Below are 56,297 nucleotides of genomic sequence, written 5' to 3'. Positions count from 1 at the left end.
AAGAAGTATATTACCGCCTATGAACCCATAAAGGACGCTTCAGGAGATATCATCGGTATCCTCTTTGTGGGAGTTGAAGAGGCCAATACTATCGGGCTTTTACAGGATCAGATCCGGGAGAAGAAGATCGGTGAACATGGGTACATGTATATCCTGGACAGCACCGGAAAACTCCTCCTTCACCCCTCTCTTGAAGGTCAGGATATGACCTCGTATGACTTTGTCAAGAAAATAATTGCAGAAAAGACAGGGTATCAGGAATATCCCTGGCAGGGCACACAAAAGATCGCTGCATATGATTATTTTGAGCCATTTGACTGGATCATTGTTGCCAGCAGCGACCTCTCCGATTTTACCGGTCCACTCGATACCATCCGAAACACTATCATTCTGGTCGTCATTCTTGGTATCATTGCCGGCACTCTGGTATCTGTTGCCTTTGGCCGGTCAATATCCCGCAGAATGGATGAACTGGTCCAGGTTGCCCATCGGGTCCAGCATGGGGATCTCTCGGTGAGCATTGCCGAATCACAGAGCAGGGATGAAATATCTGTATTAGGAAAGGCCTTTGCAGAGGTGGTATCAACCTTCCAGCTCTTCAGGGATGAGGTCAGGGCGCTGAGTTCTGCCGCATCGGCCGGAAACCTGAATGTCAGGGGGGATGTCAGTAAGTTCCAGGGAGATTATGCGGTTATTATTGACGGGGTGAACGAGACAGTTGATGCCATGGTCGTTCCACTGCAGGAAGCTATGCGTCTGTGTGGAAGATATGCTTCCGGGGACTTCCAGGCACGGATGAATCCGGATATACATCTGGAAGGGGAATTCATTGAATTCAGGGATGCCCTGAACACCATCGGCGTGGATCTCTCCCGTGCGCTGTCCGCCGTCCGGGATCATATGGATATCATGTCCGGGCAAGTCAATGAGATCACGGAGAAGGTGAATATCGTCACCCATGAGACCGGCATGGCTCACAAAAGCATCGAAGATGTATCTGATGGAGTCAGCCAGGTTGCACGGATTGCATCCGCCGTCAATGATCTTGCAGATAAGAGTGGCATGAACACCCAGCAGATTCTTGCTGCCATGCAGGACCTTGCCACCACCGTCTCATCAGTTGCAGCAAAGATGGAACAGGTGTCTGTACTTACGAACACCGCAGCAGAACTCTCTGAAAATGGGAAGAAAGCAGCCGGTGAGGCAGAGAGCGGGATGAAGGATATTATGCAGGCATCTTCTGCAATCAATGAGATGAACCAGGAGATCAGCCAGCAGATGGAGGAGATAGGCCGTATCGTGGATATCATCAGTTCCATTGCAGAAGAGACCAACCTCCTGGCCCTCAACGCTGCAATCGAGGCTGCACGGGCCGGAGAAGCCGGTCTTGGGTTTGCTGTTGTGGCATCTGAAGTTAAGGAACTGGCAAACGAATCCCAAAAGTCTGCAGAACATATTGCAGGCATCATATCCGGACTTCAGAAAAAATCAGGGGCCATGGATGCAGCGGTAAAGAAGTCCCTGACCGAGATTGAGAGCGGAAATGTTGCTGTCAATGAAACTCTCAATATCTTTAATGAGATCGTGACTTCCATCTCGGTAATCAACTCCAATATGAGCGAGGTCGCTGCTGCCAGTGAGGAGCAGGCCGCTTCTGTAGAAGAAGTCACGGCAACCGTCAATGAATTCAGTGACATGGTGACCCAGACCGCAAAAGAGTCTATCGGACTTGCCGCTGCCAGTGAAGAGTCATCTGCAGCTGTGGATCAGATTACCCACATGGTCTCCCAGGTAAACTCTTCCATGGAAGAGATCCATGCGGTTACTGATCAGGCCCATGAGACGGTGAAGCGTATCCATGAGGAGATGAACCAGTTTAAGGTCTGATCCCTCTCGTCTTTTTTCGTCTCCTAAACATCTATGAATTCTGGTGGCTAACGTGTACCACCATGTTTGCACAACGAATAGCGAATCTTCCCCCCTATCTATTCGCCCGTATAGACGAGATGAAAGCAAAGAAAAGGGCTGAAGGGGTTGACGTCATCGATCTTGGAGTCGGAGACCCGGATCTTGCAACTCCGCCCCATATCGTCGATGCTCTCATTGATGCCGCAAAAAACCCTGATAATCATCACTACCCTTCGTACCTGGGGATGGCGGCATATCGGCAGGCGGTTGCAGGCTGGTATAATAAACGGTTTGGTGTAGATGTTGATCCTGACTCACAGGTCATATCCCTCATAGGTTCAAAGGATGGGGTTGCCCATATCCCTGAAGCACTCGTCGGTCCGGGAGATTATGTCCTGGTTCCAAGCCCCGGATATCCGGTCTATAGTACCGGAGCACTCTTTGCCGAAGCAAAGACGTATGAGATGCCGCTCCTCAAAGAGAACGGGTTTCTCCCTGATCTTGACGCCATCCCAAATAATATTGCTAAAAAATCAAAACTGATGTGGATAAACTACCCGAACAACCCCACATCTGCCATTGCTCCCCCGTCATTCTACCAGGAGGTTGTCGAGTTTGCACGGGAACATGGTATCGTCGTCGTCAGTGACAATGCCTACTCTGAGATCTCTTTTGACGGATACAAGGCCCCCTCTTTCCTTGAGACTGACGGAGCAGAGGAGGTCGGAATTGAGATGCACTCCCTGTCAAAGACCTACAACATGACCGGATGGCGGATTGGTATGGCGGTTGGAAACAAGGAGGTTATCCGTGGCCTTGGTATTGTCAAGACCAACATCGATTCCGGGGTCTTTAATCCGGTTCAGTATGCAGCCATTGCAGCCTTGGAAGGTCCGCAGGACTGTGTTGCAGAGGCATGCAAAATCTACCAGGAACGCCGGGATGTTCTGGTGAGCGGACTTAAAAAACTCGGGTTTGATGTCACGACACCAAAGGCAACTTTTTATGTCTGGATGAGTGTTCCTGACAGTATCTCCTTTGCAGCACGGATGCTGGACGAGACCGGTATTGTCGTAACCCCTGGTGTCGGGTTTGGAAAATCCGGTGAAGGTTATGTCAGGTTTGCAATCACCCGCTCAGTTGACCGGATAAAAGAGGCAGTAGAACGGATGGGCGAGGTGAAATGGTGAATCTTCCCCCTCATCTTTCCATCAAAAATCAGCACCTGATGATCGATGGGTGTGACACGGTTGAACTGGCATTCAAGTACGGAACTCCCCTGTATGTCACCGATGAAACAAGGATTCGGGATAACTACCGGGGATATGTATCTGCCCTGTCAGATCATTACCCGCATATCCGGGTGCTCTATGCTGCAAAGGCAAATGGAAACCTCAATATTATAAAGATCCTAGCCCAGGAGGGTGCAGGAGCAGACGTCTTCTCATCCGGAGAACTGCACATGGCCCTTCTTGCCGGGATGAAACCGGAACACCTGCTCTTTAACGGTTCATCCAAGACCGAGGCAGATCACCGGCTGGCAGTCGAGAAGGGTGTCCGGGTATCCCTTGACTCACTGGATGAGCTGGCCCAGCTTGACCGGATCGCAGGTGAAGCAGGAAAGGTTGTTGAGGTATCCTTCAGGGTAAATCCGGCAATAGATGTCCCGACACACCCGAAGATAGCAACCGGCCTTGCAACATCGAAATTCGGCATTCCGGCAGCAGAGATTACCGATGCGTATGCAGCAGCCCTTGCCTGTAAGAACGTTGTCCCGGTCGGTATCCACTGTCATATCGGCTCACAGATCCTTGACGTTGAACCCTTTGCAAAGGAGGCACAGGTCATGATGGAGGTTGTCGAGGAACTCCACCGGATGGGTGTGAGGTTTAAATTCGTGGACCTTGGCGGTGGCCTTGGGGTTGCGTATGATCATTTCGGCCCTGATGCACCAACCTTTGCCAGCTATGCCAATGCCGTTATGCCGGTCTGCACGTCAGTCCTTAGACGGCTCGGTATTCAGCCTGAGATCTGGATTGAACCAGGCCGGTCCATGGTCTGTGACTCAACCGTTCTTCTAACAAAAGTGAACTCGGTTAAGAAGGCACACAAGACCTTTGTGAACGTGGATGCAGGGTTTAATCTTCTCATCCGTCCGGCCATGTATGACTCCTACCATGAGGTGCTCGTGGCAAACCGTGCTGATGAAGAGCCGGCAGGGACCTACACGGTCACCGGGCCTATCTGTGAGACCGGAGATATCCTTGCTCATGATCGGAAGCTTCCCGGTGTCGTTGCAGGTGACCTTATCGCCGTCCTTGACGCCGGAGCCTATGGGTACTCGATGGCATCCCAGTATAATGGGAGGGGCCGGTGTGCAGAGGTGCTGGTCAGGAAGGGACAGGCAGAACTGATGCGAAGGGCAGAGACCATTGATGATCTGATGGCAAACCTCGAGACCCCTTCATGGCTCAGATAATGCCGGAGTGAACCGGTGGTCAGGTATCACTATGCCCTGGTCGACGACCTGATCAGCAGGGAAGAGTTCGACCGTCTGATAGAGAAGAAGATAGCTGACTGTGGAAACCTCGCAGATGAGACCACGGCAGCCCTGCTGGTAGTAAAAGATCTTGGCCGGTCCCATGTCAAGATTCGAGGTCTGCGGGGGAAGTCCTCCCTCTTCTGTTTTTATGCAAAGATCATTGCCTTCTCTGGTGTCAGGGAGTTTGACCGCCCTGAGGGGGAGAAGGGTTTGGTTGCACGACTGACGGTGGCAGACGAGACCGGACAGGTTGAACTGGTCTTCTGGGATGAGCAGGCTGCAGCCCTTGAAGAGACCTTTGAGATAGGCGACGTGGTCGAGATCATCGGCCGGCATGGAAAATCCATCCGGGAGATTATGCCGCTGAATTTGCGGAAAACCTGTGTGGACATCGATTGTGTGATGGAGGTGAAAGAGCGGAAGGCCCCTGAGCGCACAGACCTGCACCTTCTCGTCATCAGTCTTGCCGAGCCCCGTCCCTTTACCCGCCGGGATGGTACCAGCGGCGAGATGGTGAGTGGTCTTGTCGGTGATACAAACGGGACTGCACGGTTTATCTGCTGGGAGCCTGCCCTGTTATCTGGAATATCTCCGGGGATGGCTGTATCGGTGACCGGTGCCCTGACGAAGGAGGGAGACTATGGAGGACGGGAGATTGTGTGTGATGAAGAGACCTTCATCGCCCAGGCAGATACATCCCCAGATATCCCGGTAACAGCGCTTGATCATATCGCTCCTGAAACGAGCTGTACTGTCCGGGGCACAATAACAAAGATCCTGCCGGCAAAACCCTTTACCAAGCGGGATGGAACAACGTCCTTTGTCCGTAACCTCCGGTTTTCTGATGGAACTGCCGATGTCCCTCTGGTTCTTTGGGATGTTGAGGCAAAACGAACGCTCCTCCCCGGTGAGACGATCATACTCTATAATGCCTATACAAAAGTTGGAAGATCCGGTGAAATTGAGGTCTCTCTAGGGAGAGGGGGCGCTCTCACCGTTATTCCCGATAAGGAAGAGCCGGTCAGGATTGAAGGATGGATACTGCATGTACCGGAGGGGATAGTCATTACAAACCGGGAGGGATCATGGCTGGTGGAGACCCGTCTCCCCCATGGGTCACATGTCATTATGACCGGTCGGGCGAGTGGAAAAAGGGTCTTCTGCGAAAGTGAAGAGGTGGTAAAAGAAGACCTTGAAGGGTTGAAGAATGCGGTTTCCTCCTTCATACGGTCGTTTTCATAAATGCCATTTTCACTTTCACCCCGTTTATTTTAGACTTAAATACCCCTCGCTGCCACCTGTATGATGAGGAAACTACTATGGCAGCAGAAACATACAAACTTGAGGACATTCCCGGTGTCGGACCAACCACTGCAGAAAAGCTCCGTGAAGCCGGGTATGAGTCAGTGGAAAAGATTGCACAGGCAACTGCAACCGAACTCTATGATACTGCAGAGATCGGGGAAGCAACCGCCCGCAAGATGATCAAGTGGTGTACATCCCAGATAAACCCTGGTGCAGAAGGTTCCACTGATGCTTCGTCCGCACAGAAGGAAGATTCGACACATATGCAACAGCGGAGACTGGATATTGAGGATATTCCGGGCGTCGGCCCGGCAATTGCAGAAAAGTTACGGGATGCTGGATTTCTTACCGTTGAAAGCATAGCAACATCCCTTCCTGCAACCCTTGCAGAGGCGGCTGAACTAGGAGAGGCAACTGCAAAGAAGATGATCAAGTGGTGCCGGGACCAGGCAGATATCGGGGGATTCAAGACCGGTACTGATGTCTTTGAGCAGCGTCTGAAGGTCAAGAAGCTGCGGACCCTTGTTCCGGAGGTAGACGAACTCCTTGGCGGAGGATTTGAGACCCAGGCTATCACCGAGATGTACGGTGAGTTTGGTTCTGGGAAATCCCAGATTGTTCACCAGATGGCAGTGAACGTCCAGCTCCCGGAGGAACTTGGCGGTTTGAACGGTTCGGTCATCTACGTGGATACGGAAAATACCTTCAGACCTGAACGTATTGAGCAGATGGTGAAGGGTCTTGAGATAGAGGGTGCAGATCCACAGGAATTCTTAAAGAATATCCACGTTGCCCGTGCCCAGACATCTGATCACCAGATGCTCCTCATCGAGACATCCCGTGAGCTAGCAGAGGAACTAAAAGCTGCAGGAAAGCCGGTCAAACTCGTGATCGTGGACTCACTCACCGGCCTTTTCAGATCAGAATATGCAGGTCGTGGCACCCTTGCAGAACGCCAGCAGAAACTGAATCGTCATATGCATGACATCTTCAAGCTCTGCGACGAGTACAATGCTATAGGCCTCGTGACCAACCAGGTCCAGTCCAATCCGGCAGTTTTCTTTGGTGACCCGACAAAACCTATCGGAGGAAATATCGTCGGCCATACCGCCACCTTCCGGGTATACCTGCGAAAAAGCAAGGGCGGAAAGCGTATCTTCCGGCTGGTTGACAGTCCGAACCTGCCGGAAGGGGAAGCAACGTTCCTGGTGGAAGAGGGCGGTCTTCGGTCCTGCTAGGTCCACAATTATAGGAGTATAATAGGAGTGCATCTGTGTTACGGGGAGTGATAACCGATATCGATGGAACACTGACTGATGAAAAGCGCAGACTTTCGACTGCTGCCATAGAGACAATACGAAAGCTTCAGGAGGGTGGTATAGAGGTGGTGCTCTCATCAGGCAACACCTCCTGTCTTCTCAAGGGGCTATGCAAACTCATTGGCACCGGCGGAACCTTCATCGGCGAGAATGGCGGTGTGTACCGGATCGGGTTTCAGGGTTCCATGCAGGTTATGGCAAACCGGGATATTGCGGTAAAGGCGCTGAACCTGCTGGAAGAATACTATGGGAAAAAAGGCATCCGTCTTGAGCTCTACTCCCACCAGGAGCGGTATTCGGATATTGCGTTTGCCCGTGAGGTACCGGTTGAAGAGGTCAGATCCCTTCTTTCAGGCTGGCCGGTAGATATCATGGACACTAACTTTGCCATCCATATTCACGAGGCCGGTATTGATAAAGGAAGAACATTTCACATCGTTGCAGAGCAGCTGGGTATAAAGCCTGATGAGTTCCTTGGCATTGGAGACTCGGAGAATGATATCGGGATGATTAAGGCTGCAGGAACCGGCTGCTGCGTTGCAAATGCTCAGGAAGATGTACGGAATATCTCTGATTATTGCTCATCAGTTCCGTACGGCGAAGGCTTTGTTGAGATAATGAGGATGTACTTTCCTCACATTCTGGCAAGGTAACGATCTACCACAATAAAGTCTTTTATGTCCCTGACGGCTTCGAAAGGGATAAGCATCCGGTCTCCGTCCAGGGTATATCCGGTTGTATCAAAGGACTGATCAGGCTCTAGCACAAGGTCTGTGATCAGGCCTGTATCAAAATCTACCATCAGATTGCGAAGTGATCCGATTGCTTTCCCGTCATTGGTCACGATCTGTTTCCGTGAGAGCGTGCGGGCAAGTATGGACTTCATATATCAGATTTCGGTCGTATCCAATAATAAATCTCCCGATCAGATACCGATGTCTCCGGTTATCGTCCGGGTTTTATACCGGTCTGTTTGAGGGCTTTTTCTATCGACCAGTACCCCCGATCAAATTCCTCTTGTAATTGCTGGTTTACTTCTTTCTGTGAAAGGCTGGTCTGGTTCAATTCGTTATATCTTTTCCGAAGCTGCTCTGTCTCTTCCGGATTCCAGGCTTTCCGGGTTCGTTTCCTGCTGGGTTCTTTCGGGGTCTGTGCGGTATCAAGAAGAAATCCGGGGACTACTGCCATCATCTCATCAATCTTCGCATCATACATGACCGGTGAGATTTCAAACCCGGTTGCTCTCCGCAGGAGTCCGATTGCAGTCTTTGCGGTTGAGAACCCCCCAAGGAAGAGATCACACACGAGATCACCCTCATTGCTGCTATACTGGATGATCTTACTTAAAAGAGCGGTCGGGAGTTCATTTTTATTCTTTACTTTCCCTGGTTTATACTCCCGGTTGATGATCCAGACATCCTCGCGATCCTGGTAATTAAGCGATCCCCCGTTCTCATCCTTTTCAGAGAGGGAGAACCTGCATTCGGTGTTAAAGGTCCGCTTCCCCCCGGGCTTTGCATAAAAGAGGATATGGTAATGTGATGAGACATACTTCAGGCTGGTAAATACCCCGAAATTATATCGCCAGATGATATGGTTTACCTCTTCAAGGCTGGTTTCATAGAGAGCATTGAGAATATGTCGAAGGTGGGTATATCCGGAGACGATATAAAGAGAACCACCTGGCCGGAGGATTCGTTCGGCCTGTAAAATCCAGTCTCTGGTGAATGATTCGTACTCCTCCGCCGGGATCTCCACATATCCGTCGGTGACAAATGATTCGTCCCGGTTATAGTGCCGGTGGAGTTTGTCCCCTTCAATCCCGTACGGGGGATCGGTGATGATGAGATCAACAGTGTTGTCAGGAATGAGCGCTGCCCCTTTTATGCAGTCGCCATTGTAAAAAATGCCATGAGATGTCGTAAATGAACGCATATATCCCCGGTTAGTTGGTCGGTAGTGTCCGGAAGATGTCAGACTGTGTCAGAATACCTACCGGCCGGTTCTCTTCAAAAACCACGAGCCTCCCGATTGAACGCTCCTTGAACTTTCTGATAACTTCATACAGCTGGACTGATGCATCGGCATAGACCACGTCTTCGGTCATGACCTCACAGACCCGGGTGTCCAGGGGCAGGTCCTGCTCAATGGCATGAAGGATGTCAGACATGGTTACGATGCCACGGAGAAATCCTCCGTCCATAACCGGGGCTCCATGGATATGGTGGGTATTAAAGAGTCTGATCGCTTCTTTCAGGGTATTTTTGGTCGAGAGCATCTTGATGGGCGTTGTCATGTAGTCCCTGATGGGTTTTTTCGGTAACGACACCATCTCAAGGATTGATACAATCAATGCAGGTTCGTTCTCATCCTTCCCGAAGACTTCGCCCTTTATAAGAAGTTTATTGACCGGGGTTGGTCCGATGGTGATGATATCGCCATTATTGAAGAGTTTCACGCTGCCGATGATCCGAATCTGGGCATGACAGATATCGGCATGAGAGAGGGTGGTAAAGATGATCTCCCCGACCTTTACACCAGGAACAATCTCGCCATCGCGGGAGATCTTCACCTCATATGCTTCACCGTCATGTTTCAGATGTAACTCCTTGTATGCAAGTGATGTCGGGTGGTACCCGCCTTTTGGGCCAGGGATACCATCAACAAGTCCGATTGCCTTGAGTGCCTGCATCTGGTTTCGGACCGTACCCGGATTGCGTAAGATGATGTCGGCTATCTCCTCTCCTTTAATGGGGAGAGATTTTTTTTCATACAGGCTGATAAGCGTAATCAGGATGTCGTTTTGAATCGGAGATAAATCCATGGTTATATGCTCATGTATGCCGTATCTTGTCACATTTTAGTTGGAGAGCGGTACAAATATCTGTCCCGATGGGATATGTCCCAAGACCGGCTGATCAGGTCTATCAGATTTTATTGCGTGTATCTACATGATAAATCATGATGGTTCTGTTCGGGTGTTACGAACAAATAAAGAATTATTAAGAACTTTTCAGAGTTATTTCTACTTCAATAATGGGGTCGCGTCCATACTGTTCATTTTAGATCCATCTTATTTCAAATGCGGTATGCTGTTTTTCTGTTGATTACCGTTGCGATCCTTTGTGTAGATTTTGTATTAGTAACTCGGATAAACTGAGTTCTTCTCTCCTTCGCACAAGGATTATTTATTTTGAGGAAAGAGAAGTGAGCATGGAACCAAAACGGTTGTACCGGTCCAGAAAAGATAAGATCCTCGCAGGAATATGTGGAGGTATCGGAAAATATCTTGATATCGACCCGATCATCATCAGACTTATCTTCATCGTCCTGTTACTCACGGTTGGATCCGGCATACTGATTTACCTGATCGCCTGGATTCTCATTCCATTAGAACCTGAAGATGCTGAGTTTGTTGTAAAAGAGTAAAAAGTGGAAAAAGATTTTTGTCATCCGGGTTTGGGCTGTTATATGAATTCATGAGATGAAGGGTATGTCTTGATAACGGGATCTTCTCTTCATTTTTCCATAGTCACAAAGGTTCAGATATCATATTCAGGGCAGTCAAGGCGGAATCCTTTGTCATATGCTTCATTCATCTTATCCTTTCTTCCAAGAGCTTTGAGAGCATGGCCTTTCTTTCTCCACAAATATCCTTTTCCAGGCCGCATCTGTATTGCCTTTTCGAAGGCTGACAGAGCCTCTTCAAATCTGCCCAGTTCGATGAGTATATCTCCCTGCTGTTCCCAGATCCCCGGATCATCAGGATTTATCAGGCCTCCCTGCTCAAATGCTTCCAATGCTTCCTGATATTTTCCTGATTCGAAGAGGGCAAAACCTTTCGATATCCAGGCTGCTGCATGGTTCTGATTATTCTGAATAACTTGTTCAAATGTACTGATTGCCTCTTCAAAACGGGTTAGTTCTATGAGAGCACGACCTCTGTTCATCAGGGCATCAGGATCTGCAGGGCATAGTTTTAGTACCTGTTCATAATCCAGAGCTGCGTTCTGATTTTATTGCATCGCTCTTTGTTTGAAGGCTCCTAATTCTGTGGTGGCATATGCAGAGGGGAGTTAGTATATACCTGTACGCGTATACATACGGGTGAAATATCGTGAGTTTTGAAAAAATCCCTACCGTTCCCACAGCAGATGAAGTGCTTGACCGGGCACTTCGTCGTGCTGCAAAAAAGATGCGGGAGAAACCAAATAAAAAAAGAGCGAGTGTTGAGTTTGTTGAAGCTGCCTACCTCTCGGTCCATGATAAACTGGTTTCAGTCATCCAGTCCTTTCCTACGTTATCTGAAGAGCCCCAGTTTTACCAGGATATTGTTGAAATTCTCTGGACCACTGATCGGCTGAAAAAATCCCTGGGTGCTGTCGGCTGGGCTGCCCGATGGTCCAAGGATCACCGGGGCGGTCTTGCAAAGGATGTCAGGTACTCTTCAGAAGAGAACTCAATTGCAGCACGAAAAAAGGCAATCGCCCGTCTCTCATCCGTAGTTCACCAGATTGAAGATGACCTCCTGTTTTTGAATGATGTCCGGAATGTTCTTCGAAAACTGCCTACCGTTGAGGATGTTTTTACCATCGTGGTTGCCGGATTCCCAAATGTCGGGAAATCATCATTTATCCGAAGGGTCTCCTCAGCAGAGCCTGAAGTTGCCTCTTATCCCTTTACTACAAAAGGAATCATCGTCGGCCATTATTACCACCGACATGAGAAGGTTCAGCTCATTGATACGCCCGGTGTCCTGGATCGGCCTGGTATTGAGCGAAATGCCATCGAACGGCAGGCATTATCGGCAATTGTGAATATTGCGGATGCCCTCCTCTTTATCCTTGACCCAAGTGCCCATTGCGGCTATCCTCTGGAAGAACAATTAAGGCTCCTTGAGGAAGTAAAAGGCCTTGTTCAGGTACCGATTGTGGTTGTCGCAAACAAGGCGGATCTCACAAGCATTCCTGAATACCCATCCATGTCCACCGGGAGTGGTGAAGGAGTCCAGGAGATTCTTGATGCCCTGCTCGTCCACAAGGATGAATGGAAACCGAAAAGATCAAAGGAACCTGAAGAACATCAGGTTTGAATCTATTTTTCTCGTTACTCATGTCTGAGTGCGTCAATCGGCCGCAGATCTGATGCTTTCCATGCCGGGTACAATCCTGACAGGATGCTGGTTGCAACACCAAAAATCATGCCATAGGGTATCTGGATAAGGCTGGAGAATGCAAAAAGGTATGATGTCTCCTGGAGCATGATGGCTATTGCTGCATATCCACCAAGAAAACTCAGCACACCACCGATAATTGAGCCTGATACCCCGAGGATCAGGGCCTCATAGATGAACATGCTCCTAACCTCGGCCCGTTTTGTCCCGATAGACCGGAGGATTCCGATCTCCCGGTACCGCTCCATGACAGACATCATCATGACATTAAAGATGGACACTCCTGCAACGATGAGGGAGATCCCTCCGATTGCCATGGTAAAGGTGGATATCCTGCCAAATGTTTCCAAAATGGTCTCAAGGATCGCCTTGGTATCATAGACATTCACCTCGGTCTCCCGCCGGTTTAGTTGTGCATCTATTGAATCCTTGACCTGATCAATATCTTTCAGGTTCCTGACCTTCACGATGACCTGGTCATATCCGGTGACATCATAACAGTCCTTGTACCACTGATCTGATGCGATGATTGCGTAATCAGGGCTGATATCAAATCCCATCCCCCGCTCTGCCAGTATTCCGACTACTCTGACTCCGGCCTCCTCATCACCGACCAGAATCCTGGAGCCGACGGCAAGGTTATTCTCTTTGGCTAATTTTGCCCCGACCATCACTCCCGATGCTCCCCGGAGGAACTGGCCGGACTCAATATTCAGAAGAGTCGGAATATCCTGCGGATCAACCCCGTAGATGGATGCGGCAAGAATCTCACGGCCAATCCTGATGCGGTCTCCTCCAGCATACACGGGTACCACCTCGTTATTCCCCGAAGCACGGCGTATCTGTTCCAATTGCCGATCAGTTATACGCTTGTCGGTCCCGGTGCTGGCCATCCCCTGAAATGAGACATGAGGTGTCACCACGACCGAGTCACCGACATCGGTAAGCGAGTCTGACACGGATAAAACCAGGCTGTTTCCAAGGATGCCCATGGAAGAGATGGCAACCACCCCGATGATGATCCCAATGGCGGCAAGAAGTGACCTGAGCCAGTGGATCTGCAGGTTTCGGACCGCAAGACCGAAAAAGAGTCGGTGACTACTCATGCGTCCTCCGTAATCCTCCCGTCTTCAATCATGATGATCCGGTCTGCATACTCTGCCGTCCGGGGATCATGCGTGACCATGACGATCGTCTTTCCCTGTTCTCTGCAGAGTCTTGTGAGAAGCTGCATAATCGCGGTCCCCGTCTTCGTGTCCAGATTCCCGGTCGGCTCATCACAGAGCATGATCTCCGGATCATTGACAAGGGCACGTGCAATGGCTACCCGCTGCTGTTGTCCGCCGGAGAGTTGCCCGGGCCGGTGGTGCCAGAGATCAGACGTAAGACCGACAGCAGCCAGGACTTCCTTACACCGGTCTGTGCATCCGGTCTCTCCGGTCTTGAGAATAAGCGGGTACTGGACATTTTCAAGTGCATTGAGGAGGAGAATCAGGTTGAACTGCTGGAAGATAAATCCCAGAACATCACGGCGAAGCTCCGTCAGCTGGTCATCGGTCATGGTCCGGATGTTCTTTCCATCGATGATCACGTCACCTGACGTTGGAATGTCAAGACACCCGATCATATTGAGCAGGGTTGATTTTCCTGACCCTGAAGGGCCCATAATGGCAATAAACTCCCCGCGTTGAATTTCAAGTGAGAGATGGTCAAGGGCCACCACATCTCCTGCATCAAGGGGGTAAATCTTGGTGACATCAGTAAAGACGATCACCGGCTGTGTATCCATCTTATCCCCGTGGTCTTCTGCTGTACCAGATAGCACCAATCACTCCCAGTGCAATCACCACAAGACCACCGATGATAACCGGTGAAAATCCTTCTTTATCCTGTTTTGGTTTGGGACCGGTTCTTTCCCCGAGTTCGACCAGGGTATCTGAAGAGAACTCATTCCCGTCATTATCCTTAAAGGATGTCCGGAGCGGTACTTCGGTGACATTTCCATCTGCCCTGAAGGTCACTTCAAAACTTGCAAAGTCATCAGGTTTGAGTGCACCAACGGCATAGACCTTGAACGGAAATACCGGGACCGCTGGCTCTGCGGAGGTTATCACGACTGCATTTGCTGTTTCAAGCCCGGAGTTTGTAACATCGCCAGTCACCCGGTAATAATCCTTTTTGGTATCAACCTGCACATTTGAAAGGACGGTATCTGCCTGTTTTCTGCTCTTCTTTCCGGTCTCGACCGGTAACGTGTATGAGACCTCATGCTGGTTTATGCCATTCTGATACTGGACAATAAATACAATCGGTGAATCTCCGTATGGCGTTACCGAGAAGGGGATATCTACCGAACTGTCCGCAGCAAGGACGCCGGAGAAGTATGATGTCGGTGTTATCTCATGTTCCCCTGCCTGTGGTATCACCGTAACACCGGTGACCTGATTATCACGGGGATTCCCGACATGAATGGTCAGATCTTCTTTCTTTCCTGATACAAAGGTCTCCGGCTTATTCAGAACCGATACCTCAAGGGGATTATCCTGGACCAGAACCCTGAACGGATACCGGAGAAAGTTTGCATCCCTGAAATCCACCGAGAAGATGGGGTAAAATATACCGGGTGCCCCCCCGGCCTGGAGCGTGTAGGTAAAACTCATCGTGTTTCCGGCACCAATGGCACCTACTTTCCCATAACTGTCAGACAGTACTTTGAACTCTTTGGAGAGCATCTGTGCACTGGATATGGCCACACTCTTCGTCCCGGTATTTGCAAGCGTAATGGTTACCGTTGCGGTGTCATAGGGCATGAGAACAGCCGGGTCAATGGAGAGGTTGATCACCTGTATCTGTGCTGCTGCTGCTTCATTCTCCGGGAGAAGTTCTGCGGTACTGATGGATACGAGAAGGAGACTAACAAAAAACAGGATGATTATTGTCTCTGCTCTCATACCGGTCCCCCGGTGAAGAGCAGGAGGCTTGCGAGGGTGTAGGCAGCATAGATGAGTATCGGAAGTCCTGCGACGATGAGGGCTTTTTTTGCCGGAAGCCCACAGCAGGTCTCTACGCCGATTGACCAGATATTTGCTACCCAGATGAGGAAGATGATGGTGACGATGGTTGAGATGATGCTGAATTCATGAAGAGCCGGGTCCAGCATCATGGACATTGCTGCCTGGCTGATCTCTTCCGGATTGGTTGACCGGATGGGGCTGATATCTGCCTGAGGGATATAATATCCGCTCAGGAGAAGTGTGATGATGGTTGCAAAGACGAGAGGAACCATTCCATAGCCACAGATCTCCATGACCCGCTTGAATGTCCCGGTACCCTGCATGACCTTCTGCAGTCCAAAGAGGATCACTGCTGCAACCAGCCAGATGATAAAGGATGAAAAGAATGTTGATATTGCAGCACTGACTGCAGCGATTGTTGCAAGCCCTTCCATCATTCCAGAGAACAGTTTCCCTGAGAGTTCTCCCATCATATACCCGGTAATCGATCCGACTAGTGCCATCACAAGGATGATAAGGGCGGGAATCTTCAGAGATGGTTCCAATTTACAAATGGTGCTGAAAAAAGCACGGGGGTTGGTTAAGATTTCCATTATCATAGTTTCTTCTTATGTTGTAGGTTTTATGACCTGTTATGGGTTATTCATCCGGTCCTGTTTCATCATCAAAGAAGAATAGTTCTTCGATGCTGGTATTCAGAATGCAGGCGATATGATGGGCCAGCCGGAGGGATGGATTATATTTTCCTTTTTCAAGAAAAACAATGGTCTCCCGTCTGACGCCTGCTTTCCGGGCAAGATCAGCCTGGGTTATCCCCTGTCTCACCCTGAATTCCTTTATCCGGGTGTACACGGCTCCCCCCTAGTAGACATCACCCTTGTGGTTATAGTAGGTCTGAAAGAGGATGGTGCTGATGGGCATGAGGATTATGAGAATGAGGATGACTGACTCTGCCGGAACCTGCATACCTCCAAGACTAATCGCGGTGGCAAGGAGGATTACCACGATATAGGTCAGGTACCAGGAACAAGCGATACCATATGTCCCGATGCGGAGTGATCGTTCATCCTGCAGACCAAGGTCACCATCCTGCCTTTTCATCCTCCAGTGTAAAAGTAGGAGGACCATACCAAAAACCATCCCCATGGTTGGTGTTGCAGGCAGGAGGGGTGTGGGGGTAAGGAATCCGGCGAATGATATCCCAATGCACAGAACACCCATGATTGCGATGATGCGCCGAACCTCTGGGGAATTGTGTTTTTTCAGTAGATACATAGCTCCAATCCCAAGAGCAATCAGGAGGATCCAGATAAGTGCATCATACGTAAATCCTGATGCCAGGTACGTTCCGATGAGAACGACAATTGCCAAGGCTGCTATGGTAATTTCCAGTGTGATGATGGCGGTCCGGTTCATAATATCACGGTGAGATATTTCTCACATTATGTTAGATATATCCAACTTGTGTGAGATAAATCTAACTCAAGGAGATGATCCAAAAAAACGCATAAAGAGAAAAAAGGTATCAGGTGAAAAACTTTGTAATGGTTTCCTTATCGCATCGGAAAACGAGTAGTAATCAAACAACAATGTTATTGTGAAGAATTTGTTTAAGAGTATTCAGGTCTTCTTCAGCTTCTTCCAGAGAAGAATCAAGGCCGATATTCCGACTTATGAGTTCATCTATCATATCCATTTTGGTTTCAAAACCAGCAATCTCTGCTGCTTTCCCCAAAGAAATTTTTTCCTCACGAAATAGTTCTACCGCTACTGCTCTTTGAATATATACTCCGACCTCATCTGGTCTGATATTGACGAGCCATGGAAACGATTTTGGAAGATCAATGGTGGTTTGAATCAAATCGGGGGCCATAATACAACCATTTATTCTTCTAATAATTTCTCTTGTGAATCATGTTCATTGATGAGGTAGGTTTACAGGTCGGTTTGGTTTCCTGATTTTTTTACATAAATCTCATAAAACTTTCCATCTGACCAGAACAAATAATCCTATAGCACTGGCCGCTAATGCACAAAACATGATAAATAAAAACGCAAAGGGATCATCCTGCAGGGGAAGTGTTACATTCATCCCATAAATGCTCGCAATAAGGGTAGGCAAAGAAATCAGTATTGTAATACTGGTGAGGAGTTTCATCACGACATTGACATTATTATTGATAATCGATGCAAAGGTCCCGGTCATACCCATGATGATCGAGGTATAGATATTCGCCATCTCAAGAGCCTGTTTATTCTCAATCACCATCTCCTCATAGAGATCATGCTCCTCGTCACTCATATCAAGGATACTTGAATAGGAGAACTTCTCAACCATCAGTGAGTTGGACCGGAGCGATGTTGTGAAAAAAACGAGGCTTTTGTGCAGGTTAAAGAGATCAAGGAGCAGGTCATTGGTTGTTGACCGGTGCAGGTTCATCTCAATCTGGCTTGACATCCGGTTGATATCTTTCAGGTACCGAAGGAACCGAAGGGCTGTCCGGTAACAGATCTGAAGCGCAAACCTGGTTCTTGTCCTGGTATCAAAATTTCTGACCCATCCGGAGAGGAACTCATCAAGAACATCTACCTCGGTCAGGGTGACGGTGATGATAACATTCGCAGTCAGGATGATACCAATCGGGAGAGTTATGTAGGGTATTGCTGCCTCTTCAGGTTCACGCCGTGGCGACCTGATAAGAATCAGAATATTTCCTTCGTCCACCTCGAAACGTGCCCGTTCATCAACATCAAGGGGGTCGGTGAAGAACTCAATCCAGACACCAAACTTCTCAACAAGAAGGGATATTTCCTTTTCTGTGGGGTTGACCACCTTGATCCAGCACCCATCCTCCCACGAGTCTACCGGAATCAGACCGTCCTGTGTGGTAATATATGCTGAAATCATGGATCATCCCCACCAGAATAAACGTGATCAGTACTGCAGACTGATGGTATAAATAAAGGTAGGGAGAGTATCGCAGGAGTTTCTGGAACGTGTTTGCGGGGGATGTCAGGATAAGGGGGAGGTTGAACAATCGGTCCGGGTATCTGATTGAGTATACTGGTTTTGGGTTTTTATATACATGGTTCTCTCATCTGTAACACATATCCGATCACACAACTATTGAGTACATTTATGCAGGAATATCCGGTTAAGCGAACTCACATCAAGGTTCTTCCCGAGAATATTACCGCGAAGATAACCGAACATTTTGGCGCCGCTCCTGTAGAGAAAGACGGGTGGTTCACGATCTCATATGGCGCCCTTGAATCCATGCAGGTAAAACTGGGAGATGCAAAAAAATCAATCATCATCGCAACAGTTTCAAAGCAGGGAATTGAAGATGAGCAGGTCATCCTTGATACGAACAAGCGGTTCCGCAGATATCTGGATGATGTGACCGGGTACTCCACCAAGGAACGGGTTAAAAAAGCAAAATCAGTAGAATAAAATCTACTCAATTATTATTGCCGGTTTGAAGGGAAGGGCTGATCCTGCCTTCATATGCTGACAGGCATCGGCGGGTATTACTTCTATCTCGAGTTTTGTATCTTCAGCAAGGAACGCCGATGCTGCCTTAAAGACTGCCAACTCATCAGGCTTATTTGCGATAATCCGGTCCACAAGGTCGGACGGAAGTTTGTGGAAGAGATTTGTGCATTGTTTGACAGCATCTGCTGCTTCCTTACCTCGTGACTTGATCTCCTCGTTCTGCATAACATCCCTGATGACGTTCTTCTTGTCTGGTGCTCCGGCTATAAGCGTCATAATCTCCCATTTCCAGGACGGAGCAACACAGATGGTAACTTTTCTGGGCGGTGTCTTCAGAATTCTAAGGATGGATTCGATGTCCTCAACCGTTCTGACTAAAAGTTCCTCAGCAATCTCTGCGGCATCATCAACAAGAGAAGCATCTGATTCAGGCCAGGGTGCGAATGAGACAAGGCCTTCCCCGATCTCCTTCCAGAGATCCTCGCAGGTGAACGGGATGATAGGAGCAAGGAGCCTGACCCATGTCGAACAGAGCGACTTCATTGCACTCTTCCCTGCAGGATTCTGACCAAGACGGCGTTTATACCATTTCAGGTCTGATTCAAATCCGAAGAAAGCCTCCTGAAGTGCCTGCCTGGTCTGGAAGTTCTCCATCGCTGTAGTGACCAAAGAGATATGGTTCTGCATCCGGGAGACAAGCCACCTGTCAATATCCGTCTCCGGGCCATCTGCTGCAAGTCCGTCCCTGATGGTCTGTGCGAACCGTTCAATCTGTTTCTTCGTGGATGAGACCAGTTCATTTCTCCAGTCAAAGTCCTGCCATGGTTCACCTGAACCTATCAGGAACATCCTGACGGTATCGGCACCAAAGTCATTGATTGCATCCTCAAGCAGGTATACATTCCCCTTGGACGAGGACATCTTCGCCCCGTTTAAGAGGCCCATTCCAAAGACAACCATACCATGGGGGAGACATTCTTTCGGGAATATCGTGCAGTGGTGGAAGAGCTGGAAGGTCAGGTGGTTTGAGATGAGATCTTTTGCAGAGAATCTGAAGTCATACGGGTACCAGTACAGGAACTCCTTTCTCATACCATCGAGGCGTTCCCGCTCCGGAAGTCCTTCAGACTCTTTTCCAAGGAAGATGTAGTCAAAGACCGCCGGTGTCAGGAGAGCAGGATCAATGTGCTTAATCCTGGAGGCTATGGTATAATAGGCCATGTAGATGGTCGAGTCAGAGAGCGGTTCGATAAGCCACTCGGGATCCCATGGCATCTTTGTCCCAAGACCAATACGCCGGGAACAGGCCCAGTCCTTGAGCCAGTCAACGGTCCGGAAAAACTCTGCCCTGACCTCCTGGGGGACGAGCTCCATGTTTTCAAGATGGTCTTTGACCTGCTGTTTCCAGGCTTCATCACTGTATTCAAGGAACCATTGATTATGGAGTACTTTGACAAAGACCCGTGATCCGCACCGGCAGACAACCGGCCGTATGTCAAACTCGTACATAATGCCTGAGTGATGCTTCTCGATCAGAACCCCTGCAATCTCCTCTCTGGCTATTTTGACCGGTTTTCCACCATACTGTTCGTACATCTTTCCGGTTGCATGCTCGGCAGTATAGACAGACTGGGTCAGTTCGACAAGGTTTGGATCATCCTGGTTGATGATATCAGCCTTTTCGACTGCTTCTACCGCGGGAAATTCTCCATACCCCTCAACTGTGATGAGCCCGACCGGTTTGATATCAGTATACTGACCTTTCCGCTGCAGGTCCCGAAGAGCGATATAATCATAGGGTGCATGAGCCGGAACACTCATCACAAGCCCGGTTGCCATATCAGGATCAACAAAGACTGCGGGAAGGATGGGAACCTCCCCACAGAAGGGGTGACTGACTTTTTTTTCTACCAGATCAGATCCTGGAATGGTGCCTATCTCGGCGACCTCATGATCCTGCAGGGCAATCTTCTCCATCGCCTGTCTTGAGAGGATCCACTCCTTTCCGTCAACCCGTGCTCTGACATACTCGACCGTGGGATTGACCCAGAGATTGGTAACTCCATAGATTGTCTCTGGCCTGAGGGTTGCACAGGGGATGAATGCATCCCCGTACTGGAACATGATGAGGGTAAACTTCTGGATCTCAGCCTTGTCTCCCTCAAGAAGGTCATGGTCTCCGACGGGATTTTCACACTGCGGACAGTACCTGACCGGATGGGCACCCTTGTTTACATGGCCTGCTTCCCGGAGATGGTACCATTGCCATTCGATAAACTTACTGTAGGTGGGTTCAACCGTGGTAAACCGTCGTGACCAGTCGATCGAAAGACCTGCCTGGGTCATGACCCGTTCATACTCATTTGAAAAATGGTTGACAATGTTTAACGGGTCGGTAAACGTTTCAAGGACATCCTCCGGAACCCGGTACAGATCCCGGTACAGTTTTATGGCACTCTCATCACGCCTGGCAATACGTTTTGAGATGCCGATAACTGGTGCACCGGTGACATGAAATGCCATCGGATAGAGGACCTCCCGTCCACGCATCCGCCAGAACCGGGCGACAACATCAGGAACGATGTAGGTCCGGCCATGACCGACATGCATGGCCCCACTCGGGTACGGGTAGGCAACGGTCAGATAGAATTTCTTTTTTTCAGAGGGGGTGGCAATAAACACCCCGTCCCATTGTTTCCGAATAGCAGCTTCCAAAGCCTGTGTCTCTTCCGTCATTCACACCCTCACACTGTTTTGAGCCTGATGGGTTCGCCCTCATTATATCTGCGCAGCATCTCCTGGGCGATGGTGCTGTTTTTCGCCAGGTGGATCTCACCAGAGTCATTCACCGTGGCGGTAAAGAGATACTCCCGTCCGGCAAAGACATCCACAATCTTCCCGGTGTTATCCGGAGAGATGATGGAAAGTTGTTTTTTGTCTATTCTGACCTGCAGCCCGTCACCAAGGGTCAGTTCCTCCCGGTCTGGTGATCCTGGTGAGAGGGCCTTTACTTTCTTTGCAAGTTCTGATGATGGTCTGATGTCAATGCCGACGCCGACCTTGTTGACGATTGCAGCGATGTTCTTTCCGCCTTTTCCTATAGCTGCCGGAACATCCCGGTCATCGATATAGACAACTGCCTTTGTAGCAGAGAGCATCTCAACAGTGACCTCGCCACCGGTGTATCGGCCTATCTCCCGCTGGATGTCCCGTTCGGTGATGGACCAGGCATTGGTATCCTCCTCTTCCTCGTCCGGCTCTTCGTCATCAGATGGCTTCTCCTCTACTGGTTCCTCCCGCTGCTCTGCATGCATGACGGTCTCTTCAGGGGGTACATACTTCTCGGAGTTTTCTGGTTCTTCTCCCTCCTCAACCGGAAGAACAATTGTCTCCGTGCCATATCTGAATATCTCAAAGATTGGAAGGTTCGTCTTTACATCTGAAACCGTCGTGACGGGTCTTATCTGCATATCAGAGTCAATGCCCTCCGGGACCTTCATAGAGAAGGCGGTTGAGCAGATCTGGTGTATCTGCCCATCCCTGACATAGATCATGCTGCCAAAGATCTGTGCAAGGACAGAGAAGTCAAGCCGGTCCGCAAATCGCTGGAGTGCCTCATGGGGTGACACGGCATGGATGATTCCGATCATTCCGATGCCGGCAAGTCGCATGTCGGCAAATACTTCAAAGTCCTCGTTTCTGCGAAGTTCATCAAAGATGACAAAATCAGGCCTGACCAGGAGGAGTACGTCCGCGGTATTGGCCATACTCCCGTCAAGGGCAGTATACTGGGTGATCTGGTCTGGAACAAGCATCTCCCGTGGCTGTTCCATGGTTTTGATGATAACCCCTTCATCACAGAGGTAGGTTGCAATAGCCTGGGCAAGGGTGGTCTTTCCACATCCTGGTGGTCCGGTGATAAGAATCCCCGGCTTTTCTCCCCGAAGCATCTGCTTTATGAGATCTGCTTCGGAATAATCATCCAGTGAGAGGTCAACGATCGGCCTGACTGCGGTAATCTCCATCCCGTCAGAGAAGGGACGTCTGGTAATTGATATCCGCATGGATCCTATCTGGACAACCGTAACTCCCCGCTTTTCAATCTCGATAAATCCGTCCGGGTCACGTTTTGCCCGTTCAAGGATCTCCTGGGCGATCATTCGCAGTTCGTACTCCGTGCAGAGCTGGTCACGCAGGGTCATCGTCTCGGTCTTCTGGATGGTTCCTTTTCGTGCAACCGGCTTTGCCCGTTCTTTCAGGTAAACGGCGATGGTATGTTCATCAAAAAACTGGTCTATGGCAAGCGGAGTAAAGTCTTCCACCTGTGGCTTGAGATACAGTACATCAATGCCTTTTGCCTTTGCGACCTCAGACTGGACTACATCACTCGTGATAAACCTGGCTCCGTAATCGATGGCAACTTTCCGGATAAGTGCATCAATTTCACCGCCGCTGGCAAGTTTTACCTGCTCAAGGGTGGGGCGGACACCAACAAATTCTATCGATATTATCCCCTGTTCGGCAAGTTTGCAGAGCTCCTGAAGTTCTGTCAGGCCCGAGAAACCTATTTCTCTTCCCTGGTTTGCCTGGGCCTCAAGTTCAGCAACGACTGCTTCCGGTATTATTATATGGGCTCCGTTATATTCTCCGGTATCAATTAGATTGGTGATGCGTCCGTCTATGACGACGCTGGTATCAGGAACTATTTTCAAATATTTTCACCGGGTTATAATTGGTCATTCATTCCTTTTATTATATACCTTATCTGGCTCAAAAACGCGATCTGATATCTCTTTTCTGGTGATGGGAATCATCAGATCAGTGATATCATGAAAAGGCTGCCCAAGTCTTTATAAATGTGGTTTTTTAGGTATCCTACGACGCGATCAGGGTGAGGAGAGCCATTAAAAAGTCACCAAAGATCATCGCGGTGAGAAACCCTGCAGTGATGGGAATGAGGAACGGAACTCCATAACTGATCCACACGGTCCCGGCTTTCTTATAGAGATCGAGTTCTTTCCGGTATTGAGTTGGGTTTTCTTTAAGGGATTTTGTATACACCCGCTTTCCTCCGGCCAACATGTCTTTGATTGCTGCTCTGACCGGAATGAATGACCGCTGAAGAGTTCCGTCCGTCTCTTCAAAGTGTTCCATGACGATGCCGAACTCATCTGCTATGGTCTCACCTTTGACCGGGTAACCCAGGAAGAGGTAGGGAAGGGGGGCTTTGTTCCCTTTTATGAGGTTTGAAATGAAGAAGGCCACCGGCAAAAGCAGGTTCAGGACGACGGCATTAAAGAGTACAGTGAAGGGAAAGAAGACATAGGGGGGAAAACCAAAGAGCGGATAGCCGGTGAGGGGAACGAACGGGAAACAGGGGACCAGGACCGTGATCAGGATGAGTGCCTTGGTATCTGCCATCCCCATGAGATGAAATCTCGTAAAGAGATAGAATGCGATGACAAAGAAGAGGATCAGGGGAATAAGCGGCATCATATAGGGGAGATCACCTGATGTAATGACCGAGTACCAGAACCATATCAGCATCAATGTACCAACAGCAGCCGCCGGGTACCACATCACCACCGGAACTGCCCGCTCTCTGATATCCTCCCGGCATCCATAGAGGAGGGTGATTAGCAGGATACTAGCGTTGATGAGAAGGGGGAGCATTATCGCGGGGAGTGAGAAAGCATCCATACTCATGATCAGGAGGAAAAAGGATATAGTGATAGTGATTGTAGCGGATTATTTCCGTAATACACCCATGTCAGATAGTCTTGCCGGCAGGTATTCATCCGTCACAAAATCAAGGCCCCGTGCTGCAAATGCTTGCTGCTCTGACTTCAGGTTTAATGCAAGCTGAAGGTTTATTTGTTCTTTCCAATAGTCACCTGCAAACCGGGGATCGGTTAATTCGGCTTTGAGTGCTGCGATATCCTGCTCGGTCAGCAAGTCTGACGGAAGGTCATAATCCCTGATATCTGATGGCTGCACCCCGATGAACCGGGCGGACGGGGTGACGAGAATCTCTGATATATGAGCACTTTTAATCGCCCCATAGGCAACACTTGCAAAGATTCGGTATGACCAGGGATCACCATCGGTAAATACTGTGACCGGAAGCTGAAACTCACTGGCCAGCCGGTTGAGGACTCTCCGGGTTGATCGTGCCGGTTGTCCTTTCAGGTGTACAAGGATGGCCTGGTACTTCTCGTCAAATCCGTTCTCGATGAGACGGGCATACATACCACCGGTCTCGATGGCTATAACCATCTGTGCATCATGCTCGACAAATTCGAGGGAATCAACATTGGTCGGTATCTGGTATCCTGACTCTCCGATATCATCCTGGCAGTGCAGTTCTCTGGTGCCTCGTCTTGTGTCTTCCCGGATTCTGAGCGGACCAAAGATACTTGCACCGTCCTCTTCAGGGCGCAGGTGAAAGTGCTCACGCTGGACATCGGTCAGGATCTCAAGGTCTTCCACCAACAGATTTGAGTCGTTTTGTGCAGCAAACTTTGCCCGCTTCCAGCCTTCTGATATGTAATATAACTCTCTGAGTGTTGATGACCGGTTTTCTGTTATCTGATGTTTTAAAAACCAGATGACATATGCCATCTTGAGGATGTGTAGGGCACTCTTCTCTGTTCCAGCCTCCCGAAGCCGTTCCCGGTCGCCGTACTTCCATACCTCGGCCTCTTCATCATAGGCGATGTTTCGTTTTGTCCGGGTCGGCATGGTGATGGAGGGGAGTTCGCCCCTGGTCATCTGCTCGTACCACTTTTCCGGGATGGCAAGTAGTCGTTTGAGGGTATGCTCCCTGATGCTCTCCTTATGACCGGTCAAGATCTACCACCACTTTCTTCTTTTCATCAACACCCCTGATGTCAATCATGCCATTTCCGGTCCCGGTATACCTGAGCTGCCAGTTTTCCCCACCGGCAAGCCGCATCTGCCAGACCGCGGACTTATCTGTTCCCATCTCTTCAACAAAGACAGCAGGGGGATCTGCGGTGCTGACATCATCCGGGGTTATGAGATAGAGGGTCAGATCAAGGGCATGGGAGGTATAGTTCTGAATAGATACGTTCACGGTCCCATTATCGGTCCATTTCTTTGTAACCAGCCGTCGCATGATCTGACCTTCAATCGGGGTGATATCAGGGACCGGCTTTTCGATGGTCTCAGCAACCTTTGTTGCAATCTCGGGTATGATGGCACAGATTGCCCGGGCACGCTCTTCTGAGAGCCTGCTTTTGTCCCTTCGTGAGAGGAAGGTCTTGAGATCCCGCCCGAGTTCTTGCAGTGCAAGGGTAATCTCCCGTTCAATCTCCGGTATGGACGCTATGGCATCCTTACTTTCACTGGTAAAGGGAACATTGGTTGAGGCAACATGAACCAGGATAAGGACCGGCCCGGTTGGGAGCCCTGACTGGCTGATATTATAGGTCCGCCAGTTTACCGCACTGATGCATCCGGTGATGGCGCAGGCACCCTGCTGGTACATAAGGGGAACCCGGTTTGCAAACCGCATGATCCGGGCATTTCCTTCAGCGTCCAGTTTACCTCCATATCCAAGGGCAGCCTCGACGATGAACGGGTGACCATGGTATACGCTTGCCGGTCGTGTCCGTGCAGAACAGAAGTCAAACTGGAACTCTTTTTCAAGACCCTGCCTGATAAGAACTTCCCCGATTGGTGAGAGACACTGGTTTGCAGGCGGGGGCGGGACTTTTACCTGCTGCATTGCTGACTGCAGACGTGCAAGACCATCGGCATCCAGTTTATTGGCTTTCGTCGTCTCTTTCAGCCCTGCCAGCTGGATGATCTCATGAGCAGTCTTCTGACCGACTCTGGAGAAACTATTGATGAGAAATGGTTCAAGTGGCTCTTTGGAACCGGCTGCAATACGTTTGAGTTCTCCAAGTTCCACCCCGTGCGGATGGGGGAGTATGGCCTGCGGAGGGATGATCGGTTCGTCACTGGCCCGGTCAAAGAGGATTGCTTCTCCATCTATCTCCACCCTGATACGGGCATGGGGGTTGACCACCGAAGTATATCGCAGGTATTCGATCAACCTCTTCCTGGCGGTGAGGGAGCTTTTAAACTCTATCTCTATTCTGGTCCCGTGCACCCGGTCCCAGGTGGTCTCTTCCCGTTTCAGGATCTCCGGTTCATTTGTCTCGGTTTTGATCTGGACCAGGAACCGGAACGCCGGACGATCAGATCCGCACCGGGAGATGACAAGGGTTGGTCTGCCACTTGTCAGTTGGGCATAGAGGACGGCGGCGGATATCCCGATACCCTGCTGTCCACGTGACTGCCTGATCTGGTGAAACCGTGAACCATAGAGGAGTTTTCCAAAGACATAGGGAATATTCTCCGGAACGATACCCGGTCCGTTGTCCTCCACGACAACCTTGAAGATATCACCCTCCATCTGGAAGATGCCAAGATAGATATCAGGAAGGACTCCGGCCTCTTCACAGGCATCAAGTGCATTATCAATCGCTTCTTTCACCGTCGTGACAATGCCACGGGTCGGGGAGTCAAAACCGAGAAGATGTTTGTTCTTCTCAAAAAATTCGGCAACACTTATGCTACGCTGTTGTTTCGCAAGGTCATCTGCATGAGCAGGTTTTGGTGATGCCATATTAAGCGGATGTCAGTTTCTGTATTGCCTCATCAGCTGTGATCTTCTCCTGGGTTCCGGCCTTCAGGTCTTTAAGGGTAATGGTCCCGGTTTCAACCTCATCCTTTCCGATGATGACCGCATAGTCTGCACTCTTCCCTGCAGCCTTCATCTGAGCTGAGAAGCTCCGGTCCATCAGGTCAGTCTCGGTGATGATGCCATTCATCCTGAACTGCCCGGCAATGGTGAGAGCATAGTCCCGTCCTTCGTTCGTGGTTATGATCATCACCTGTGGCTGCCAGGGGACCCAGCTCGCTTCACCAAGGGCAACCATTACCCGGTCAAAACCGATGGCAAATCCGGCCGATGGAGTATCTTCTCCACCAAAGAGATGGGCAAGACGGTATGCACCACCACCAAGGATCTGGTTTTCGGCACCCAGCCCCTCGGCAAAGCATTCAAAGACCACTCCGGTGTAATAATCAAGACCCCGTGCAATCGCCGGGTTTATCTCGTACGGGATACCCGATGCGTCGAGGATGGCAAACATCTCCCGAACCCGTGCAGCCTCCGGAATCTCTCCAATGATTGCAAAAACATCTTCAAGCGTCCGGGCACCACACAGCCGGATGAGGGGATCACACAGGTCGTCCCGTCCGATATCGCGGAGGTATGTTATTGCGGCTTCTTCCTCACGCTTGTCAAGAAATGCCCGGATCTTCTTTTTATCTCCATCGGCAAGATCTGCAAGGAGGGTACGCATGAAGGAGAGATGGCCGATGCGGAGGACAAACGTTACTCCTGCCGTCCTGAGAAGGTCATATCCGAGTGTGATAACCTCCGCATCCCCCATGGCAGAGTCTGCCCCGATAAGTTCTGCCCCGAACTGCCAGAACTGGCGGTATCTTCCCTTTTGTGGTCGCTCATATCTGAAACAGTCGGCAAAATAGCACCATTTGACGGGTTTGTTGAGCGATCTCCCCTCTTCAACATACATCCGGAGAACCGGTGCGGTCAGTTCCGGCCTGAGTGCAAGCGACCTGCCACCCTTGTCCTCAAACACGTACATCTCATTGATGATCCCCTCTCCTGACCGGATGGTGAAGAGCTCCAGTTCTTCAAATACCGGGGTTGCTATCTCCCGAAAACCATAGAGTCGTGCCCGTGCCCGCATCCGTGCTTCTATCTCACGACGCCGCTCCATCTCATCAGGGAGCATATCCCGTGTCCCGCGTGGTTTTTGAATCATGATGTTACCTTCTGGTATTATTCCGGGGAACACTCCCGAAGAACCTGGTTATTGCCGGTTCGTCTGTCCAGATCTTCTCTCTCTCCTCTTTTCCCTGAAGGTACAGTCCAAGCAGGACAACCCCGGTCCCCAGGATGGAGACCTCCGGCCACAGGTAAACGATACCTGCACCAGTGGTTGCAAGCGCAGTCTGGTATACTCCGTGTATTGAGGCTTTCCTGTACCCGGGAAGCAGGGACCGTGCCCAGATCCGGATATCACGCAGCCAGAGGAAGATGCAGACAAGCACACCAAAGACTGATATCAGAAAGAGAATACTCATCGCAATGAACCTATTATGTACTGTTTCTTGCATATCGTACTTATTCCATATGGAGAAAGGACCGGATCTGAAACATATTCTGCAGGCGGCATATGACCACACATTGAGTCCAGACGAGGCGCTGGCACAGATATGTGCTGAATCAGTTCTACCGGTCGGCTCGGTGGCATGCCTTGACATGTCCAGGAAGGCCCGGTGCGGTATCCCTGAAGTGATCCTTGCAGAAGGAAAAGAGCCAGCTCATCTCCGTTCGATTATTGAACGTTATGTCACATCCGCCGGAAGATGTATCATATCCCGTCTTGACCCTGAAACTGCCGTCTCACTCATGGAATGGGCACGGAGTGAGGATATATCATCTGCATGGTCGGATGAAGGGCGCGTTCTGGTCCTGGCGAAGGGGACACCAGCTCCGAAGACCGGGGGAGTTGTCGGGATCATCACCGCCGGCACGTCAGATATACGGGTTGCCGAGGAGGCCAGGATAATAGCCGAAGAGATGGGGTGTGAAGTTCGAAGGGCATATGATGTCGGTGTTGCCGGCATTCATCGTCTCTTCCCCGTCATCCGGGAGATGGAGGGGTGTCATGCCTTCGTCGTTGCAGCGGGAAGGGAAGGAACCCTGCCATCTGTGGTGGCCGGTCTTGTGGATCGCCCGGTCATCGGGGTGCCGGTCTCAACCGGGTACGGGTACATGGGCGCAGGTCAGGCTGCCCTAGCCAGCATGCTCCAGTCCTGTTCGGTCCTGACGGTGGTAAATATTGATGCAGGGTTTGTCGCCGGAGCCTCTGCTGCGATGATCGCAAACCTGGTGGCGGGATCATGATCCGGGCGCTGTATATAGGCAGGTTTCAGCCGTATCACAACGGGCATCATTATGTGATAAACCAGATCGCACAAGAAGCGGATGAACTCATCATCGGTATTGGCAGTGCCCAGATGAGCCATGAGCCTGCAGATCCCTTTACCGCCGGAGAACGGGTGCTTATGATCACCGGTGCCCTGCAGGACCTGCACAAACCCCTGTATGTCATCCCGCTTGAGGATATAAACCGCAATGTATTATGGGTGTCACATGTCCGTGCCATGACGCCACCATTCCACCGGATCTACTCAGGAAATCCGCTTGTTATCCGGCTCTTTCACGAGGCCGGGATTGAGGTCCTCAGCCCTGCCATGTATGAGCGGGCGACATTATCAGGAACGAAGATCAGGGACCTGATTGCCTGTGACAAGCCCTGGGAGGATTTTGTTCCTCCTGCCGTTGTCAGGGTGATTCAGGAGATAGACGGAATATCACGTATCAGGGCACTGAACCAGGATGACGGGGACTGCCCCGGACGATAAGGAGATGGGTTATGTTTGAATCAATAAAAAAAATATTCAGCAAAACATCTGAAAAAGCACCAAGATCAGCGATATCACTTGAAGATCTCCCTGCCTGGCTTGATGAGATGGAAGCGGGCTGTATCTCCCGTCGGAATGCCGCATCCACGAGTTCACGTGAACGATTACTGAAACTTGAACAGGATCTTCACCAGCTTCTGACAGAGTTTGGTGAAGAATCATCAGACGAGCCACATCACCACAAGGTGGAACAGGTCAACCGTCATGCACTCCCCCAGTTCTGTAAAAAGATAGAGGCTGAACTTGAGGGGGAGTTCTCCGAGGATGATGAGGTCTTTTACCGGGAAGTCGCCGGACTTATCAACGGGTGTTTCAAGGCGTACCGGGGGCCGGGCAGGTATCTCCACCATCTCTATCCGGATGAAGTCAAGGTCTTTAAACAAACGTTGGACCATATGGGCCATGAACTGAACCGGATGACCGAGATCATACGGATTTCGCGAGAACGGCTCATGCACATTGCAGAAATGCGTGCCCTTCTCCACAACCGGGATGCCCTGATAGAAGAGGAGGCGCAGGCAGGTGCAGAAGAGAAAAAATTTGAAGCACGGTTATCTGAATTGAAGACAGATCTCCAGAAGGCGGGTTCAGAGCTGGAACGTCTGCTTGCTTCAGATTCCTATGCCTCATATCTGCGCCTTGAAGAGGAGACCGGACAGATCAGGGAGCAGTTGGAAAAAGCCAGGGAAACATGGGAGTCCCAGATCCGAGTTGCTCTTCCGGTGTGGAAACGGGGAGTCAAAGCCTTCCAGGAACAGGCAAAACCGGTGGATGAGAAGAACATGGAGGATCTCATCCAGGCTGCATCATCACCCCGGCGCGATGACGATGAGATTGCACGGCTGATATCCCTGACGGCAAAGCCCCTCTTTACTCTGTTTGAGTCAGGAATCGTACAGGCAAAGAACTCGTTTGAGAAACATCTTTTTACGAACGCTGAAGAGTATACAAAAAAATTCGGTGAGATATCCATAAGTCTGCACACACTTTCAGAAGATCTGAAAAGAAAGAAACAGGATCTTGAAGGGAACGTTCTCCTTGAACAGAAAAATCATATCACCCAGACTATTACGGAAGCAGAAAAGAGGATTGATGAACTGAACCAGGAAGAGGAGAAGAGAAAAGAGCGTCTCTCCTCCCTGAAAGAAAAACAGAGATCGATCCTGGAAGAGCTCAGGAAAAAATTCTCTGAATTCACCGAAGAAGAGATGGATTTGATGCTCCCTGGTGAAGAGTCATGAGAGCGATACGAACCCTCCCGGTTGAGAAGGGAACGGTGGCCTGCCTTCCAGATAAACGGGAAGATGTTGAGAAGTGCCGGTTTTGCGTTCACTCGGTACGGTTTGGTATCCCCGGAAGAGAAGTCCCATCCCCCGCTCGTGCCTTTTGCACCATGAACCGGGGAACTGTTGAGGTTGACCTGAAAACGGTCACCAGCGTGGTCTGTGATGATGCAGGATCCGAGGGTTTTCGAAGCATCATGAATATTATCAGTTAAAAAAGGGAAGTATCTCTTCTATCCTGACATGAGCCTCGATGTGATCTGCGAGGGTATCAAACGGATCCTTGTCCTGCGCTGGCGGGGTCCATGTGAGTCCCTTGCGGTCGCAGAGGAAGGTGACAAATGCAGCAGCGACATGTGGTGAGGTGAAAAGCCCATGCATATACGTCCCGATAAGCAACCCGTCTTCACTGACAACTCCTTCTCCTGAAAATGCTTCCCTGATATCTCCCCGGCAGGTGGTTCCCATGTGGATCTCATACCCTGATACGGACGCAATCTTCTCCAGAAACGGCCCGTGACCGGATGACGTACGGGTCACCTGCACCGTCGTCTTCTCATACCCGGAAAATGTCGTCCTGCAGGGGATAAGGCCCAGGCCATGAAACGTCCCCTCTTTTGACTCAATACCCGAATCAAGAATCTCTTCACAGAGCATCTGGTACCCGCCACAGATACCGATGATCGGAACTCCCTGAGTCCTGGCCTTTTTAATCTCCTCACCTGTTCCGGATGCAATCACCTCTTCCAGGTCCTCGATGGTGTTTTTTGTTCCAGGCAGAATGATGGCATCAAACCCGGAGAGCGGAGTTCCCGGTTTTACATACCTGACCGATGCATACCGCTCAAGTACCTCATAGTCGGTGAAGTTGGATATCCGGGGCAGATGGATGACCGCAATCTCAACAGGAGCACTTTTGGTTTTTTTATCCTGCAATGAGAGCGAGTCTTCACTTGGGATATCCACATCGGTCACTGGAACAAGACCGATTGCAGGAACGCCGGTAATTTCCTCAAGGATTCTCATCCCATCTGAGAAAAGGGCAGGATCTCCCCTGAACTTATTGACAATAACTGCCTTTACCAGCGGGCGGATATCGTCCGGAAGAAGGGAGATCGTTCCATACACCTGTGCAAACACACCTCCCCGTTCAATATCAGCGACAAGGATAATCGGGAATTTGAGTGCCCGGGCAAGACCGATATTTGCGATGTCACGGTCAAAGAGATTTACTTCAGCAGCGCCTCCTGCTCCCTCAACGACGAGCGCCCCGTACCGACTCATGAGTTTTCCTGCCGCCTCTAATGCAATGGTCAGCAGGTTGTCGGTCACTTTGTAGTAGTCGCAGGCATGTACATCATGGTGAGGTCTGCCAAGCAGCACTATCTGCGATGTCTGATCCCCTTTTGGTTTGAGGAGGATCGGGTTCATCTCCACACAGGGTGGAATGCCTGCCGCATGTGCCTGCATCGCCTGTGCTATCCCGATCTCGCCCCCATCCTCCGTTACCCAGGAGTTCAGACTCATGTTTTGTGATTTAAATGGGGCATTTGAAATCCCCCGGCGTCGGAGGATCCGGCACAGACCGGCTACCATCGTACTTTTCCCTACATGTGAAGCGGTCCCCAGGACCATGACAGACATATATGCTCAGGTAGGATGGATGAAGATAATATAATGCAACAACCGCCTCCATCCATGGATGAGAAAAAACCGGTTTATATCGGGATATTTTATGATAAGCATTTAATAGTAAAACATGAGATGGAATAAGTAATGAATGGTGGTATCTGCTCCATATGTGGGCTACCAAAAGAACTCTGTATCTGTGAAGAAGTTGCAAAGGAACAGCAGCGAATTAATGTGAAAGTCAATAAACGTCGGTATGGAAAAGAAGTCACAGTCATTGAGGGGCTGGATCCGACTGACATTGACCTTGAAGACCTTTCAAAGTTTATGAAAAGTAAACTTGCCTGTGGCGGTACTGTGAAAGGCAACTCCATAGAATTACAGGGTAACCACCGTGATCGGGTTATCGATCTTCTTGCTACAAAGGGATACACCGTGGATAATATCTCTTAAACAGCAAAAGAAGTTATTTTTTCTTTTTCTGCCGTATCATCGAGTGTAAATCAAGATGGTACGTATCTTCGGATCCAACCCGTACGACCCGGTCATCAGTTTCGATCAGTCTGGACAGGTTCAGGTCATATCTGCCGGGTTCGAGAATTCTGATACTTTCAATGGAATCAGAATCCTGCTTCGGTTCTTCTAGTTCAACGTCTGTGTGCTCTCTGGTCGTGGTTACAGGTGCAGGAGCCGGTGTTTCAGGTGCATGGTTTTGCAGGGGTTCATTTTTTTGTGCTCTCTTTCTGCCGGTCTCAAAGACAAACTTGCCACAGCCACATACCGGGCAGCCGTCCCTGAGGTGGCGTGCATCAGGAAACAGGGTCTTGCATCCGGCGCAGCGATGAGGCATGGTTCACCTCCCTGATATCCAGGCGCTGATAAGACCACGATCTTTTCGTATCATCTTGAGTTGATTTGCAGGACCGATAACGGTAAGTCTCCGGTTCTCTTCATCTCCCCTGATAAACCTGGAGAACACACCTGCGGATCGCTGCTTGGAAGGATAGGTCTCAATCTCAATTCCTGAAAACCGGTCAGGCAGAATCTCCTGCATGGTCATCTCAATAAGTACGGATTGTTCATCGGGTGTGAGGCCGCTTTCAAGAATGACGATGGTGCCATCACGGACATTATCCAGGATAAGTCGTATCTTTTCCATTGAAGGCATCTGTGCGAGCCGTTCTTCTGATATGAGATCTATTCGTACACCCTGCATGTTTTTCACCTGAAATGCCGGACCATTTCTTCATAGAGATTTTCAATCTGGGTACCATCAAGACACGAAACCGGTATGACGGGGTGCTGGGGGAAGGCCGTGCGTATCCGGTGGGGTGCCGCATCAGGAAGGTCAATCTTGTTTGCTGCAATGATCACCGGCAGTTTTCTGCTTTCAATAATCCCGATCATCATGATATTTACCTGTGCAAACGGGTCCAAGGTCGCGTCAATCATGTAAATAACCCCGTCAATATCTTCACGAAGCCAGTGCATGGCCTCTGCGACGCCTTCGGTAGCCTCGCGTGCACGGGTGATGGCATCCTCCCGCTCAATGCCGTACTCGATAAACTCCTTATAATCAACCCTGGTGGTAACACCGGGTGTATCGACGATATCAATCGTGATAGACCGGCCGTTTGAGCCTGTGATGGTGATATTTCCTGTCCTGACTGCCCGTCTGGTCTCATGTGGCACCTCACTGGCTGTTCCGGATACCGTGCCTGACCAGTCTTCAGCGATCCTGTTTGCAAGGGTGGTTTTCCCTGCATTTGGAGGGCCATAAATACCTATACGGGCGGTCTTGTTCTGGAAAAGATTTGAAAGGATTCGCGAGAGAGTCTGGCTTATTCCCATTGTGGTTACGTCCCTGGGCTTGTTTTTTTGAAATCAGGCCTGTGAAAAGCCTGCCTGTCTACATGGTTATGATCAGGGAGTATTATTATTGTTGTCATCCCACCTGTCTCGGATCTTCATATTTGACATACCGGTCACCGGAGCGATGGATTAATACCCGATCCCGATAAGTATCAGAGCAATGCATCTGCCCGGGAAACCGAGAGGTGACAGTAATGAGCTACAACAGTGACACGATCCAGCTCGAGACCAAGGTCCCAGTGCGGGAAATAATGCGAACGAACCCCAAGACTATTGATTATCATGCAACGGTAGCGCATGCAGCACGGAAAATGTGCAGCAAGGATCCATCAGGCAGTTGTATTGTCCTTCGGGATGGCGTTGCCGTGGGGATAGTTACCGAGCAGGATATAAACTGCAAGGTTGTCGCCCGGGATCTGCGCCCGAGTGAAGTCCATGTCAGTGAGATCATGACTTCACCCCTGATCACAATTGGTACAGATAAAACCGTTGAGGATGCCGCTCACCTGATGATCCGAAACCGGGTCAGAAGACTGCCAATCATCAATGACAAAGGTGTTGTGATCGGTATTGTGAGTGTCCGGGATATCGTTGCAGTGAGTACCGAGATTAATGAACTAATGGGCGAACTCGTGGTAATTAATCGTGCTGACGACATTAGTTCAGGGATGTGTAGCAGATGCGGCCAGATGTCAGATGAACTGACCAGTATAGACGGTTCCCTCATCTGTCCGAACTGTATGGAAGACGACCGGTTGTAATGTACAGCAGCTGACAGGGTCTTCTGCCAGAAGCTGTATGTTCCTGTATCGGGCACATTCCAATCTCATCCGAATGTTTGAGAATCCGGGCACCTATAAACCCGGAGGTATAAATTTTTGACCTGAATCCTGACATCTGCCGGCTTTCTGATCGTTCATTCCCGGCAGAATGTCCGGACGTATTTACTGTGTAACCGTAAGGCTGGTATCTCATGAATTCACATCATGACCATGACAACAGGACCGTTCTTTCGATAGCTACCTCGAAAGTGATCTCAGCCCCGCCTACCATGCGGATCTTTGGAGCAATTGAAACCCTTACCCAATGGGGATTTCGCAGACTGCCTATAGTAGACCCGGGGACTCATCGGCTGAAAGGAATTATTACTGCACGGGATGTCATTGATTTTCTTGGCGGTGGTGAGCTCTTCAATCTCATCAATGTCAAGCATGATGGGAATTTCCTCGCAGCAATCAATGAAAGTGTCAGCAAGATCATGAAGACTGATGTCAGAACCCTCCATCCTGATGCAACGCTGAATGAAGCACTTGATATCATTCTTCGTGATCGTATTGGAGGCATTCCGATTGTTGATGAATATGGGGTGCTCAATGGCATCGTCACCGAGCGGGACGTACTGAAGATCCTGTGCCGGTCACATGCCGCTACTCCGGTTGAGAGCGTTATGACCCGCTCTCTCCTGGTTCAACAGCCGGACTGTCCGCTCTCGACTGTTACCAAGGTAATGACAGAACACCAGTTCAGACGTCTGCCCATTGTGAAAAATGATGTGTTATTCGGGATAATCACTGCAACCGACATCGTGCGGTACATCGGGACCGGACGAGTTTTTGAAAAACTGGTCACCGGGGATGTCGCAGAGGTCATGAACATCCCGGTCCGTGATCTGTTAAGCGGGAACCTGTTCACAACCGATCCTGATGCAACCGTGACCGATGCAGCACGAGCCATGATGGCAAAGAAGGTCGGTGCTCTGCCAGTGATAGATCAAAGCAGACTGGTGGGTCTGGTCACAGAGTTTGATCTGGTCAGGGCGTTCTCACCGGTGAATGGTGACAGGAGATAAGTGATGCTGGTTTCAGATCTGATGTCTACACCGGTCCATGCCGCAAAGCCGGGTGATACCGTCTCACATGCACGAAATCTGATGCTCAGGCATAAGATATCCAGGGTTCTTGTTGTTGATGAAGGTCGCGCACGAGGAATCATCACAAAGAAGGATATCGGGTTTCGTCTGCGGAAGAATGATCCAGACTGGCGGTATCGGAAGATGGACAGTGCCCCCCTGAGTCAGGTGATGAGTACTGATCTGGTGAGTTTATCCCCAGATAGCAGCATCCGTGATGCGCTCCTCCTCCTGGTCAGTCATGAGATCTCGGGAGCACCGGTTATTGATCAGGGGATGGTTCTGGGCATTCTGACCAGGACTGACATTTTGCGCTCACATCTGGTCGCACAACTGGATATTCCGGTCCATGAGATAATGCATGAACCTGCAATGGTCACCCCGGAACACTCCCCGGTGCATGTGGTTGATCTCATGAAAAAAGGAGCAGGGGCAGTAATCGTTGTTGATGATGGAGGAGCGGTCGGGATTATTACCGAAAGTGATCTTGCCTTTTATGTAGATAACCCTGAAAATGCGGGGTCTGGTACCGCAGCAGGGATGATGAGGCCGATAATCCCGTCTCTTCCTGAGACAGCGAGAACCAGAGAAGCCGTGGCGGTCATGTTAGAGACTGCCTGTCAGAGTGTGATAATCTCTGGCGGGAACGGCATAAAAGGAATAATTACCAGAGATGACATAATACGGGAAGTGGTTCAATGACCAATACCATACTTGTACGAGACGTGATGGCAAAACCGGTTACGGTAGCAAAGTCTGCTCCGGTCACCGATGCCCTGGATAAAATGCTTGATACCGGACTTGATCCCCTCGTGGTACTTCACCACGATGAAGTGGTCGGGACAGTATCCCGTCAGAAGATAGTTGAAAAACTTGGTGCCAGACACAGCTCTGAAGTTGCACCAACCGCGATCCACGTCTCCAATACCATTGACACCGAATTTACCATTGTATATGAGGACCAGGAGATCGACGTCCTGATTCCGCTTCTTCAGAACCAGGCAAAACTGGCTGTTGTGTACAATGAAGACAACAAGATTGTCGGACAGGTGGCATATGGAGACTTACTCGCTAAGATGGTCCCAGAAGGAGACCTCTCCTCGGTCACTGAGCCTCACCATGTAATTGAGGCCGGAGAACGGATGGTTCATCTCCGCCGGAAGATGGTTGATGAGAAGATTGCCAGATACATTGTCATGGCTGACAACAAGATCGCAGGACTGGTCTCTGAGACCGATGTTGCTGTTGCTCTTACCAAATTCCGTGAAGCAGTTGATGACCGGCACCAGGAACATCAGATACGTAATATTCTGGTCAGGGATATTATGAGTTCTCCGGTTATGAGTGTTGAAAAGAGTGCAACGATCCCGGAAGTTGTGTCAAAGATGCTTTCAAAGAACATAAGCAGCATCCCTGTCACAGATAATGGGAAAGTTATCGGAATCGTTACCCGGGAATCCCTTATCCGGGCGTTATAGTGCTTTGTGTAACGTCTTGGAATAGTCGAAATGAAAAGAAGATATTCCAAGGCGTGCACATAAAACGCACTTCATAGTAATAAGTAAACGTTCTGAATGATCTCTGAAAGTTTGCATTATTTTATTTAATCTTTTTCGATATTTCCAAATACCTGCAGAGCGAATCCGCTGGTATGAATCTTCACCCCATGCAGCCGGTAAAGCCGGAAACCCGGGTTGATTCTCTCCTGAAACAGATGAGTATGACTGGGTTTCAGGGGCGGAAACTTGGTGAATCGGTTGCGGTATGGAGTCAGATGATAGAGGATCCGGATGTTACCATATTTGCCGGCCTGTCAGGTGCCATGGTCCCTGCGGGTATGCAGGAATGTCTGATAACCCTGCTTGAAAACCGGTTTATTGATGTGCTGGTCTCTACCGGAGCAAATATTTTTCACGATATCTGTGAGCATGCAGGGATCAGGCATTATCTCGGGCATCATATGGTGGATGACCAGGACCTTTTCAGACAGGGCATTGACCGGATTTATGATGTTTTTGCATATGAGGATCAGTTCAGGGGTGTTGATGCAAAAATTGCAGAATTTGCAGAGGGACTTGTGGGGTTTTCTGGCTCATCTGCAGATTTTATCAGGAAGCTCGGGGTATGGCTTTCACACGAGTATCCATCCGGAAGATCAATTACTGCCACGGCAGCCCGTCTGAATATCCCCATATTCATCCCTGCCTTGTGTGACTCGTCTATTGGTATTGCTCTTGTCATGGCACGAAGAGGAGGCCATCTGGTCATGATTGACCAGCTGGCTGATACAGATCAGCTGACCGGATATGTTGAAAAGGCACAGAAGACTGGTGTCATTTATGTCGGCGGGGGGGTTCCGAAAAACTTCATCCAGCAGACGCAGGTTATTGCGTCCATTCATGATCACGAGTGCGGGGGACATGATTATGCGATCCAGTATACAACAGATACGCCACATTATGGAGGACTTTCCGGCTGTACCTTTGAAGAGGCTGTATCATGGGGAAAGGAGTCATGTACCTGCAGGAAAGTTCAGTGCTTTTGTGATGCAACCATCGCCCTTCCGCTTGTCACATCAGCCCTTCTTGCCGCCGGGATCCGCCGATCAGGGCATCCATGATTCGATGGGAATGAGAGTCAGGAATCATAACCCTTATATCTCATTCCCATCCACATTAGTAAGCACAATTCCTGTAGCAGCAGAGATTCTGTTGCGAGTGTCGATATGATGCGATTTTGCATGTTGAGGTAGCCAAGCCAGGTATGGCGCAGGGTTGCTAACCCTGTGTCCCTTGGGACTCGGGGGTTCAAATCCCTCCCTCAACGCTGACACGCAGGCAATTCCCTGAAGTGAGGCATTGCATGGCTCAGGATGACCAGGAGATAAACTACTTTGTCAGGGTTCATAATACCGACCTTGACGGGACGAAGCCCGTTCTTATTTCCCTGACCGGTATCAAAGGGGTCGGACGACATACTGCCAAGTTCATTGCTGAAACTGCAGGTGTTGAAAAGAACGTATTGATGGGTAAACTTGATGAAGCATCTGTTGACCGGATCCGTGAAGTTGTCAGTAATTATGCCGACCGGATTCCAGTCTGGATGAGTAACCGCCCCAAGGACGTCTATACCGGTGTCAAGCGTCATCTGCTCGGAGCAGATGTCACGATGACTGTTGATGATGACATCAACCTGCTCAAGAAGATCCGTGCATACCGCGGCATCAGACATGAGACCGGCCAGAAAGTCCGTGGTCAGCGTACCAAGTCTACCGGAAGAACCGGCCTTATCGTCGGTGTGAAGAGAAAGAAAGCCTAGGCGGGATGAAACATGGGCTATCCAGGTAAAAATCACAAACAGTACCAGACACCCAAGCGTCCGTTCGAACTCTCCCGTATTGAGGAAGAGACCCGCCTTGTTATTGAGTATGGTCTCAGAAACAAGCGGGAAGTCTGGATTGCCAAGGGTGCACTCCGGAAGTACCGCAAAGCAGCTCGTGAAATCATTGCTCTGCAGTCTACCGGTTCAGAACAGGCACGTGTTGAACGGAAGAAGGATGAACTGATCGGATCTCTGCAGCGTTCCGGAATGCTTTCAGAGAATGCAGATATTGATGATGTGCTTGCACTCAAGGTGGAGCAGCAGCTTGACCGGAGACTTCAGACTCAGGTCTACCGACGTGGATTTGCACGTTCACCAAAGCAGGCACGCCAGTTCATTACTCATGGACATATTGCAATAGGTGGACGCCGTGTTACCATTCCAGGATACACGGTAAGTGCAAAGGAACAGGAAGAGATCTCATACGCCGGGTCTTCACCACTGGTCAGTGATATTCACTCAGAACGCCAGCGGATTGCAAAGGTTGGGAGATAATCATGAGTGAAGGGAAGGAAAAATGGGGCGTCGCTCATATCTACGCATCATTTAATAATACCATCATCACGGTAACAGATCTGACCGGTGCTGAGACCATTACCAAGAGTTCAGGTGGTATGGTCGTCAAGCAGGACCGGAACGAGAGTTCTCCATATGCAGCAATGCAGATGGCCGGTAATGTTGCCCAGGCAGCACGAGAAAAAGGAATTGTAGGTCTTCATGTGAAGGTCCGTGCCCCGGGTCGTGGAAAACAGCGTTCTCCCGGACCAGGTGCCCAGGCAGCAATTCGTGCACTTGCCCGTGCAGGGATGCGTATCGGACTTATCGAAGATGTAACTCCGGTACCACACGACTCAATCAGGCCAAAAGGCGGGAGAAGGGGTCGTAGAGTCTGATGAAGATCGAATTCAGCAGTCTTGAAGAGAACGCTGCGTCGTTTGTTCTCAGTGATGCCCCAATCGCGTTTGCAAATGCACTCCGCCGTGCAATGGTCAGCGAAGTTATGACCTTTGCAATTGAGGATGTCAAGATTTACGACAATACCAGTGCTCTCTTCGACGAAATTCTGACTCACCGGCTGGGTCTTATCCCGCTGGTCACTGATCCTGACAGTTTTGTCCCCCGCAGCCAGTGTTCCTGTAATGGAGCCGGCTGTCCACGATGCACGGTCACGCTCACCATGAGTGTTGAAGGTCCGGGTGTTGTGATGTCAGGTGATCTTATCTCTCAGGATGCAGTGGTAAGACCGGCAGAAGACAATATTCCCATCGTAAAACTTGAGAAGAACCAGAAGGTTGTGATCGAGGCACAGGCATACATGGAGCGGGGAATGGAACATGCAAAATGGTCCCCGACGACGGTATGCGGTTACAAGAACTATCCCATCATCACCCACGACGAGCGGTGTGATGGATGTGGTCTGTGTGTCGAAGTCTGCCCAAAGGAGATTCTGGAAGTGAAGGGTTCTGCTGTCGGGGTAAAGGATGGCGGTCTTGAATCATGTTCTTTGTGCCGGCTGTGTGAGCAGGCATGTCTGAACAGCGGTATCGGGGATGAACCGGCTATTCATATCGGAATGGATGACCGGAGATTCCTCTTCACCGTAGAGAGTGCCGGATCATTACCAACGGTCAGAATTATCAAGCATGGACTGCTGTTTCTGAAAAAACAGTCAGATGAATTACACGAGGCTTTGAGTGAAATTAGAGGGTAACGGAGCATGACCAGAAGGAATGATAAGTCCAATCCGCGCCTTGCCGAACTCATCAGACTCCTGAAGCAGACGTCGCGTGAGAACGAAGTTGAGATCTGGAGCGATATCGCATCCAGGCTTGAGAAGTCGCGGAAGAACTACGCGGAAGTAAACGTCAGCAAGATTAACCGGTATGCACAGGAAGGGGAGACCCTGATTGTTCCGGGTAAGGTGCTTGGGAGCGGAGTTGTAGAGGCAGGCGTGACAGTTGCTGCACTGAGCTTTTCAGATGCTGCAGTAAGCAAGATCACTGAGGCAAAGGGGCAGTGCATCAGCATTGAACAGCTGCTCTCCCAGAACCCGAAGGGAAGCAGGACAAGGATACTGAGGTAGGTAGATATCATGGTAGTAGTAATTGACGGTGATGGCCTGCTTCTCGGAAGACTTGCCAGCAATGTTGCAAAGCGTGCCCTTGCAGGTGAAGAGATAGCAGTGGTTAATGCTGAAAAGGCAGTGATATCAGGAAACCGTGCACGGGTTCTTGGCAACTACAAGCAGAAACGCCAGCGCGGTTCTCGCGAAGGTGGTCCGTTTTTCCCACGAAGACCGGACCATATTCTGAAACGTACCATTCGTGGTATGATTCCCTATAAGCGTGAGCGGGGAATTGAGGCCATGAAGCGGATCAGAATCTATGTTGGTGTCCCGGATGAGTTATCCGGACAGCCATTTGAAACGATTGAGGATGCAAGCAAGAAGCGGCTGGGTAACCCGTCACATGTGACACTTGGTGCAGTCAGCACGTTCCTTGGAGCAAAATACTGATCAGGTGACCTCTGATGAGAATAATCAATACCAGTGGAAAGAGAAAAACCGCGGTTGCACGGGCAACATTCCGGCCTGGTAAAGGGGTAGTTCGTATCAACTCCCTGCTGCTTGATGTGTTCTCCACCGAGCTTGCCAGAATGAAGATATCCGAACCACTCCAGCTGCTTCCAGGTGTGCTGGAGGGAGTGGATGTCTCCATCAAGGTGGCCGGCGGAGGTATCATGGGGCAGGCAGAAGCTGCACGTACAGCCCTGGCCAGGGGAATTGTCAAGTGGCATAATGATCCCCGTATGAAAGACGTATATCACGTGTATGATCGCAGTCTGCTCGTGAATGACTCACGTCAGAAAGAAGCAAAGAAGCCACATGGTCGTGGGGCACGGAAGAAATTCCAGAAGTCATACCGGTGAGCTTTATTAGTATGAGCTATAACATTAGTGGAGCAACCAGATGATACCGGTTCGCTGTTTCACCTGCGGAAAGGTAATCTCCACTGCATACGAGGAATTTAAACGCCGTCGGGATGCGAGCGAGGATCCAAAAAGGATCCTCGACGATCTCGGAATGGATCGGTATTGTTGCCGGCGTATGTTACTCACGCACAAGGAGATTATTGACGAACTTAACCCATACCAATGAGGGGTCGTAGGGTAGCCTGGACCATCCTAGGGCGTTCGGGACGCTCTGACCTGAGTTCGAATCTCAGCGACCCCATTCTTGTGCCAACGGATTTTTGAGGAGTTACGCATGCAAACTTATACTCGCTATGAGAAGGCGCGGATTGTCGGCGCCCGGGCACTTCAGATATCTATGGGTGCCCCGATCCTCATTGCCACCTCAAGTATTGATCCACTTGAGATAGCGATGGAGGAATTCGACCGTGAGGTTATTCCGATAACAGTGAAACGGAGATAGGTAATCGGATGACCATCACGCGCGCAATAACTCTGCGAACCATCCTCGATTCCAGAGGAAGAAAGACGGTTGAAGCTGAGGTCAGAACTGAACACGGATTTGGGAGAGCGGCAGCGCCGGGCGGTGCAAGTACCGGCATACACGAAGCTGCAGTACGGGATCCGCTTCTTGCTATAGCTGATGCACAAGGGCAGGTAATTCCCCATCTTATCGGCATTGATTCGTCAGATCAGATCGGTGTCGATTCCCTGCTCCATGAGATCGACGGGACTGATAATTTCTCCGGAATCGGAGCAAATGTCGCAGTTGCCCTCTCTCTTGCCATGGCAAAAGCAGCAGCAGATGCAACGAATATTCCGCTCTGGCAGCATATTGGCGGAATATTTGTGGACTCTGCCCCGCGGCCGCTTGGCAATATCATCGGAGGCGGTGCTCATGCATCCCATGCCACACAGTTCCAGGAATTTCTTGTCGTCCCAACCGGCTGTGAGCGTGTTCGTGATGGTATCTTCGCAAATGCGCAGGTTCATAAAACCGTATATGACCTGCTGAAAAAACGTGGAATACGCGCAGGAAAAGGGGATGAAGGGGCATGGGCTCCCCCGATCTCTGATCCTGAAGCGTTCAGGATTCTGGCAGAGGCAATATCCCTGGTTTCTGATGAAACAGGATTTGAGATAAGTCCGGGGATTGATGCAGCAGCCAGTCAGCTCTATGATCCTGAATCCGGAATGTACCGGTACCGGGACGGGACCGTCAGATCACCTGAAGATCAGGTTACATATATTGCAGACCTGATCGATGAATTTGATCTGATCTATGTGGAGGATCCCCTGTATGAGGAAGATTACGAAGGATTTGCTGCCCTGAACAGGGAGGCAGGAAACCGGTGTCTTATCTGCGGGGATGACCTCTTTGTAACAAACACAAAACGTATCCAGGAAGGTATCTCTCATGGGAGTGCCAATTGTGTGCTTATCAAGCCAAATCAGATAGGGACTCTTACTGATACCCATGAAGCTATTCACCTTGCAAAGCGTCATGGAATGGAAACAGTTATAAGTCACCGGTCTGGTGAGACTGAAGACACAACCATTGCTCATCTTGGATGCGCATTTCAGTGTATATTCATAAAAACGGGGGTTGTCGGCGGGGAGCGGACAGCCAAATTAAACGAACTCATACGGATTGAGGAGAGTATCTATGAACGGAAATGAAATGGAGATTGAACTGAACGAACCTCTTGTTTCAGTTGAAGAGTATCTTGCAGCAGGTGTCCACATCGGAACCCAGCAGAAGAGCAGCGACATGAAGAACTTCATCTACCGCGTCCGCGGAGATGGATTATACATTCTGGATATCCGGGAGACCGACGAGCGGATTAAACTTGCCGCGAAGTTCCTTTCCCAGTATGATCCGGCAAAAATTCTGGTTGTCACCTCACGTCAGTACGGCCAGTACCCGGCACGCCGGTTTGCAGATTCCATAGGTGCAACCCCGATCATCGGCAGATATATTCCTGGAACTCTGACAAACCCGCTGCTTCCACGCTATGCAGAACCTGATGTTGTCGTCGTAACTGACCCGGTCAGTGACCTGCAGGTTATCAGGGAAGCCATTCAGGTCAGCATTCCTGTAGTGGCCCTTTGTGATACCAACAATATGACAAGTCTTGTGGATGTCGTCGTCCCGACCAATAACAAGGGGCGCAAAGCACTCTCCATGATTTACTTCCTCCTGACCAAGGAGTTCCTCCGTCATAAGGGATACAACACCTCCCTGACCCCTGAAGACTTCGAAACCGAGATGTGATACCTCCGTCAGGGATCATCAGGAACCGATATCCTGAAACGTAACCGGGATCAATCCCTCGTCCATGAAGAGCAGGGCTAGTACAGTCGCCGGGATGTTCTATCCTGGTGAACCCGGACGTCTCAGACAACTCCTGTCTGAACTCTTTCGAAATGTGACATCTTCCGGCGATGCAGCAGGGGTGGTATCCCCTCATGCAGGGTATGTATACTCCGGAAAAACTGCAGCGAAGGCATTTGCTGCATTTGATGAGAAGTTTGACGGAACATTTCTGGTCATAGGTCCCAGTCACCGGGGTTTTCCCACCTGTATCTCACAGGTTCCCTGGGAAACCCCGCTTGGGATGCTTGAGCCGGATATCGAGCTTGGATCCTGTATTCATCTCCCGGTTGATGAACGGGCGATGAGTTATGGCTCTGAGAACTCCCTGGAAGTGCAGATGCCGTTTATCCAGTACAGGTTTCCAAGGTCCAGAATTGTTCCGCTCATGATGGGTCATCAGACCTTACAGGAAGTTCATCGGATATCGTCAATAATCATTACCGCTCTGGAAAAATATCAAAAACCGGTAAAAATTGTGGCATCAAGTGACTTCTCTCATTATGTCTCTGCCGAAAAGGCATACCGCGATGATCACTATGCGATAGAGGCACTTTTACAGATGAATGTCCCTGAATTTTTTTCCAGAATACAGTCACATAACATCACGGCCTGTGGATATGGTCCTATAGGATGCATGATGGAAGTACTCAGGACCCGGGGGAAGACCCGGTGCGATCTGCTCGAATATACCACTTCAGGAGAGACAAGTGGTGATTATGACCAGGTCGTAGGCTATGCGGCATTGGCGGTGCGATAGTGGCAACGTGGAGTGCACCCGGAAAAGTATTCTTATTTGGGGAACATGCTGTTCTCTATGAGAAGCCAGGGATAGCACTTGCAATAAGACCACGGGTATATGTTACCGTCAGAAAAACAAGTCATCCACATCACGCGAAATCACCCTATATTGATCAGTGCTTTCGAGAGTTTGGTGTGAAGGGTAGTGTGTATATCAATTCACAACTTCCGAGTTCTTCAGGCCTTGGTTCATCAGCTGCAGTGACGGTGGCAACACTCGCAGCAATTAATGATGAATTTGATATGGGGCGAAGTAAGGAACAGATAGCCGAACTTGCCTGGAAGATAGAGAAAAAAGTCCAGAAAGGCCGGGCAAGTGCAACTGATACGACCGTCTCAACGTACGGCGGCATGTTTCTCATCAAAGAAGGAACGAGAAAGCGCCTGGCTCCCCAGAACTATCACCTGGTAATAGGAAACAGCCAGATCTCGCATTCTACCAGCAGAATGGTTGAAAAGGTTGCAGAAATGAAATCGAAACACCCGGCGATCATCAACCCGGTTCTGGACTCGATCGAAGCGATCGTCATGGATGCCATGAAGCATCTTGACGAACCGGCATACCTTGGAAAACTCATGGATATGAATCACTGCCTGCTTGAGATGCTGGGTGTGGGCCATCCTCAACTCTCCCGACTGGTTCTTGCGGCACGTTCAACTGGTGCGTTTGGTGCAAAGATAACGGGTGCCGGGGGTGGGGGATGTATGGTCGCTCTGGCACCCAAAAATATCAGGGCCAGAATAGCAGGAGCCATTGAGGTGTTTGATGGCAGGGCAATTATCACCTGCATTGATACTGAAGGACTGAGAAAGGAGCGGGATGCCTGATCGAATCATTTTAAAACTTGGCGGAAGTGTTATCACCGATAAGGAACGGGGTGATGCAGGAGTTATTCGTGAGAGTGTCCTGCAAGAGGTAGCACGGGCTCTGAAAGAGTATGCAGATATTCCTCTTCTTCTCATTCATGGTGCCGGATCATGCGGGCATCCACAGGCCAGGCAGTATCATATCCAGAGTGGTGTCTCTCGAGAGAATCGGGAAGGAATTTATGCGACACATCAAGCGGTATCTGCCCTGAATGAACTGGTTGTCCGAACCTTGCGTGCTGAAGGAATAGAAGCCGTTAGTGTCCATCCGCTTGAAGGCATGGTCGCATCCGGAGGAGAACTCTCCGGTTACTGCCTGACACATCTTCATCTCATGATCGATCTTGGTATCGTACCGGTTTTGCATGGAGATGTGGTCATGGATACCGAGAAAGGGGCATGTATTGTTTCCGGTGATCAACTGGTCAGGGTATTGGCACAGAAGCTGGGTATGAAACGCATCGGGCTTGCAACCGATGTTCCCGGTCTTCTGGATGCTGATGGATCAGTTGTGAGGGAACTGCGCCGGACAATGGCGCATACCATAAGGATTGAAGGCTCCGGTTCGGTTGACGTTACCGGAGGAATGCAGGGAAAAATTTCAGAACTCCTTCGTCTTGCAGATATTGGTATTGAATCTGACATATTCCATATCTCACGACTTCAGGATTTTTTAAGCGGGGCAGATCATGGGGGCACCAGGATCCTGCCGGAGGGAGCATGAACCGCAGGGAATTTACCTCCTCCCGAAAACTTGATCACCTTCGTATCTGTCTTGATGAACATATTGAATCCGGCAGCACCGGCTTTGATGATATCAGGCTAGTCCATGAAGCACTCCCCGACTGTGATATGGACCGTCTGTCACTTGAGACCCGGTTTTTAGGGCATAATCTGGGTTCTCCCCTGTTTATATCTGCCATGACCGGCGGACATCCGGAGACAAAAGATGTCAATGCGGTTCTTGGAGAGATAGCCGGTGAATTTGACCTTGGTATTGGTGTCGGATCCCAGCGGGCTGCAATAGAAAATCCCGAGCTGGCCGATACGTTCTCTATCGTCAGGGAAAAAGCACCCGATACGTTTATTGTCGGGAACCTGGGCATTGTGCAGCTCAGGGATCATGGCATTGAGTGGGCAGAACGTGCGGTTGAGATGATAGATGCAGATGCCCTGGCAATTCATCTCAACTTCCTTCAGGAAGCAATTCAGCCGGAGGGAGATCATGATGCAGGCGGATGTTATGCCGCTCTTCGTGAACTCTGCAGGGACCTGAAGGTTCCGGTAATAGTAAAGGAGACCGGTTCGGGCATTTCATATGAAACCGGGATCCGGTGCTTTGGTGCAGGAGCAGCATGTGTGGATATTGGTGGATATGGAGGCTCATCATGGGCTCTCATTGAAAGCCACCGGTCGGGGAGTGTTGCCGGTAAAGAAGATCTGCACCTGAAGGGATTAGGCGAGCGGTTTGGAGAGTGGGGTCTTCCGACTGTAGTGAGCCTGTATGAAACAACCCGGTGCGGGGGACCGGTTATAGCAAGCGGGGGGATTCGATCCGGAATAGATATCACGAAGGCACTGGTAATGGGTGCCCATCTTGCCGGAATGGCACTTCCACTCTTAAAACCCGCCTGCGAAGGCCCTGATGTATTACGGGAAACTATCCGGACCATTCACCAGGAACTCCGGATAAGTATGTTCCTTACCGGAAAAACCCGAATATCCGAGTTACCACAGGCCCGGTGGTATCTCACCGGTAAGACACGGGAAATGATAGAAAATCTTCCAGGAGGAGACAGAATTGGACATTGAGATCCTTGCAGTGGGCGGGTATAATGAGTTTGGGCGAAATATGACCGCCGTCCGCTGCGGAAAGGAGATAGTAATATTTGATATGGGGATCAGGCTTGATTCCCTGATGATGTATCCCGATATAGAGATGGAAAATACCCATTCACTGGACCTTATCCAGATGGGTGTAATACCTGATGATACCGTCATGAACCAGCTTGAAGGGACGGTCAAGGCCGTTATCCTCTCCCATGGTCATCTTGACCATATTGGGGCAGTACCAAAACTGGTTCACCGGTACAATGCTCCTATTATCGGGACTCCATATACCATTGAATTGGTAAAGCAGCAGATAGAGGGTGAAAAGAAATTCGGAGTCAATAACAAACTGATTGCACTGAAATGTGGACAACGATACAATATCTCAAATACTCTGGGAATGGAATTTGTCCGCACACAGCACAGTATTATCGATACGGCAACGGTCGCCCTGTATACACCAAAAGGGGCTATCGTCTATGCACTGGACTTTAAACTTGACCGGAATCCTGTACTCGGGGAACCACCGGACTTTGCCAAACTCAAAAAGATTGGGAAAGAAGGGGTGCTCTGTCTGATCACCGAGTCCACCAACGTGAACAAGAAAGGCAGGTGTCCGAGTGAGCAGATCGCCAAAAACATGGTCCGTGACGTTATCACCAGTTATGAAGATGACAAGAACGCGATCATCGTCAGTACATTTGCATCACATATCGCACGGGTAAAGACCATAGCTGAATGTGCACATGAGATTGGGCGTAAGCCCCTGCTCCTTGGACGTTCCATGGAACGGTACTGTGTCACCGCAGAACAGATGAAGATGGTCAGGTTCCCTGATACCACCAGTGTATTCGGAAACCGCCGGGTGGTTGAGCGAACACTACGACGGCTGATTAAATCAGGTAAGGAACAGTATGTACCGATCGTTACCGGTCACCAGGGAGAACCTGGTTCAATTCTAACGAGGATAGCCCAGAATGACACTCCGTATAAGATAGAACGGGGTGATAAGGTGATGATCAGTGCCCAGCTGATCCCGAATGATATGAATCGTGCCCAGCGGTACCGGATGTTTACTATGTTAAAATCACAGGGTGCGAGGATATTTGATGAACTTCACGTGAGCGGTCATGCATACTGCGAGGATCATTATGAGATGGTACATCTCTTAAACCCGCAATTTATTATATCAGCTCATGGTGGGATTGATCTTACCTCAGAGTATCTGGGGCTTGCAACCGAACTTGGGTACACCCTGAACAAGGATTTCTTCCTGATGGCAAACGGTCAGAGACAGAAACTGGCATAAGGAACAGATTACGTATGGAGCTTGAGACATACCTGAAAAAAACAGCAGACGAGGTCAATTCTCTCCTGCAGGATTGTTATGGAGATCCGAAAACTGCCCTCTCCAGGGCAGCAAATCACCTGTTATTCGCCGGAGGAAAACGTCTCCGTCCGGCATTATTCAAACTGGCAGCAGATGCCGTAACTCCCGGGGCATCACAGAAGATAATGCAAGCCGGCCTCGCCCTTGAGGTGACTCATAACTTCACGCTGATTCATGATGACATCATGGACAAGGATGTGTACCGGCGTGGTCAGAAGACTGTACATACTCTTTGGGGTGAGCCTGCTGCAATACTTGCTGGAGATGTTCTCTATGCCCGAGCATTCTTCCTAATTTGTAATGCTGAAGCTCCGGAAGGTGCAAAGGTCCGGGCGATATCTCTTCTTGCAAGAACCTGTGAGGAGATATGCGAAGGCCAGCAGCAGGATATGTCTTTTGAAGAGCGGGAAGATGTGACCCGAGATGAGTACCTGGACATGATCACCAAGAAGACGGGCGTGCTCTATGGTGCTGCAGCAGCTATTGGTTCTCTTCTTGCAGGGGGTTCGGAAGCACAGGTTGATGCACTCTATACCTACGGGTGCAAAATCGGTGCAGCCTTCCAGATTCAGGATGATCTCATCGATCTCCTCGCCTCCTCTGAAAAGTCAGGAAAGGATCAGGCCTCAGACATCAGGGAGGGAAAACAGACTCTGATTGCCATTACTGCACGCGAGAAGGGGATTGATCTCAAACCTTGGCGTCGCTCGCTGAGCAAAGATGATATCGTATCCCTCATTGCCCTGCTGAATGAAAAAGGGGTGATCCACTCCGTAGAGCAGGAAGCGAATGATATGATCAGTTCTGCAATCAATGGTCTTTCTGTCCTTCCTGATACAACCGAAAAGAAACTGCTTGCTGATCTTGCCTGGTACTTTATCAAAAGGGACTACTGATGGACGACGTGCGTTCTGTATTGCTCATCGCTGCTCTCTCCAATGCAGTGAAACATAAGAGTGTGCCGGCTGCAGGGGCAGTGATGGGTGCCATTCTTGGAACTCATCCGGAACTTCGTTCAAAGGCCGGTGAGATAAAAGGATTACTGGGATCAGTTCTGGAAGAGGTTTCTTCGTTATCTGCCGAAGATCGGGAAGAGAAGCTGAAAACCATTGCTCCTGACCAGTATGCCTCCCTCTTTGAAAAGAAGGAGAAGAAGAAGATCGGTCTTCCAGATCTTCCAAAGGCTGAAGGGGGGGTTGTGATGCGGTTTGCTCCCAATCCCTCAGGGCCGCTTCATCTTGGACATGCACGGGCAGCATTTCTCAATGATGAGTATATCCGGCGGTATGGCGGGAAGTATATCCTCCGGATAGAGGACACCGATCCAAAACGGGTAGATCCCGATGCCTATGATATGGTCAGGGAGGATATCGCATGGATGGGTCTTTCCATCGCCGAAACCATCTTCCAGTCAGACCGGTTTTCAAAATATTATGAGGTCGGAAAGGAGCTTATTCAGAAAGGTCATGCCTATGTCTGCCGGTGTGACAATGAGAAGTTTAAGGATCTCAAGATGCACAAGACCGCCTGTCCATGCCGGAGTCAGTCCCCTGAAGAAGCACTGGACCTCTTTGACCAGATGCTTGACGGGGCATTTACCGAGGGAGAGGTTGGGGTCAGGTTAAAGACCGACCTCTCTCATCCTGACCCGGCCATGCGTGATTATCCGCTATTCCGGGTTCTCACGTCCACTCCTCACCAGCGGGTTGATGCTATCGTATACCCGCTCATGAACCTCTCCGTGGCGGTAGATGATCACCTCCTAGGCATGACTCATGTTATCAGGGGGAAGGATCATATTGCCAATACAAAACGGCAGGAGTTCATCTTCAGGTATATGGGCTGGGAGACTCCGGTATACCGGCATTACGGCCGGATGGGTATAGAAGGCGTGGTCCTCTCAACCTCCCAGATGCGGGCCGGAATCCAGTCAGGTGAGTATTCCGGATGGGACGATGTCAGGCTTGGAACACTTCGTGCCATGGCACGCCGGGGTATTCAGCCACAGGCTGTTCGGAATGCGGTTGTTGAGATCGGTATCGGGGAGACTGATATCCAGTTCTCATGGGAAAACCTCTACGCAAAGAATAAAGAGATCATTGACAGTCAGGCTGACCGGTTCTTCTTTGTTCCTGATCCGGTTCTGGTTCCCGTATCCGGAAGTGACCCGGTTGTGGCAAAAGCAATGAGATATCCGGGAGATGAATCGAGGGGATACCGTGAGATTCCCTTTGCCGGAAGTCTCTACCTGCCAAAGGCTGAACTTGAATCTGGTGCAGCATATATCAGGCTCAAGGATCTCTTCAATATCAAAGTGCTCTATGAAGGTGATATTATCCGGGGGGAGTATGCCGGTGATGATCTGCAGGAAGCCAGAAGTAAAAAAGCCCCGATCATCCAGTGGCTTCCGGAAAACCATGCAAACCCCTGCACCCTGAAAACTCCTGATGGGGATGTCAGTGGGGTATGTGAGCCTGAAGCAGTCACAACACAGGATAGAATTGTCCAGTTTGAGCGGGTTGGGTTTGCACGTATTGATGCAGCCGGCAATCCTGCGGTGGCATACTTTACCCACCGCTGACTTTTTAAAAATTTACGAGGAAAGTATTTTTTTCAGATACTCAGGCAGGGCAAATCCTGCTTCATGAGTAGCCCCGTTATAATACTGAAGATTTGGTAGTGAACGTTCCCTGATAATCTCATCTACCCTCGCTTTGTTCGTCTGTCTGGGATCTCTGGTATCAGATGCACAGGCCATACCCCAGAGGCTTCCATAGAGCGGAATATACACAAAGTATGGGGCCACGATGTGAAAGACACTGGTAAGGTTTTTCATAAGCCCGGATACCCGCTGCGGTGCATAGACAGGCGGTCCGATGTGGAGGACAAACATACCTCCCTCATTCAGAAGTGCCTTACACTCTGCCATAAATCGTGGTGAATAGAGCTCGGCAGCCGGACCCAGGGGATCGGTCAGGTCCAGAACGATCAGATCAAACTTTTCTTCTTTTCCTGGTCCGATCTCCCTGACATATTTCAGCCCGTCTTCAATGAGAATCTCCATCCGGGGATCATCAAGAGATCCATGGTGTACCGATTCAAAGTACTTGCGTGAAAGGTCAATAACCGCTTTGTCCAGTTCGACAAGAACGATCCGTTTCACCGACGGGTGCTTGAATACCTCGTCAGCTGATCCGCCATCCCCGCCACCGATGATGAGGACGGTCTCTGGTTCAGGATGAGAGACGAGGGCGGGATGAATCATATTCTCATGGTAAAAGAACTCATCCCTCTCTGATGTCATGAAATATCCGTCCAGCCGGAAGAGTTTTCCAAGCTCCGGAGTATCCCAGACCTCATAGACTTGAAAGGGCGTTTCACCCTGCTCCAGCAGTCTTCCCTTTTTAAAGAAAAACCCGCTGTTATCATTCAGTGATTCACAGAGCAGGTCTGAAAAAAGAGATGTATCCATGGATTTCAGATTGCTGCAGCTCTGGCAGCGTTGATCTCTCCTCTGATGACTTCATGGCTTGCCATCTCTTCGGGGGCAAGGGCAGATGTTACTTCCTGAAAGGTCTGTCTGGCCCGATCACTGTTATCCCTGCTGTAGTTACAGACATAGACGTCAAGGGTCACCCCGTTATTTTCCGGCCAGGTGTGGATGGCGAGATGTGACTCTGCCAAAACCACGTTTCCCGTGACTCCTGCTTTATTTCCGTTTTCATCCATAAACTGGTGGAAATATGTTCCAAGCGGGGTAAGACCAGCGTTCATACATGCATCCACACAGAGTTTCTCTAACTTGCTCTGGTCACACAGTAGATCAGCAGTGCAGGTGCAGCGGTACATATCAGCAATTAGATGTAGTCCATTCATTCGCCATCCCTCCTGTAAGGTTGTAGGGTGGTCTCTTCATGAGAGACCGTGGGTATAAGAATGCGATACCTGAAAAGATAAATCTATTTGGTAAATGAAAAGTTTTAAACGGAGAAAATGAAATTCAGAAAAAGATTTCTCTCTCTTTTTTGCCAAAATCAACGAATTATCTTCAGAATTATGAATTTATCATGTATTTAGAGAACTGTGTGTCTGTATATATCTCTCCTCGACATCTTCTGCCGTATTTGCTTCTTTCAGGTCTTTATCTTCTCGTACCTCAATAAACCGGGGAAACCGGAGAGCATACCCTCCCTCGTAATTGGGACTTTTCTGAATCTCCGAATACCCGATCTCAAAGACCAGCCTGGGTTCAAAATAAACCATTTTCCCATCTTTCCTGATAATATCATCCTGCAGGGTGTCAAACAACCAGATCAGTTGTTCGTCTGAAAACCCGGTGGCAACCCGGCTTATAGGAACCAGTCTGTCATCATCTCTGACTGAAAGTAAAAAAGATCCAAAAACATGAGCACGTTTCCCTTCACCCCACTCTGCACCGGTTACCACAAGGTCCAGGGTATCGGCCTCCGGTTTTATCTTCACCCAGTCTTTTCCCCTGACACCGGGTGTGTACCGTGACCCCTGTAATTTCAGCATGACTCCCTCATGACCAGCATCAAGGGCGGTGTGGTAGTATGCCTCTATCTCTGTCTCATCATCCGATACGAGCTGAGGGGTTACATACCTGGATGCAACCTGTGTCAGTATATTCCGTCTCTCGCGAAATGGCAGATCAATAAGCATCTCCTGATTGTAGTAGAGGATGTCAAAGAGGTTTGGGATCATCGTGATAGCATCCGCTGCCTCGGCTACATTGTGCTTTCTTCGAAACCTCCGGAGAACGGTCTGAAATGGCATTGGGTGGCCGCCCTGAACTGCAATAACCTCTCCATCCACAATAATGTCATCAGGAAGAGCCTCGTCAAGGAGTGCAACAACATCAGGCATCGCATTGGTGACCTCTTCAAGCCGGCGGGAGTACATCCTGCAGGTTTTGTTCTGCTTGTGGAACTGAAACCTCGCCCCATCATACTTGAACTCAACCGCAACCGGATCTCCTTCTTTTAGGACACCTGATATTGTTCCCTGCCGTGCAAGCATCATCCTGACCGGATGGAACGGAACCAGCCGGACTGAGCGGAGAGCTTCTTCTCCCTTTCGTGCCAGCACCGCGACTTCTCCCATGTCATTTCTGACCTGATTCGCATACTCAACAAGGTTCGGGTCGACTGAGAAGGCCTGAGCGATGGCATCCCGAAGGTTTCCTTCACCGACCCCAATCCGAAAATCTTCGAGGAGAATTGCAGTGATGTAATGCCCCTCAAGAGGTGAGGCACTGGAGAGTATTCGCTGGATAACCCGGACCTTTTCTTTCTGGGATCGTCCGCCCTCCATTCCGGATATCTCGATAAGGGCAGCCATAATGTCAGCAAGAGTCAGTTCAACGGTGAAAAAAGATGTCTGTGATTTCTGGGAGAGGAGTTCTTCAACCGCAGCACCGGCATCCCCGACCCGGCTCAGACGGTCAATGACTTCCTCACGTTTTCTGCCGGTAACATAGGCAACAGCTTCATACAGGAGATTCGGACCGACACCGAGCTTTTTCCCACTCCATTCCGGAAAGGGTTTTCCCAGAATAAGGCGGCAGAAATGAGGAAGATCATCATCAGAGAGAGATGATA

Annotated in this window: 63 protein-coding genes, 2 tRNA genes and 1 pseudogene (2 of these 66 cut by a window edge); 40 read left to right on the top strand and 26 right to left on the bottom strand. The window is 49.9% G+C overall.

Annotated features, from left to right (window positions below; translation table 11 throughout):
- From MHUN_RS17855 to MHUN_RS15360, 7 genes and pseudogenes are all read left to right on the top strand, one after another.
- Nucleotides 1–1,887, top strand: partial view of a methyl-accepting chemotaxis protein gene (locus MHUN_RS17855; RefSeq protein WP_011449889.1) — the 3' portion only. 534 nt of this gene lie to the left of the window's left edge; 1,887 of the gene's 2,421 nt are visible here — the last part of the coding sequence; the start codon falls outside the window, past its left edge; it ends in the stop codon at nt 1,885–1,887.
- 62 nt (nt 1,888–1,949) lie between these two features.
- A complete protein-coding gene (locus MHUN_RS15380) occupies nt 1,950–3,098 on the top strand; it encodes an LL-diaminopimelate aminotransferase (RefSeq protein ID WP_011449888.1) in 1,149 nt (382 codons plus the stop codon).
- On the top strand, nt 3,095–4,387 hold the full coding sequence (gene lysA / locus MHUN_RS15375) for a diaminopimelate decarboxylase (protein ID WP_011449887.1): 1,293 nt from the start codon (nt 3,095–3,097) through the stop codon (nt 4,385–4,387). Before MHUN_RS15380 ends, lysA begins: the two co-directional genes overlap by 4 nt.
- Nucleotides 4,388–4,402: 15 nt before the next feature.
- Complete coding sequence (locus MHUN_RS15370) at nt 4,403–5,692, top strand: OB-fold nucleic acid binding domain-containing protein (RefSeq protein ID WP_011449886.1); 1,290 nt, start codon at nt 4,403–4,405, stop codon at nt 5,690–5,692.
- Nucleotides 5,693–5,769: 77 nt separating this feature from the next.
- Nucleotides 5,770–5,943 (top strand): annotated as a pseudogene (locus MHUN_RS18795) (helix-hairpin-helix domain-containing protein); the annotation flags it as partial.
- A 75-nt stretch (nt 5,944–6,018) separates the two neighbouring features.
- Nucleotides 6,019–6,993 (top strand): DNA repair and recombination protein RadA, encoded by a 975-nt coding sequence (gene radA, locus MHUN_RS15365; RefSeq protein ID WP_048068103.1) that lies wholly within the window; start codon nt 6,019–6,021, stop codon nt 6,991–6,993.
- A 35-nt stretch (nt 6,994–7,028) separates the two neighbouring features.
- A complete protein-coding gene (locus MHUN_RS15360) occupies nt 7,029–7,727 on the top strand; it encodes a phosphoglycolate phosphatase (protein ID WP_011449884.1) in 699 nt (232 codons plus the stop codon).
- Here MHUN_RS15360 and MHUN_RS15355 read toward each other — a convergent pair.
- From MHUN_RS15355 to MHUN_RS15345, 3 genes are read right to left on the bottom strand one after another with little or no spacing between them, the layout of a single operon-like run.
- Nucleotides 7,709–7,960 (bottom strand): PRC-barrel domain-containing protein, encoded by a 252-nt coding sequence (locus tag MHUN_RS15355; protein ID WP_011449883.1) that lies wholly within the window; start codon nt 7,958–7,960, stop codon nt 7,709–7,711. The genes MHUN_RS15360 and MHUN_RS15355 overlap by 19 nt on opposite strands.
- Before the next feature lie 59 nt (nt 7,961–8,019).
- A complete protein-coding gene (locus MHUN_RS15350; RefSeq protein ID WP_011449882.1) occupies nt 8,020–9,009 on the bottom strand; it encodes a site-specific DNA-methyltransferase in 990 nt (329 codons plus the stop codon).
- A 10-nt stretch (nt 9,010–9,019) separates the two neighbouring features.
- Entirely contained in the window at nt 9,020–9,898 is an 879-nt protein-coding gene (locus MHUN_RS15345; protein WP_011449881.1) for a CBS domain-containing protein, read from the bottom strand.
- A gap of 389 nt (nt 9,899–10,287) precedes the next feature.
- On the opposite strand from MHUN_RS15345, the gene MHUN_RS15340 reads away from it, so the two are divergent.
- Nucleotides 10,288–10,503 (top strand): PspC domain-containing protein, encoded by a 216-nt coding sequence (locus MHUN_RS15340; RefSeq protein ID WP_011449880.1) that lies wholly within the window; start codon nt 10,288–10,290, stop codon nt 10,501–10,503.
- A 113-nt stretch (nt 10,504–10,616) separates the two neighbouring features.
- On the opposite strand, the gene MHUN_RS15335 is transcribed toward MHUN_RS15340, so the two are convergent.
- Nucleotides 10,617–11,075: a tetratricopeptide repeat protein gene (locus MHUN_RS15335; RefSeq protein ID WP_143709537.1), complete on the bottom strand. Its 459-nt coding sequence runs from the start codon at nt 11,073–11,075 to the stop codon at nt 10,617–10,619.
- Nucleotides 11,076–11,191: 116 nt separating this feature from the next.
- Between MHUN_RS15335 and MHUN_RS15330 the strand changes: the two genes are divergently transcribed.
- Nucleotides 11,192–12,166, top strand: coding sequence for an NOG1 family protein (locus MHUN_RS15330; protein ID WP_011449878.1), 975 nt, complete (start codon nt 11,192–11,194; stop codon nt 12,164–12,166).
- 14 nt (nt 12,167–12,180) lie between these two features.
- Here MHUN_RS15330 and MHUN_RS15325 read toward each other — a convergent pair whose 3' ends face one another.
- From MHUN_RS15325 to MHUN_RS15290, 8 genes are all read right to left on the bottom strand, one after another.
- On the bottom strand, nt 12,181–13,353 hold the full coding sequence (locus MHUN_RS15325; protein WP_011449877.1) for an ABC transporter permease: 1,173 nt from the start codon (nt 13,351–13,353) through the stop codon (nt 12,181–12,183).
- The gene (locus MHUN_RS15320) at nt 13,350–14,036 is read right to left on the bottom strand and encodes an ABC transporter ATP-binding protein (protein ID WP_011449876.1); all 687 of its coding nucleotides are present in this window, start codon (nt 14,034–14,036) and stop codon (nt 13,350–13,352) included. Before MHUN_RS15320 ends, MHUN_RS15325 begins: the two co-directional genes overlap by 4 nt.
- Before the next feature lies 1 nt (nt 14,037).
- On the bottom strand, nt 14,038–15,198 hold the full coding sequence (locus MHUN_RS15315; protein ID WP_011449875.1) for a COG1361 S-layer family protein: 1,161 nt from the start codon (nt 15,196–15,198) through the stop codon (nt 14,038–14,040).
- A complete protein-coding gene (locus MHUN_RS15310) occupies nt 15,195–15,854 on the bottom strand; it encodes a Yip1 family protein (RefSeq protein WP_158498240.1) in 660 nt (219 codons plus the stop codon). Before MHUN_RS15310 ends, MHUN_RS15315 begins: the two co-directional genes overlap by 4 nt.
- A 46-nt stretch (nt 15,855–15,900) precedes the next feature.
- Nucleotides 15,901–16,113 carry a helix-turn-helix transcriptional regulator gene (locus tag MHUN_RS15305; RefSeq protein ID WP_011449873.1) on the bottom strand — a complete coding sequence of 71 codons (213 nt, stop codon included), beginning with the start codon at nt 16,111–16,113 and terminating at the stop codon, nt 15,901–15,903.
- A 9-nt stretch (nt 16,114–16,122) separates the two neighbouring features.
- Entirely contained in the window at nt 16,123–16,677 is a 555-nt protein-coding gene (locus MHUN_RS15300) for a hypothetical protein (RefSeq protein WP_011449872.1), read from the bottom strand.
- A gap of 163 nt (nt 16,678–16,840) precedes the next feature.
- Nucleotides 16,841–17,134 (bottom strand): UPF0175 family protein, encoded by a 294-nt coding sequence (locus MHUN_RS15295; RefSeq protein WP_011449871.1) that lies wholly within the window; start codon nt 17,132–17,134, stop codon nt 16,841–16,843.
- A 102-nt stretch (nt 17,135–17,236) separates the two neighbouring features.
- Nucleotides 17,237–18,169 (bottom strand): magnesium transporter CorA family protein, encoded by a 933-nt coding sequence (locus MHUN_RS15290; RefSeq protein WP_011449870.1) that lies wholly within the window; start codon nt 18,167–18,169, stop codon nt 17,237–17,239.
- Between the two features lie 231 nt (nt 18,170–18,400).
- On the opposite strand from MHUN_RS15290, the gene MHUN_RS15285 reads away from it, so the two are divergent.
- Nucleotides 18,401–18,715: a DUF5611 family protein gene (locus tag MHUN_RS15285; protein ID WP_011449869.1), complete on the top strand. Its 315-nt coding sequence runs from the start codon at nt 18,401–18,403 to the stop codon at nt 18,713–18,715.
- 3 nt (nt 18,716–18,718) lie between these two features.
- Here MHUN_RS15285 and leuS read toward each other — a convergent pair whose 3' ends face one another.
- The 7 genes from leuS to MHUN_RS15250 form a co-directional block, all read right to left on the bottom strand.
- Entirely contained in the window at nt 18,719–21,493 is a 2,775-nt protein-coding gene (gene leuS, locus MHUN_RS15280; protein ID WP_011449868.1) for a leucine--tRNA ligase, read from the bottom strand.
- Between the two features lie 8 nt (nt 21,494–21,501).
- Nucleotides 21,502–23,469 (bottom strand): PINc/VapC family ATPase, encoded by a 1,968-nt coding sequence (locus tag MHUN_RS15275; RefSeq protein WP_011449867.1) that lies wholly within the window; start codon nt 23,467–23,469, stop codon nt 21,502–21,504.
- 163 nt (nt 23,470–23,632) lie between these two features.
- Nucleotides 23,633–24,457 carry an A24 family peptidase C-terminal domain-containing protein gene (locus MHUN_RS15270; protein ID WP_048067604.1) on the bottom strand — a complete coding sequence of 275 codons (825 nt, stop codon included), beginning with the start codon at nt 24,455–24,457 and terminating at the stop codon, nt 23,633–23,635.
- A gap of 48 nt (nt 24,458–24,505) precedes the next feature.
- Complete coding sequence (locus MHUN_RS15265; protein WP_083758487.1) at nt 24,506–25,606, bottom strand: DNA topoisomerase IV subunit A; 1,101 nt, start codon at nt 25,604–25,606, stop codon at nt 24,506–24,508.
- On the bottom strand, nt 25,593–27,413 hold the full coding sequence (locus MHUN_RS15260; protein ID WP_011449864.1) for a DNA topoisomerase VI subunit B: 1,821 nt from the start codon (nt 27,411–27,413) through the stop codon (nt 25,593–25,595). Before MHUN_RS15260 ends, MHUN_RS15265 begins: the two co-directional genes overlap by 14 nt.
- Before the next feature lies 1 nt (nt 27,414).
- Nucleotides 27,415–28,641: a histidine--tRNA ligase gene (hisS, locus tag MHUN_RS15255; RefSeq protein ID WP_011449863.1), complete on the bottom strand. Its 1,227-nt coding sequence runs from the start codon at nt 28,639–28,641 to the stop codon at nt 27,415–27,417.
- Between the two features lie 4 nt (nt 28,642–28,645).
- A complete protein-coding gene (locus tag MHUN_RS15250) occupies nt 28,646–28,963 on the bottom strand; it encodes a hypothetical protein (RefSeq protein WP_011449862.1) in 318 nt (105 codons plus the stop codon).
- A gap of 49 nt (nt 28,964–29,012) precedes the next feature.
- Between MHUN_RS15250 and larB the strand changes: the two genes are divergently transcribed.
- The 4 genes from larB to MHUN_RS15230 are packed head-to-tail and all read left to right on the top strand — an operon-like array spanning nt 29,013 to nt 31,868.
- Nucleotides 29,013–29,789: a nickel pincer cofactor biosynthesis protein LarB gene (gene larB, locus MHUN_RS15245; RefSeq protein WP_011449861.1), complete on the top strand. Its 777-nt coding sequence runs from the start codon at nt 29,013–29,015 to the stop codon at nt 29,787–29,789.
- A complete protein-coding gene (locus MHUN_RS15240; protein WP_011449860.1) occupies nt 29,786–30,310 on the top strand; it encodes a nicotinamide-nucleotide adenylyltransferase in 525 nt (174 codons plus the stop codon). Before larB ends, MHUN_RS15240 begins: the two co-directional genes overlap by 4 nt.
- Nucleotides 30,311–30,321: 11 nt before the next feature.
- Nucleotides 30,322–31,611, top strand: coding sequence for a hypothetical protein (locus tag MHUN_RS15235; protein WP_011449859.1), 1,290 nt, complete (start codon nt 30,322–30,324; stop codon nt 31,609–31,611).
- The gene (locus MHUN_RS15230) at nt 31,608–31,868 is read left to right on the top strand and encodes a hypothetical protein (RefSeq protein WP_011449858.1); all 261 of its coding nucleotides are present in this window, start codon (nt 31,608–31,610) and stop codon (nt 31,866–31,868) included. Before MHUN_RS15235 ends, MHUN_RS15230 begins: the two co-directional genes overlap by 4 nt.
- On the opposite strand, the gene MHUN_RS15225 is transcribed toward MHUN_RS15230, so the two are convergent.
- The gene (locus MHUN_RS15225; protein ID WP_011449857.1) at nt 31,861–33,297 is read right to left on the bottom strand and encodes a cobyric acid synthase; all 1,437 of its coding nucleotides are present in this window, start codon (nt 33,295–33,297) and stop codon (nt 31,861–31,863) included. The two genes, MHUN_RS15230 and MHUN_RS15225, sit on opposite strands and share 8 nt — an antisense overlap.
- Nucleotides 33,298–33,429: 132 nt before the next feature.
- Here MHUN_RS15225 and yciH point away from each other — a divergent pair, with 132 nt between their 5' ends.
- A complete protein-coding gene (yciH, locus tag MHUN_RS15220) occupies nt 33,430–33,735 on the top strand; it encodes a stress response translation initiation inhibitor YciH (protein ID WP_011449856.1) in 306 nt (101 codons plus the stop codon).
- A 13-nt stretch (nt 33,736–33,748) separates the two neighbouring features.
- On the opposite strand, the gene MHUN_RS17850 is transcribed toward yciH, so the two are convergent.
- Genes MHUN_RS17850 through MHUN_RS15205 form a run of 3 tightly spaced genes read right to left on the bottom strand, consistent with a single transcriptional unit; the run spans nt 33,749 to nt 35,133 of the window.
- Nucleotides 33,749–34,132, bottom strand: a complete 384-nt coding sequence (locus MHUN_RS17850) for a Zn-ribbon domain-containing protein (RefSeq protein ID WP_011449855.1) — start codon at nt 34,130–34,132, stop codon at nt 33,749–33,751.
- Nucleotides 34,133–34,135: 3 nt separating this feature from the next.
- The gene (locus MHUN_RS15210) at nt 34,136–34,498 is read right to left on the bottom strand and encodes a DUF2073 domain-containing protein (RefSeq protein ID WP_011449854.1); all 363 of its coding nucleotides are present in this window, start codon (nt 34,496–34,498) and stop codon (nt 34,136–34,138) included.
- A gap of 5 nt (nt 34,499–34,503) precedes the next feature.
- On the bottom strand, nt 34,504–35,133 hold the full coding sequence (locus tag MHUN_RS15205; RefSeq protein ID WP_011449853.1) for an Era-like GTP-binding protein: 630 nt from the start codon (nt 35,131–35,133) through the stop codon (nt 34,504–34,506).
- 215 nt (nt 35,134–35,348) lie between these two features.
- Between MHUN_RS15205 and MHUN_RS15200 the strand changes: the two genes are divergently transcribed.
- From MHUN_RS15200 to MHUN_RS15080, 25 genes are all read left to right on the top strand, one after another.
- A complete protein-coding gene (locus MHUN_RS15200) occupies nt 35,349–35,915 on the top strand; it encodes a CBS domain-containing protein (RefSeq protein WP_011449852.1) in 567 nt (188 codons plus the stop codon).
- A 212-nt stretch (nt 35,916–36,127) separates the two neighbouring features.
- Nucleotides 36,128–37,003, top strand: coding sequence for a CBS domain-containing protein (locus MHUN_RS15190; RefSeq protein ID WP_011449851.1), 876 nt, complete (start codon nt 36,128–36,130; stop codon nt 37,001–37,003).
- A gap of 3 nt (nt 37,004–37,006) precedes the next feature.
- Nucleotides 37,007–37,765, top strand: coding sequence for a CBS domain-containing protein (locus tag MHUN_RS15185; protein ID WP_011449850.1), 759 nt, complete (start codon nt 37,007–37,009; stop codon nt 37,763–37,765).
- Nucleotides 37,762–38,541 (top strand): CBS domain-containing protein, encoded by a 780-nt coding sequence (locus tag MHUN_RS15180; protein WP_011449849.1) that lies wholly within the window; start codon nt 37,762–37,764, stop codon nt 38,539–38,541. Before MHUN_RS15185 ends, MHUN_RS15180 begins: the two co-directional genes overlap by 4 nt.
- A 173-nt stretch (nt 38,542–38,714) precedes the next feature.
- Nucleotides 38,715–39,683, top strand: coding sequence for a deoxyhypusine synthase (locus MHUN_RS15175; RefSeq protein ID WP_011449848.1), 969 nt, complete (start codon nt 38,715–38,717; stop codon nt 39,681–39,683).
- 122 nt (nt 39,684–39,805) lie between these two features.
- A tRNA-Ser gene (locus tag MHUN_RS15170) sits at nt 39,806–39,889 on the top strand.
- Nucleotides 39,890–39,925: 36 nt separating this feature from the next.
- The gene (locus MHUN_RS15165; RefSeq protein ID WP_011449847.1) at nt 39,926–40,381 is read left to right on the top strand and encodes a 30S ribosomal protein S13; all 456 of its coding nucleotides are present in this window, start codon (nt 39,926–39,928) and stop codon (nt 40,379–40,381) included.
- Between the two features lie 12 nt (nt 40,382–40,393).
- Nucleotides 40,394–40,939 carry a 30S ribosomal protein S4 gene (locus MHUN_RS15160; RefSeq protein ID WP_011449846.1) on the top strand — a complete coding sequence of 182 codons (546 nt, stop codon included), beginning with the start codon at nt 40,394–40,396 and terminating at the stop codon, nt 40,937–40,939.
- A 2-nt stretch (nt 40,940–40,941) separates the two neighbouring features.
- Entirely contained in the window at nt 40,942–41,337 is a 396-nt protein-coding gene (locus tag MHUN_RS15155; protein WP_011449845.1) for a 30S ribosomal protein S11, read from the top strand.
- The gene (locus MHUN_RS15150; RefSeq protein WP_011449844.1) at nt 41,337–42,155 is read left to right on the top strand and encodes a DNA-directed RNA polymerase subunit D; all 819 of its coding nucleotides are present in this window, start codon (nt 41,337–41,339) and stop codon (nt 42,153–42,155) included. Before MHUN_RS15155 ends, MHUN_RS15150 begins: the two co-directional genes overlap by 1 nt.
- 6 nt (nt 42,156–42,161) lie before the next feature.
- Nucleotides 42,162–42,527 carry a 50S ribosomal protein L18e gene (locus MHUN_RS15145; RefSeq protein WP_011449843.1) on the top strand — a complete coding sequence of 122 codons (366 nt, stop codon included), beginning with the start codon at nt 42,162–42,164 and terminating at the stop codon, nt 42,525–42,527.
- Nucleotides 42,528–42,536: 9 nt separating this feature from the next.
- Nucleotides 42,537–42,959 (top strand): 50S ribosomal protein L13, encoded by a 423-nt coding sequence (locus tag MHUN_RS15140; RefSeq protein WP_011449842.1) that lies wholly within the window; start codon nt 42,537–42,539, stop codon nt 42,957–42,959.
- Nucleotides 42,960–42,970: 11 nt separating this feature from the next.
- Entirely contained in the window at nt 42,971–43,372 is a 402-nt protein-coding gene (locus tag MHUN_RS15135) for a 30S ribosomal protein S9 (protein ID WP_048067601.1), read from the top strand.
- A 40-nt stretch (nt 43,373–43,412) separates the two neighbouring features.
- On the top strand, nt 43,413–43,601 hold the full coding sequence (locus tag MHUN_RS18465; protein WP_011449840.1) for a DNA-directed RNA polymerase subunit N: 189 nt from the start codon (nt 43,413–43,415) through the stop codon (nt 43,599–43,601).
- Nucleotides 43,602–43,676 (top strand) — tRNA-Pro (locus MHUN_RS15130).
- Between the two features lie 33 nt (nt 43,677–43,709).
- A complete protein-coding gene (locus MHUN_RS15125) occupies nt 43,710–43,877 on the top strand; it encodes a DNA-directed RNA polymerase subunit K (RefSeq protein ID WP_011449839.1) in 168 nt (55 codons plus the stop codon).
- A gap of 8 nt (nt 43,878–43,885) precedes the next feature.
- A complete protein-coding gene (locus MHUN_RS15120) occupies nt 43,886–45,094 on the top strand; it encodes a phosphopyruvate hydratase (protein ID WP_011449838.1) in 1,209 nt (402 codons plus the stop codon).
- Nucleotides 45,081–45,689: a 30S ribosomal protein S2 gene (gene rpsB / locus MHUN_RS15115; protein WP_011449837.1), complete on the top strand. Its 609-nt coding sequence runs from the start codon at nt 45,081–45,083 to the stop codon at nt 45,687–45,689. The genes MHUN_RS15120 and rpsB overlap by 14 nt, the downstream gene beginning before the upstream one ends.
- 64 nt (nt 45,690–45,753) lie before the next feature.
- Complete coding sequence (amrB, locus tag MHUN_RS15110) at nt 45,754–46,548, top strand: AmmeMemoRadiSam system protein B (protein ID WP_011449836.1); 795 nt, start codon at nt 45,754–45,756, stop codon at nt 46,546–46,548.
- Entirely contained in the window at nt 46,548–47,417 is an 870-nt protein-coding gene (gene mvk / locus MHUN_RS15105) for a mevalonate kinase (RefSeq protein WP_011449835.1), read from the top strand. Before amrB ends, mvk begins: the two co-directional genes overlap by 1 nt.
- A complete protein-coding gene (locus MHUN_RS15100; RefSeq protein ID WP_011449834.1) occupies nt 47,410–48,180 on the top strand; it encodes an isopentenyl phosphate kinase in 771 nt (256 codons plus the stop codon). Before mvk ends, MHUN_RS15100 begins: the two co-directional genes overlap by 8 nt.
- Nucleotides 48,177–49,268 carry a type 2 isopentenyl-diphosphate Delta-isomerase gene (gene fni / locus MHUN_RS15095; RefSeq protein WP_011449833.1) on the top strand — a complete coding sequence of 364 codons (1,092 nt, stop codon included), beginning with the start codon at nt 48,177–48,179 and terminating at the stop codon, nt 49,266–49,268. Before MHUN_RS15100 ends, fni begins: the two co-directional genes overlap by 4 nt.
- The gene (locus MHUN_RS15090) at nt 49,258–50,595 is read left to right on the top strand and encodes an RNase J family beta-CASP ribonuclease (protein ID WP_011449832.1); all 1,338 of its coding nucleotides are present in this window, start codon (nt 49,258–49,260) and stop codon (nt 50,593–50,595) included. The genes fni and MHUN_RS15090 overlap by 11 nt, the downstream gene beginning before the upstream one ends.
- A gap of 14 nt (nt 50,596–50,609) precedes the next feature.
- Nucleotides 50,610–51,572, top strand: coding sequence for a polyprenyl synthetase family protein (locus tag MHUN_RS15085; RefSeq protein WP_011449831.1), 963 nt, complete (start codon nt 50,610–50,612; stop codon nt 51,570–51,572).
- Nucleotides 51,572–53,257: a glutamate--tRNA ligase gene (locus tag MHUN_RS15080; protein ID WP_011449830.1), complete on the top strand. Its 1,686-nt coding sequence runs from the start codon at nt 51,572–51,574 to the stop codon at nt 53,255–53,257. The genes MHUN_RS15085 and MHUN_RS15080 overlap by 1 nt, the downstream gene beginning before the upstream one ends.
- Before the next feature lie 12 nt (nt 53,258–53,269).
- On the opposite strand, the gene speE is transcribed toward MHUN_RS15080, so the two are convergent.
- The 3 genes from speE to MHUN_RS15065 form a co-directional block, all read right to left on the bottom strand.
- A complete protein-coding gene (speE, locus tag MHUN_RS15075; RefSeq protein WP_011449829.1) occupies nt 53,270–54,148 on the bottom strand; it encodes a polyamine aminopropyltransferase in 879 nt (292 codons plus the stop codon).
- 5 nt (nt 54,149–54,153) lie between these two features.
- On the bottom strand, nt 54,154–54,552 hold the full coding sequence (gene speD / locus MHUN_RS15070) for an adenosylmethionine decarboxylase (protein WP_011449828.1): 399 nt from the start codon (nt 54,550–54,552) through the stop codon (nt 54,154–54,156).
- 189 nt (nt 54,553–54,741) lie between these two features.
- On the bottom strand, nt 54,742–56,297 hold the 3' portion of the coding sequence (locus tag MHUN_RS15065; RefSeq protein WP_011449827.1) for an ATP-dependent DNA ligase. 88 nt of this gene lie beyond the right edge of the window; the window shows 1,556 of its 1,644 coding nt (coding positions 89–1,644); the start codon falls outside the window, past its right edge; its stop codon occupies nt 54,742–54,744.

Source organism: Methanospirillum hungatei JF-1 (assembly GCF_000013445.1).
In the GTDB taxonomy this organism is placed as follows: Archaea; Halobacteriota; Methanomicrobia; order Methanomicrobiales; family Methanospirillaceae; genus Methanospirillum; species Methanospirillum hungatei.
The sequence above is the reverse complement of the archived record's forward strand: the minus strand, read 5'-3'. Positions and strand labels throughout refer to the sequence as shown.

What these genes read in the sequence shown, in the direction of transcription:
- MHUN_RS15150 (WP_011449844.1), top strand. Translation starts at nt 41,337, where the DNA reads ATGAAGATCGAATTCAGCAGTCTTGAAGAGAACGCTGCGTCGTTTGTT.
- MHUN_RS15270 (WP_048067604.1), bottom strand. Translation starts at nt 24,457, where the DNA reads ATGGATGCTTTCTCACTCCCCGCGATAATGCTCCCCCTTCTCATCAAC.
- amrB (WP_011449836.1), top strand. Translation starts at nt 45,754, where the DNA reads ATGAAGAGCAGGGCTAGTACAGTCGCCGGGATGTTCTATCCTGGTGAA.
- MHUN_RS15325 (WP_011449877.1), bottom strand. Translation starts at nt 13,353, where the DNA reads ATGAGTAGTCACCGACTCTTTTTCGGTCTTGCGGTCCGAAACCTGCAG.
- MHUN_RS15160 (WP_011449846.1), top strand. Translation starts at nt 40,394, where the DNA reads ATGGGCTATCCAGGTAAAAATCACAAACAGTACCAGACACCCAAGCGT.
- MHUN_RS15320 (WP_011449876.1), bottom strand. Translation starts at nt 14,036, where the DNA reads ATGGATACACAGCCGGTGATCGTCTTTACTGATGTCACCAAGATTTAC.
- MHUN_RS18465 (WP_011449840.1), top strand. Translation starts at nt 43,413, where the DNA reads ATGATACCGGTTCGCTGTTTCACCTGCGGAAAGGTAATCTCCACTGCA.
- rpsB (WP_011449837.1), top strand. Translation starts at nt 45,081, where the DNA reads ATGAACGGAAATGAAATGGAGATTGAACTGAACGAACCTCTTGTTTCA.
- MHUN_RS15310 (WP_158498240.1), bottom strand. Translation starts at nt 15,854, where the DNA reads ATGGAAATCTTAACCAACCCCCGTGCTTTTTTCAGCACCATTTGTAAA.
- MHUN_RS15285 (WP_011449869.1), top strand. Translation starts at nt 18,401, where the DNA reads ATGCAGGAATATCCGGTTAAGCGAACTCACATCAAGGTTCTTCCCGAG.
- MHUN_RS15140 (WP_011449842.1), top strand. Translation starts at nt 42,537, where the DNA reads ATGGTAGTAGTAATTGACGGTGATGGCCTGCTTCTCGGAAGACTTGCC.
- MHUN_RS15175 (WP_011449848.1), top strand. Translation starts at nt 38,715, where the DNA reads ATGAATCTTCACCCCATGCAGCCGGTAAAGCCGGAAACCCGGGTTGAT.
- MHUN_RS15085 (WP_011449831.1), top strand. Translation starts at nt 50,610, where the DNA reads ATGGAGCTTGAGACATACCTGAAAAAAACAGCAGACGAGGTCAATTCT.
- MHUN_RS15260 (WP_011449864.1), bottom strand. Translation starts at nt 27,413, where the DNA reads ATGGCATCACCAAAACCTGCTCATGCAGATGACCTTGCGAAACAACAG.
- MHUN_RS15355 (WP_011449883.1), bottom strand. Translation starts at nt 7,960, where the DNA reads ATGAAGTCCATACTTGCCCGCACGCTCTCACGGAAACAGATCGTGACC.
- speE (WP_011449829.1), bottom strand. Translation starts at nt 54,148, where the DNA reads ATGGATACATCTCTTTTTTCAGACCTGCTCTGTGAATCACTGAATGAT.
- MHUN_RS15350 (WP_011449882.1), bottom strand. Translation starts at nt 9,009, where the DNA reads ATGCGTTCATTTACGACATCTCATGGCATTTTTTACAATGGCGACTGC.
- MHUN_RS15340 (WP_011449880.1), top strand. Translation starts at nt 10,288, where the DNA reads ATGGAACCAAAACGGTTGTACCGGTCCAGAAAAGATAAGATCCTCGCA.
- MHUN_RS15120 (WP_011449838.1), top strand. Translation starts at nt 43,886, where the DNA reads ATGACCATCACGCGCGCAATAACTCTGCGAACCATCCTCGATTCCAGA.
- MHUN_RS15165 (WP_011449847.1), top strand. Translation starts at nt 39,926, where the DNA reads ATGGCTCAGGATGACCAGGAGATAAACTACTTTGTCAGGGTTCATAAT.
- MHUN_RS15125 (WP_011449839.1), top strand. Translation starts at nt 43,710, where the DNA reads ATGCAAACTTATACTCGCTATGAGAAGGCGCGGATTGTCGGCGCCCGG.
- MHUN_RS15345 (WP_011449881.1), bottom strand. Translation starts at nt 9,898, where the DNA reads ATGGATTTATCTCCGATTCAAAACGACATCCTGATTACGCTTATCAGC.
- MHUN_RS15290 (WP_011449870.1), bottom strand. Translation starts at nt 18,169, where the DNA reads ATGATTTCAGCATATATTACCACACAGGACGGTCTGATTCCGGTAGAC.
- MHUN_RS15080 (WP_011449830.1), top strand. Translation starts at nt 51,572, where the DNA reads ATGGACGACGTGCGTTCTGTATTGCTCATCGCTGCTCTCTCCAATGCA.
- MHUN_RS15225 (WP_011449857.1), bottom strand. Translation starts at nt 33,297, where the DNA reads ATGTCTGTCATGGTCCTGGGGACCGCTTCACATGTAGGGAAAAGTACG.
- MHUN_RS15200 (WP_011449852.1), top strand. Translation starts at nt 35,349, where the DNA reads ATGAGCTACAACAGTGACACGATCCAGCTCGAGACCAAGGTCCCAGTG.
- hisS (WP_011449863.1), bottom strand. Translation starts at nt 28,641, where the DNA reads ATGATTCAAAAACCACGCGGGACACGGGATATGCTCCCTGATGAGATG.
- MHUN_RS15230 (WP_011449858.1), top strand. Translation starts at nt 31,608, where the DNA reads ATGAGAGCGATACGAACCCTCCCGGTTGAGAAGGGAACGGTGGCCTGC.
- MHUN_RS15180 (WP_011449849.1), top strand. Translation starts at nt 37,762, where the DNA reads ATGACCAATACCATACTTGTACGAGACGTGATGGCAAAACCGGTTACG.
- larB (WP_011449861.1), top strand. Translation starts at nt 29,013, where the DNA reads ATGGAGAAAGGACCGGATCTGAAACATATTCTGCAGGCGGCATATGAC.
- leuS (WP_011449868.1), bottom strand. Translation starts at nt 21,493, where the DNA reads ATGACGGAAGAGACACAGGCTTTGGAAGCTGCTATTCGGAAACAATGG.
- MHUN_RS15210 (WP_011449854.1), bottom strand. Translation starts at nt 34,498, where the DNA reads ATGCAGGGTGTACGAATAGATCTCATATCAGAAGAACGGCTCGCACAG.
- MHUN_RS15250 (WP_011449862.1), bottom strand. Translation starts at nt 28,963, where the DNA reads ATGAGTATTCTCTTTCTGATATCAGTCTTTGGTGTGCTTGTCTGCATC.
- MHUN_RS15145 (WP_011449843.1), top strand. Translation starts at nt 42,162, where the DNA reads ATGACCAGAAGGAATGATAAGTCCAATCCGCGCCTTGCCGAACTCATC.
- MHUN_RS15240 (WP_011449860.1), top strand. Translation starts at nt 29,786, where the DNA reads ATGATCCGGGCGCTGTATATAGGCAGGTTTCAGCCGTATCACAACGGG.
- radA (WP_048068103.1), top strand. Translation starts at nt 6,019, where the DNA reads ATGCAACAGCGGAGACTGGATATTGAGGATATTCCGGGCGTCGGCCCG.
- speD (WP_011449828.1), bottom strand. Translation starts at nt 54,552, where the DNA reads ATGAATGGACTACATCTAATTGCTGATATGTACCGCTGCACCTGCACT.
- MHUN_RS15190 (WP_011449851.1), top strand. Translation starts at nt 36,128, where the DNA reads ATGAATTCACATCATGACCATGACAACAGGACCGTTCTTTCGATAGCT.
- MHUN_RS15380 (WP_011449888.1), top strand. Translation starts at nt 1,950, where the DNA reads ATGTTTGCACAACGAATAGCGAATCTTCCCCCCTATCTATTCGCCCGT.
- MHUN_RS15295 (WP_011449871.1), bottom strand. Translation starts at nt 17,134, where the DNA reads ATGGCCCCCGATTTGATTCAAACCACCATTGATCTTCCAAAATCGTTT.
- MHUN_RS17850 (WP_011449855.1), bottom strand. Translation starts at nt 34,132, where the DNA reads ATGCCTCATCGCTGCGCCGGATGCAAGACCCTGTTTCCTGATGCACGC.
- MHUN_RS15315 (WP_011449875.1), bottom strand. Translation starts at nt 15,198, where the DNA reads ATGAGAGCAGAGACAATAATCATCCTGTTTTTTGTTAGTCTCCTTCTC.
- MHUN_RS15300 (WP_011449872.1), bottom strand. Translation starts at nt 16,677, where the DNA reads ATGAACCGGACCGCCATCATCACACTGGAAATTACCATAGCAGCCTTG.
- MHUN_RS15100 (WP_011449834.1), top strand. Translation starts at nt 47,410, where the DNA reads ATGCCTGATCGAATCATTTTAAAACTTGGCGGAAGTGTTATCACCGAT.
- MHUN_RS15205 (WP_011449853.1), bottom strand. Translation starts at nt 35,133, where the DNA reads ATGGGAATAAGCCAGACTCTCTCGCGAATCCTTTCAAATCTTTTCCAG.
- MHUN_RS15155 (WP_011449845.1), top strand. Translation starts at nt 40,942, where the DNA reads ATGAGTGAAGGGAAGGAAAAATGGGGCGTCGCTCATATCTACGCATCA.
- MHUN_RS15235 (WP_011449859.1), top strand. Translation starts at nt 30,322, where the DNA reads ATGTTTGAATCAATAAAAAAAATATTCAGCAAAACATCTGAAAAAGCA.
- MHUN_RS15185 (WP_011449850.1), top strand. Translation starts at nt 37,007, where the DNA reads ATGCTGGTTTCAGATCTGATGTCTACACCGGTCCATGCCGCAAAGCCG.
- fni (WP_011449833.1), top strand. Translation starts at nt 48,177, where the DNA reads ATGAACCGCAGGGAATTTACCTCCTCCCGAAAACTTGATCACCTTCGT.
- yciH (WP_011449856.1), top strand. Translation starts at nt 33,430, where the DNA reads ATGAATGGTGGTATCTGCTCCATATGTGGGCTACCAAAAGAACTCTGT.